This is a genomic window from Alcaligenes sp. MMA (assembly GCF_020907215.1).
In the GTDB taxonomy this organism is placed as follows: Bacteria; Pseudomonadota; Gammaproteobacteria; order Burkholderiales; family Burkholderiaceae_B; genus Alcaligenes; species Alcaligenes aquatilis.
Genome location: NZ_JAJJPP010000001.1, coordinates 459,174 through 516,844, shown reverse-complemented (window position 1 = coordinate 516,844; position 57,671 = coordinate 459,174). Strand labels below are relative to the sequence as shown.

Sequence of the window (57,671 nt, the reverse complement as noted above, 5' to 3'; positions counted from 1 at the left end):
CGCCGTCAGCAGGGCTTTCTTCAAAGTCCACCCGCAACAACTGCTGCTGACGACCCAGTACTCTCAACTTCAAGGAAGTGGGCATCAGAGGGTCTTGCACCCAGTGGGCCTGAACATGGTCGGCTCTCGCCAAGTCTTGCACTGTCTTGCCCGCTTCATCCTGCCCAATCACGCCAAGCAAGCTGGCTTGAGCACCTAAAGCAGCAATATTGCGCGCCACGTTGGCAGCACCACCCAAACGATCCTCCACCCGGCCCATCTTGACCACGGGGACAGGGGCCTCGGGGGAAATACGATCCACATCACCAAACCAGTAACGGTCCAGCATGACATCGCCTACTACCAGTACACGACTGGCGGCGACGGCTTCACCTGGAAACGTCATCATTTCAACTCCTCAAGGCGCCGAGGGGCATACGTCTCCCAGGAGTTGCAACCAGGACATTGCCAGTAAAAATGGCGAGCCTCAAAGCCGCAAGAACTGCAAGAATATCGATCCAGGCGCTGTGTATGCCTGTGAATCAAAGAACGCAGCAGACTTAAATCCGCGCCCGCAATAATTTGATCGACACCGACCGCTTCTGCGCCTTCGGCACCTTCTTTGCTCTGCCCTTGATCCTGGAGTTCGACTTCCAGCATCTTGTCCAGACCCAATAAAGAAGGATGGGCGCGCAAGGCATCGCGCGCAAAGGCCCAGGCCTGCAAATGGCCTTCCTGCTCACGCAGAACGCGGAACAGCACATTGAAAATATCCAGGCTGGGGTGCTGCTGATAATGACTGCGCAGCATGGCAACACCTTCTTCACCACGACCCAGCTTGCGATAACTGTCCAGCAACTCGGTAGCGTACAGACCCACATATTCGGGGGCACTGCTCAGGATGGACACCAGATAGGCACGCTCCTGCTCGTTCTGCCCTTGCATACGCGCAACACGAGCACGCAAACCAGCAACCCGAGCCTGGGAGGCATACATGCCCTGGCCAGTACCCAATTTGCGAATGGCATTATCAGCCTCGTCCAAGGCTTTGGCAGCACGTTCGAAATCAGGCTGCTTGCCCTGCAAGGCCCCCTCGGCCTGCTCACACTGGTAATGCACCAACTGCGGCACGGGCTCATCGACCAGGGCTCGCAGGCGGCGCACCGCTTCGATCGCACGTGGCCAATCATGCTCGGACTCATAAATACGAATCAAAGCGCGCATGGCCGGTATCGCAAACCGCGTTTCACGCACCGCCTCAAAAGCGGCTTCAGCCCGATCCAGCATGCCAGCTTTGAGGAAATCCTGGGCAATCTGAAACTGGGCATTTTCACGATCTGCAACAGGCAGATCGGCACGCGACAGCAAACTTTGATGCACACGGATAGCGCGCTCCATTTCGCCTCGACGGCGAAACAGGCTGCCCAGTGCAAAGTGCAGCTCGGTGGTTTCAGGGTCCAGTTTGGCCACTTCCACAAACGCATCAATGGCACGATCCGGCTCTTCATTGAGCAGGAAGTTCAACCCCTTGAAATAGGAGTCCGGCAACGTGCGGGTTTCGGACATCATTTGCCGAAAATCCACCCGTGCTGCGACCCAACCCAAGGCAAAAAGAATGGGTACAAAAACCAACCACCAGGTTTCAAAATCCACTGTTTACTCCAACGGCTTACAAAGGCGCCAAGGGGGCGACGGTCTCGGGCGCAACAGCAGCCGTATTCACAGGCGCTTGCTGCACTTGCTCGAGCCTGTCTTGCAAACGGTCCATTTCGCGGCGCAAGCGGTTGACCTCGCGACGGCGGCGCATGACTGCACCCACCATCAAAAGCAGCCCCAACACCAAGCCTAAAATAAACGCGGCCAGCATCACGACGATCAGCGGGACGTCTTGAATAATATGCTCGGCAAAGAAGCTGACCTGCACGGGTTCGGTGTTTTTCAGTGCGAACAGCAGCACAATCACAAAAACGAGCAGACGCAGTACCCAGACTAGATAGCGCATTTTTAGGGCTCCAACAGTGTTTTTATAATGTCTGATTGTACGTGCAAGCGGAATTTAGCGCACACGCAAAACAGGCCCTGTAAAGGGCCTGTGTAATCAGTGTGCAAGTAGGTCTTAACCGTGACGGACTCTCGCATTGAGCTGCTCGAAGGCTGAGGACTGGTCGTCCGCCTCGATTTGCTCTTGCTCAAGAAAGACAGAATCGACTCGCTCGCGCAACTCCTTACCCGCTTTGAAGTGAGGCACCTGTTTACCAGGCACCATCACTTTTTCACCGGATTTGGGATTGCGCCCTACCCGCGGCGAGCGGGTAGAGAGCGAAAAACTGCCAAACCCTCGGATTTCGATCCGCTGACCACTGGCCAGAGCCTGGGTCATCGAATCCAAAACCGTTTTCACGGCGAAATCCATATCGCGCAGAGCCAGCTGCGGATAGCGACTGGCCAACAACGCGATCAGCTCAGACTTTGTCACGCTGATTAACCGTCGTCACGTTGCTGCTGGTCCAGCTTGGCACGCAGCAGAGCACCCAGATTGGTCGTACCGGACGAAGCGCTGGCTTCGGTCAGGCGGGCCATGGATTGAGCGGTTTCGGCAGTATCACGAGCCTTGATGGACAACTGAATCGAACGGGTCTTGCGATCCACGCTCAAGATCATGGTTTCAATTTCCTGACCTTCTTTCAGAGCCGTCGTGGCATCTTCAACACGACCCGAGGAGATCTCGGAAGCGCGCAGGTAGCCTTCAACGTCCAGCGACAGAGTAACAACCGCACCCTTGGCTTCGACCGACTTGACGACGCCGCTAACCACAGCACCCTTGTCGTAAGTCGCTACGAAGTTGTTGAATGGATCGCCTTCCAGCTGTTTGATACCCAGGGAAATGCGCTCTTTGTCGGTATCGATACCCAGAACCACGGCGTCAACTTCGTCGCCCTTCTTGAAGTTGCGAACGGCTTCTTCGCCCGTCTCGGACCAGGACAGGTCGGACAGGTGAACCAGACCGTCGATGCCGCCTGGCAGACCAACAAACACGCCAAAGTCGGTGATGGACTTGATGCCACCGCGAACCTTGTCACCGCGCTTGAAGTTGATGGCGAAATCTTCCCATGGGTTGGCACGGCACTGCTTCATGCCCAAGGAGATACGACGACGATCTTCGTCGATTTCCAGAACCATGACTTCGACTTCTTCACCCAAGGTCACAACCTTGCGTGGGTCAACGTTCTTGTTGGTCCAATCCATTTCGGATACGTGAACCAGACCTTCGATACCGTCTTCCACTTCAACAAATGCACCGTAATCGGTCAGGTTGGTAACCTTGCCGAACAAACGGGTGTTTTGTGGGTAGCGACGTGCCAGACCGATCCATGGATCTTCGCCCAGCTGCTTGACGCCCAGGGAGACGCGGCTCTTTTCCTGATCGAACTTGAGAACCTTGGCTTCGATTTCCTGACCCACCTGCAGAACTTCGGATGGGTGACGAACACGGCGCCATGCCATGTCGGTGATGTGCAGCAGACCGTCGATGCCGCCCAGATCCACGAACGCACCGTAATCGGTGATGTTCTTGACGATACCTTTGACGATAGCGCCTTCGGACAGGGTTTCCAGCAATTTCTGACGCTCTTCGCCCATGGAGGCTTCCAGCACAGCGCGACGCGACAACACAACGTTGTTACGCTTGCGATCGAGCTTGATAACCTTGAATTCCAGGGTCTTGCCTTCGTATGGCGTGGTGTCCTTGACAGGACGCAGATCAACCAGCGAACCAGGCAAGAAGGCACGGATGCCGTTGGTCATGACAGTCAGACCGCCCTTGACCTTACCGGTGATGGTACCGTTGACCAGCTCGCCGGACTCAAGCGCTTGCTCGAGAGACAACCAGGCCGACAGACGCTTGGCGCGGTCGCGGGACAGGATGGTGTCGCCGTAGCCGTTTTCAAAGGCATCGATAGCCACGGAAACAAAGTCACCTGCTTGAACTTCCAGTTCGCCCTGATCGTTCAGGAACTCTTCCAGAGGGATCAGTGCCTCGGACTTCAGGCCAGCATTGACCAGAACGTAGTTGTGGTCAATACGCAGAACCTCGGCGGAGATAACTTCGCCGCTTTTCAGGTCTTGGTTTTTAATGCTTTCTGCAAACAAATCGGCAAAGCTTTCGCCGCCCGTTGCGTCTGTGTGAAGGTTAGTGGACATTAAATCAATCCGTTAGCCAAAATGGCCATAAAAAACACACCAGGCAGAACCCGGTGGAGTGAACAAAGCCCGATCAGCACGGGATTAGGCTGTCGGGACCGCAATACCCGACCAAAGGTCGAGCACCTTATTTACAACTTCCTGGATGCTGAGCTGGGAAGAATCCACAATGTGGGCACCCTGCGCAGGCACGAGCGGGGCATGGGTTCGAGAACGATCACGTTCATCGCGCGCACGCAAATCCGCCAAAAGACTCGTAAGATTAGCAGAAATACCCTTTTCGCTCAACTGTTTACAGCGTCTTTGGGCTCGCACTTCTGCATCTGCCAGCAAAAATATCTTTAAAGGCGCGTCCGGGAACACAACGGTGCCCATATCGCGACCATCGCCCACCAAACCGGGCGCAACGCGAAAATCCCGCTGCCGTTGCAAAAGCGCCTCACGCACCAGTGGCAGAGCTGCCACTTGCGAAGCCAGATTACCCACTTCTTCCTGACGGATAGCATCACTGACATCGTCGCCGTCCATGTAGATATGGGGGTAGTCAAAACGCACGTTCAGGTTCTGGGCGGCGTGCTGGACCTGAGCCTCGTCCTGCACATCCACACCACGACGCAGGCAGGACAAGGCTGTCAAGCGATACAAGGCACCGCTATCGAGCGTATGCCAGCCCAGCCGCTGCGCAACCAGAGAGGCAATCGTTCCTTTACCGGAAGCCGTAGGACCATCAATGGTAATGACGGGAATGCTCTGTTCTGTCATGCCTGCACCAATTGTTCAAAAACAGAAAAATACCCGGGGAACGTCTTGCTGACGCAGGCAGGATCCAGAATAGTGACCGGCACCGGGCCAAAGCTGGCCAGCGAAAAACACATGGCAATGCGGTGATCATCATAGGTTTCAATGCTGGCTGAACGCCATTGATCGGCCGCAATAGGATGCACAGTCAGCCAATCCGGCCCGGATTCCACTGTCGCGCCCAGTTTGCGCAATTCGGCCTGCATGGCATCAATACGATCCGTTTCCTTCACGCGCCAGCTGGCGATATTACGCAAGGTGCAAGGACCATCAGCAAACATGGCCATGGCCGCCGCCGTCATGGCCGCGTCGGGAATGTGGTTAAAGTCCAGATCAAAGGCCTTGAGCTTGTCGCCCTTGGCCACGGACAAGCCAGAGACAATCAGCTCGTTGGCATGGCGTTCGATACGGGCACCCATAGCCTGGGCCACATCCGCAAACTGAATATCACCTTGCAGACTTTCTGTACCCACACCCTGAATGCGCAGCGGACCACCCCCAATCGTTCCCAATGCAATGAAATACGAAGCGGACGAGGCATCGCCCTCCACGGCATACAAACCGGGGCTGACATAAGTAGCATCGGCAGGGACCGTAAAGCTGCTCCAACCGTCGCGCTCTACCTTCACACCGAAACGCGCCATCATGGCCAGGGTGATTTCAATATAGGGCTGGGAGATCAACTCCCCTTGCACTTCAATACGTAAAGGCTGGCCCGTACGAGTGGTCAACAAGGGTGCGGCCATCAACAAGGCTGTCAGAAACTGGCTGGATACCGAGCCTTTCACCGACACGTAACGCTGATCTGCTTGGGCCAACTCACCAATCGCCAGGGGAGGATAGCCTTCCGCACCCAGGTAGTGCACCTCGGCCCCCAGGCTACGCAGCGCGTCTACCAGATCACCAATGGGACGCTCATGCATGCGAGCAATACCGCTAAGATTGAAGCGCCCTCCCATCAAACCCAAGGCAGCGGTCAAGGAACGGAAAGCCGTGCCGGCATTCCCCAAAAACAGATCGGCATCGCGATGTGCAAAAGGAGCGCCACCGTCAATCACCACCACGCCCTGCCCAAGATCCTGCACCGCCACGCCCATTTGCTGCAAAGCAGCCATCATGACGCGGGTATCATCCGAGTGCAGCAAACCTTCCAGGCGGGTTTGCCCTTGGGCCAAAGCGGCCAGCAAAAGGGCTCGATTGGAAATGCTCTTGGACCCTGGCAATTGCAGTTGCCCGCTGGCACGACTGACCGGGTTCAAAACAAGACTGTCACTCTGACTCATTGCAAACCACTCCTACTTGCCCAAAAACGGCGCGCTAAAGCAGCGCGCTCTAAAAATTCGTATAAAGCCTGACCATCCTGATCCTGCAAGGCCTGTTCAGCCTGATCCAGGGCTTGGCGCACTTCCTGTAACTGCCCCAGGACAGCCTCGCGATTGCTCAGGAAAATATCGCGCCACACCTCCGGCGAACCGGCGGCAATACGGGTGAAATCCCGAAAGCCCGTCCCCGCCAAGGCGAAGCGTTGATCCGAGTTCGCACTGGAGGCTACCTGCCACATAAAGACCGAGGATAGAAAATGCGGCACATGGCTGACCGAGGCCAGCACTTCGTCGTGCGTAGCCGGGTCCATCAACATGACCCGCGCCCCGCAGGCCTCCCAAACCGCAATCAAACGTTCGCGTGCACTGACACTGTTTTCTTCCAGAGGGGTCAAAATGACATTACGGCCGTCGTAAAGATCAGCACGTGCGGCTTCCGGGCCTACGGTTTCCGCGCCCGCAATAGGGTGGCCGGGAACAAACTGGCCGATACGATCCCCCAGCGCCTCACGCGCCACACTGACCACATCGACCTTGGTGCTGCCTGCGTCGCTAATCAATGTATGGTCGCGCAAATGGGGACGCAGGCTTTTCAATGTCGAGGCCATGGCACCAATAGGCGTAGCCAGCACAATCAAGTCTGCTTGCTGCGCGGCTTGTTCCAGCGTGGCGACCTCGTCGATCAAGCCCAGCTCCTGAGCTCGTCGCAAGCTCTTCAGTTGCCTACCTACACCCAGCACTTTTCCAACAGCCCCGGAGCGCTTGAGCGCCAGAGTCAAAGAGCCGCCAATCAAACCGACTCCAACGACCGCCAGCACTGGAACCAAGGGCGGCGACGCCATAGTTTCTGATGACGCTATCATGATTAATTCCGTTCCCTCTCAGGCCGTCCATGCTGCGCGTATTGCGTGAAATAGCACCAGCAAAACCGGGATATTGATGCAGACTTTGCCTGACTGCTGCGTGAACGCCATCAAGGGGTTAAAACAATGCGCAAAGCCTCTATTCTGCCTAGCCACGTCTTAATGAAACAGAGCATCAAACGGCTGCTTAACACATGCCAAAACAAGCCGATTTTGCACAAACCACCTGTCGCAGCCCGTCCCAGCAGGCAATCAGGCCTTGAGAGGGAAAATTTCCCCACTCAGGCCTTTCTTGTTTCCGATGCTTAAAAGTCGTTTACGGGGTAAGAACCCAGAATCTTGAAAAAAGCGACTTGTTTCTTCAATTCAGCCAAGGCCGCTGCCATGGCAGGCTCGTCACGATGGCCGATCAGGTCTACGTAGAAATAATATTCCCACTGCCCTGTCCGTGCAGGACGCGACTCCAGACGAGTCATGGAAACGCCATGTACCGCCAACGGAGACAGCATGTCATAGACAGCGCCAGCCCGGTTGGGCACGGCCAGAATGATGCTGGTCTTGTCGTTGCCGCTAGGCAAGGACTCGATGTTACCGATCGCCAGGAAACGTGTGCGGTTATGCGGATCGTCCTGGATACCGGCTTCCACCACGCCCAGATTCCAGGCAGTGACAGCGGTATTACCGGCAATCGCCGCCACGGTGGGGTCGGAAGCCGCAATGCGAGCGGCCTCCGCATTGCTGGAAGCGGCTTCACGCAAAAGCTGGGGGTAGTGCTTTTGCAGCCAGTTCTGACACTGCGCCAAGGCCTGCGGATGAGCCATCACCCGAGTGACGCCTTCCATGGTGCCGGTCTGGGTCAGCAGATTGTGGTGTACACGAATCGAGCGCTCGCCCAGGACACGCAAGGGCGAGTTCAGCAAAAGATCCAAGGTGCGGTTAACCGCACCTTCGGTCGAGTTCTCGACGGGCACCATACCCACTTCTGCTTGCCCCACCTCGACGCTGCGAAAAACCTCATCGAAGGAGTCACACTGCAGGCCATCCAGAGCATGACCAAAATGTTCGTAAGCGGCTTGCTCGGAAAAAGAGCCTTGTGGACCCAGGTAAGCCACGCGCAATACGCTTTCCAGACCGCGGCAGGCAGAAATAATCTGCCCCCACACGGCTTCCACTGCGGCAGGAGTAAACGGACCATCATTTTCAGACTGCAAGCGACGCACAATACGTGCCTCGCGCTCGGGCTTGAGGATGACTTCCTCTGTATTGAAGTCCTGCTTGATCTTGCCCACTTCCAAAGCCGCACGAGCACGCTCGTTGAGCAACTCCAGGATCTGGCGATCCAGCTCATCAATACGATTGCGCCAAGGGAGCAGGCGCTCAGTTAAGGTATTAGCCATTCCGTCGTTCAAAATCAGTCATGAAATCGATAAGTGCCTGCACACCCTCCAGCGGCATGGCGTTATAAATAGAAGCGCGCATACCACCCACGCTCTTGTGCCCTTTCAGGGAGGTCAAACCCGCTGCCGTGGCCTGCTCCAGGAACAAGGCGTCCAACGACTGATCACGCAACAGGAACGGTACGTTCATGCGCGAACGGTAAGCCGGATGCACGGTATTGGTATAGAACTCGGAGGCATCCAGAAAGCCATACAAGGCCTCGGACTTGGCCGCATTGCGGGCCTGCATGGCCGCCACACCACCCTGGCGTTCCAGCCACTTGAACATCAGGCCAGCCATGTAGATCGAGTACGTAGGCGGCGTGTTGAACATGGACTGTTGCTTTTCGATGTTGGCGTAATTGAACGCCGACGGGCACAGATCCATGGCATGGCCCAACAAGTCCCTGCGTATCATCATCAAAGCAATACCGGACATGCCAGCATTTTTCTGGGCACCCGCGTAAGCAACCGACACGCGCGAGAAATCAATCGGGCAGGACAAGATATTGGACGACACGTCGGCAACGACGGGGACATCCAGCTTGGGAATATCGTTGAACTCTACGCCACCAATGGTTTCATTGGTGCAGACGTGCAAGTAAGCTGCGTCCGGGCGCACATCCCATTGGGAAGGCTCGGGGAACCAGGTCCAGGGCGCCCACTCCTTGCCCTGGTCCTGCCAAGTCTGTCCGCTGGTGCCGGCAACACGAATGTCACCGTAGCGCTGAGCCTCTTCGCAGGACTTGACCGACCAGCTGCCCGAAAGCACGTAGTCGGCCTTGCCACTGCCATTGCGCTGGATCAGGTTCAAAGGCAGCAGGCCATTCTGGCCCTGTGCCCCACCCTGCACAAACAACACGGCGAAATCATCCGGCACGGACAGCAAAGAGCGCAAATCGGCTTCTGCCTCGTCACGCACCCCCATATAGTCCTTGCTACGGTGGCTCATTTCCATGATGGACATGCCTGTGCCGTGCCAATCGGTCATTTCAGCGGCAGCTTGTTCCAGCACCTCCAACGGCAGCATCGACGGGCCTGCCGAAAAATTCCATACACGCATTACTCGTTTTCCTCGCCAGAAGGGTCCGCCTGATCTTGGGCGGAATCAGTTTGATTGTCCTGCTCAAGACCTTCTGGCGCCTGACCGTCTTCGCCCAGCTCGGCGTCGACCTCGTCATCGGTCTCTACCACGCGGTACACACCAGACAGTTCGCTGTCGTCATCGACGCTGATCAAGGTCACACCTTGCGTTGCACGACCCATTTCACGGATCTCGGCCACACGCGTCCGAACCAGCACACCCGCGTTGGTAATCAACATGATTTCGTCGGTTTCACGAACCAGGACGGCACCTACGACCTTGCCGTTACGGGCCGAAGTCTGGATGGCAATCATGCCCTTGGTGCCGCGACCGTGACGCGTGTATTCGCCAATCGGAGTGCGTTTGCCAAAACCGTTCTCGGTCGCGGTCAGCACGGATTGCGTTTCGTCCTCTGCCACCAGCAAGGCGATCACGGACTGCCCCTCTTCCAGAGTCATGCCGCGTACGCCACGGGCGGCACGGCCCATTGGACGTACATCGCCTTCATCAAAGCGCACCGCCTTGCCGGCGTCAGAGAACAACATGACGTCGTGAACACCGTCGGTTAGCTGAGCCCCGATCAGGTAGTCGCCCTCGTCCAGACCCACAGCGATAATGCCGGCCTTGCGAGGGTTGGAGAAGTCGGACAGCGGGGTCTTTTTGACCGTGCCGCGCGAGGTTGCCATGAACACGAACTGATCTTCGCTGAATTCCTTGACGGACAACACCACGTTGATCTTCTCGCCCTCTTCCAGAGGGAACATATTGACGATAGGCCGGCCACGCGAGTTGCGTGAACCTTGTGGCACTTCCCAGACCTTGAGCCAGTACACACGGCCACGGTTGGAGAAGCACAACAGGTAATCGTGCGTGTTGGCGATGAACAGCTTGTCGATCCAGTCGTCCTCTTTCATGGTGGTGGCCTGTTTGCCACGGCCACCACGACGCTGAGCTCGGTATTCAGACAGCGGCTGGCTCTTGATGTAGCCGGTATGCGAGAGAGTCACCACCATATCCATCGGGGTGATCAAGTCTTCGGTATCCAGTTCGGTCGCGTTGTGCTCGATTTGTGAGCGACGAACATCCTTGCCGGTCGCCGAGAACTCGTCGCGCACGGCGATCAGCTCGTCGCCAATAATGGCGGACACACGGGCGGGACTGGCCAGGATGTCCAGCAAGTCGGCAATCTTGTCCATAACCTCGCGGTACTCGTTAACAATCTTGTCCTGCTCCAGGCCGGTCAAGCGCTGCAAGCGCATGTTCAGAATTTCCTGGGCCTGAACGTCGCTCAGACGGTACAGACCTTCCGAGCCCATGCCGAATTCGGCACCCAGATTATCCGGACGATAAGCCTGACGGCCACCCACAATGGCGCTGGTATCAGCACGGGCCAACATCTCGCGCACCAGACCGGAATCCCAGGAACGAGCCATCAGCTCGACGCGGGCAACCGGCGGCGTAGGAGCGGCCTTGATGATTTCGATGAACTCATCAATATTAGCCAGGGCGACAGCCAGACCTTCCAGCACATGACCGCGCTCACGCGCCTTGCGCAGTTGAAACACAGTGCGACGGGTGACCACTTCACGTCGGTGACTAAGGAAGTAATCGACCAACTGTTTCAGGTTAAGCAAACGGGGCTGGCCATCGACCAGTGCCACCATGTTCATCCCGAAGGTCTCTTGCAACTGCGTGTTCTTGTAGAGGTTATTCAGCACCACTTCCGGCACTTCGCCACGCTTGAGCTCAATGACCAAACGCATACCGTCCTTGTCGGACTCGTCGCGAATATCGGAAATACCCTCGATGCGCTTTTCGTTGACCAGCTCGGCAATGCGTTCTTGCAGCGACTTCTTGTTGACCTGGTAGGGGATGGCGTCGACCACAATGGCCTGACGGTTGCCCTTTTCCATGTCTTCAAAGTGCGTACTGGCGCGCATGATGACGCGGCCACGACCGGTGCGATAGCCTTCACGCACACCGGACATGCCATAAATAATGGCGCCAGTCGGAAAGTCGGGAGCCGCAATGTATTCGATCAGTTCATCGACCGTGCACTCGGGGTGGCTCAGGCAATACAGACAGCCATTGACCACTTCAGCCAGGTTATGCGGTGGAATATTGGTAGCCATACCCACGGCAATACCCGAGCTGCCATTCACCAGCAGGTTGGGCAGACGCGAGGGCAACAGGGCCGGTTCTTTTTCGCTGCCATCATAGTTGGGCACGAAATCCACGGTTTCCTGGTCAATATCGGCCAGCAGTTCGTGGGCGATCTTGGCCAGACGGATTTCGGTGTAACGCATGGCTGCGGCGTTATCCCCGTCGATGGAACCAAAGTTACCTTGCCCGTCGACCAGGGTGTAGCGCATGGAAAAGTCCTGCGCCAGACGCACGATCGTGTCATAGACGGCAGAGTCACCATGAGGGTGGTACTTACCGATAACATCACCGACGATACGAGCCGACTTCTTATAGGCACGATTCCAGTCGTTATTGAGTTCATGCATGGCGAACAGAACACGGCGATGCACGGGCTTCAAACCATCTCGCACGTCGGGAAGAGCACGGCCCACAATCACGCTCATGGCGTAATCGAGGTAGCTGCGGCGCATCTCCTCTTCAAGCGAAACGGGAAGCGTCTCCTTGGCAAAGGAATCCATAGGTCAATTCTTTATAGATATGGGTTAAGCAGTAAGCCAGCCGTAAACGGACAAGGAGAAATTCTAGCACTTTCACATAGAGGGACGCAGCGTCGCGCGGCGACAAGGCAGGTGATAGGTGATTGAAAGGGTCGATCCATCAAAAATCCGCCATCCACTAAACGTATCGATCAGGAATTGGGGAAGCGACGCCACCCACCTCCTGTTGCCTAAAACCAACAATAACAGGAAAGAACAAGGCTAATTCCACGCATCTTCGCGAATCGTTCCTTGTCCCCCTCACGCATAAGGCCGAAATGTCTTAAGATTCGACCTAACACGCATGAAACCCAGCGCAAGCAAGTCTTTGTTCCGTTCAAAGGATTGCTATACTGGTTCCGTTAATCAGCGGCAGGGGTTCGCTGCGGTCACTTAACAGCATCAGCTCAACGAGGAGAAATATGAACAAACCCTCCAAAATCGCACTTGTACTCGCCATTGCCGCCGCATCGGCTACTAGTGCAGTTTCCGCACAAGAGTCCGGCGAAGTTAACAACTGGCGCAATCCGTTCGGCGACGTTTGGAAAAACGGCACCAACGAACTGTGCTGGCGCAACAACTTCTGGACACCTGCTACAGGTATTCCAGGTTGTGACGGTGTGCCCGTTGCCCAAGCCCCCGAAGCTCCTGTCGTCGCTCCTACCGTCACTAAAGTGACCCTGAACGCTGACACTTTCTTCGACTTCGACAAATCCACCATCAAGCCAGAAGGCCGCCAGGTTCTGGATCAAGTGGCTGACACTGTTCAAGCCATCGATCTGGAAACTCTGATCGCTACCGGTCACACTGACTCGATCGGCGCTGAAGCTTACAACCAGAAGCTGTCCGAGCGTCGCGCCAATGCTGTTAAAGCATACTTGGTCAACAAAGGCGTACCTGCTGACCGTATCTACACCGAAGGCAAAGGCGAAGCCAACCCCGTGGCGTCCAACAAGACCCGCGAAGGCCGTGCTCAAAACCGTCGCGTAGAAATTGAAATCGTGGGCAACCGCAAGTAATTCTTGCTGCATCACGTATTTCTGTAGCTAAGGCTACAATTAAGGCTCCGCTTTTGCGGGGCCTTAATTTTTTTGGATAAGCCATGACCGCTTCCACTGCCACTAACCTCAATGTCGATCCCGCAGAGATCGATAAATTCAGTGCACTGGCATCCCGCTGGTGGGACCCAGACAGCGAGTTCAAACCGCTGCACGCCATCAACCCTTTGCGTCTGGACTGGATTCTGTCCTACACCGGCTCCCTGGCGGGCAAGCAGGTATTGGACGTCGGTTGTGGGGGCGGGATTCTGTCAGAAAGCCTGGCTCAGTCCGGTGCCGACGTCACCGGCATTGACCTGGCCGAGCGCTCCTTGAAGATTGCGCGCTTGCACAGCCTGGAATCGGGTGTGCCGGTCAAATACGAAATGATCAGCGCCGAAGACATGGCCGATCAGCACCCGGAGCGTTTTGACGTCGTCACCTGCATGGAAATGCTGGAGCACGTCCCTGATCCGGGCTCTATCATCGCGGCCTGCGCCAAGCTGGTCAAACCTGGTGGCTGGGTCTTTTTCTCAACACTGAACCGCAACCCCAAGTCCTTTTTGTTTGCCATTGTGGGCGCCGAGTATCTGCTGCGCCTGATCCCCAAGGGCACGCATAGCTATGAAGGTTTCATCAAACCCAGTGAGCTGATTTCCTCGGCCCGTCGCAGCGGTCTGGATGCCCTGGCCCTCAAAGGTCTGGAATACAACCCGATTACCGAGCACTACCGCCTGTCCGGTGACACCTCCGTCAACTACCTGCTGGCCAGCCGCCGCCAACGTTAAGCACTAATGAATAAACTGGTTCTATTCGATTTTGACGGCACCTTGGCCGATTCCGCGCCGGATCTGGCAGCTACAGCCAATCGTATGCGCAAAGAGCATGGCCTGCCTGAGCTGCCTTACGACGCGTTGCGTCCGTATGCCTCACACGGAGCCCGCGGTCTGCTCAAGGTAGCACTGGATATCAACACTGATCATCCAAACTATGCTCAGTTGCGAGCACAGTTTTTGCAGGACTATCACGATCACATGACAGAGTTGACCCATCTGTTTGAAGGCGTGGCCCCCATGCTCACACAGCTGGAGCAAGCAGGTTACACCTGGGGCATTGTCACCAACAAGCTGGAATACCTGGCCTTGCCGCTGATTCGTCACCTTGGCCTGAATCAGTCGTGTGCCGTTACGGTAGGCGGGGATACCACCCAACATACCAAGCCGCATCCCGAGCCCCTGCTGTACGCTGCAAAACAAGCCGGCTTTGCGCCGGCAGACTGCCTGTATGTGGGCGATGACCTGCGTGACATTCAAGCAGGTCAGGCGGCTGGCATGGCAACCATGGTTGCCGCCTACGGCTATTGTGCTGGCGACGACAGTATCAGCACCTGGCAGGCTGATCTGACCGTGCACCACGCCAGCGATATCTGGGAAGGCGTAGAACGCTGGGCGAACGGCCAATTGCCGACCCCCACCCCGCTGGCCTGCTAATCAGACTTAAGGCAGCAGCTCCGACAGGCGCTGCTGCATCCACACAGCCACCGGCGCCAACGATTGCCCCTGTCGCCACAACATCTGCACTGACAAAGGCGGCAAGGCTAGCTCCTTGCAATGTAGCTGCGCCAATTTATTGCGCAAGCTCTCGTACTCCGCAATATTCAAGGGCAAAATCGCCCAGCCCAAGCCGTCAGCCACCATATCGGCAATCACATAAGAACTGTCCGAGCGCCATACGCTGGGGCTGACCACCGTTTGTTCCACCCCTTCGATATGAATCAGCAACTGTCTATGCGCTGTCAGTTCCTTACGGCTGACCTGCTGTTGGCTGGCTAGCTGGTGCGTACGCGCAACACAAATCGCCTGAGGCACCGCACCGATATAGCTCTGCGCAAAAGAGCTGACATCGGCCCCACGATCAAACTGAATGGCTACATCGGAGCGCCCTTCACCGAGATAATCCATAACCTCGGCCGCCGTCCCGTTCCAGATCGTCAACTCCAGAGCAGGCCAACGCACCGCCAGCTCTTTCAGCAATAAACGCAGTGGTCCTTGCGGCAAAGCCTCATCCAGACCGATTTCCAATCGGGCCGACTGCCCCTGAGACAAGTCCAGGGCACGGCGATTCAACCCGTCTGCCTGGCGCAACAAAGCCTTGGCTTCGAGCAACATGATTTCACCTGGTACCGTCAGGCTCAGGGTTCGGCGCGAGCGATCGAACAGCTCCAGGTTCAAGTCGGCCTCTAGCAGGGAAATTGAGGTGCTGACGGCAGACTGCACCTTGCCCAGCTCTTTGGCCGCGTGCGTCATGGAGCCAGTTTCAGCCACGGCCACAAAGTGTCGGATACGTTCTAAAGTCCAATCCATTCATCTATTTTATAGATGCTAATTAACTTTGTCTGTTGATAATATTGATAGATCATAGTGGCTTTCCTACCCTTCTGGCGTTCTATGCTGCACAGCTCGATTACCCATCAAGCCCAAACTGCCCCCCTGTCTCCAAGCCGTCGCTGGTTGATCCTGGCGATTGTGTCGGCAGCCCTTTTATTGATTGTGGTGGACATGACGGTGCTCTACACCGCCCTGCCACGCTTGACACATGATCTGCATGCCTCGGCCTCGGACAAGCTCTGGATTGTCAACAGCTACGCCTTGGTCGTGTCCGGCCTGCTCCTGGGCATGGGCACCCTGGGCGACCGTCTGGGTCACAAACGCCTGTTTCTGTGTGGCCTGGCCACTTTTGGACTGGCCTCGATCGCGGCAGCCTATTCCCCCAACCCGACCGCCCTGATTGCCGCACGCGCGTTTCTGGGGGTGGCGGCAGCCATGATGATGCCGGCCACCTTGTCGCTGATCCGCATCACTTTTCACGATGAGCGCGAACGTGCCGTGGCCTTTGGTGTCTGGTCGTCAATTGCGTCGGGCGGGGCCGCTTTTGGCCCAGTCCTGGGCGGCTTCTTGCTGGAACACTTCTGGTGGGGATCGGTCTTTCTGATCAATGTCCCGATTGTGCTGATCGCCTTGCCTATGGGCTGGCTGCTGGTCCCCAGATCCGCGCCCAATACATCCCGCCCCTGGGACATCAAAGGCTCGTTGCTGATCATGGTGGGCCTGGTTGCCAGTACCTTGGCAATCAAAGAAATGGGCAAGTTGCACATCAACTGGGGGCTAGTCGCTCTCGCCCTGCTTATTGGCATTGCCTTTCTAAGCTGGTTTGTCCGTCAACAAAACCGCAGCCCTTTTCCTTTGCTGGATTTTTCCCTGTTCAAGGACGCCACGCTAAGCACCGCCGTGCTCTCTGCCTTGACGGCCTCGGCCGCCCTGATTGGCATGGAACTGGTTTTTAGCCAACGTTTGCAATTGGTACTGGGTTTCTCGCCCTTAGAGGCAGGTCTGGCGATTCTGCCCTTGCCCCTGGCCGCTTTTGTATCAGGGCCCCTGGCTGGCCGCCTGTTGGTTGTCATTGGCAGCAAACATCTGTTGATCGGCTCTCTGAGCCTGGCGGGAACGGGCATGGCCGCCTATTTGCTGTGGCATAACAGCGCGCAGTATCTACAAGTGACCAGCCTTGTGATGCTTGGTCTGGGCGTTGGTGCGGCCATGACCGCCGCTTCCAGCACCATCATGCAAAGCGTGCCGCCTTCGCGCGCCGGGATGGTAGCTTCAGTTGAAGAAATGTCTTACGAGCTGGGTGGGGCACTGGGCGTGACCATTATGGGCAGTTTGCTGTCCTTCGTATACAGCACCAGCCTGATCTTGCCGCAGGAGTTAAGTGATCGCCCATTGGCCTACGACAGTCTGGACCAAGCCTTGCTGGTGGCAGAAACCATGCCGCAGAATCTGGCCCTCACCTTAAGTGAGTTGGCTCGCGATTCTTTTGATAAAGGCTATGTTGCCGTGCTGGCCAGTTGCACGGCCTTACTGGTGATGGCGGCCTTGGCTGTCTGGTACTTCCAGCGCAACAAAAGCAGCCACGCGAGTTCTGCCTATTAGTCTTTTTGCAGCAGCGCCAACTTGTCGGTCTGAGTGGCCCAGTACTCATGGTCCGGCAAGGGCGCTTTTTGTTGACTGATGCGTGTCCAGGCCGGGTTCTCGCTCAAAGTTCGATTCAGCTCGACATAGACCTGCTGTTCGGACGTCACGTCCTGATCACTGACAATCGCCCCCACGGGGCATTCGGCCACACAAATGGAGCAGTCAATACATTCATCAGGATGAATGACCAGGAAATTCGGGCCTTCAAAAAAACAATCCATGGGACACACCGTCACGCAATCGGTGTACTTGCACTGGATACAGGCTTCCGTCACTACATAGGTCATGACACGGCTACTTCAACAAATAAAGACGGGGCATAGCATAACAGCTGAACATGAATATCATGTGTTCGCTGTCGGCCATGCCCCGCCTATTCGGCCTGAATTCAGACCGTCCTGAAACGGCCCTAACCGCTCATGGCCTTAAACAGCAGGCCCCTTCGCTGGCAAGAACTGAAAGGGTTTGGCTGGCTTGAAGTGCTCCAGCGCTTCACCCATATAGACCGTGCTTTGCTCAGGTCCCAGATCCAGCTTCATGACCTTGCCCGTCTCGGCCGAAAAGTCGACCTTTTTCATATCCACCCAGAACGCACCGGGCGACAGCACCGAATCAAAGTAATACAGGCTGCGCTGGTGGTCGAACACCGTGCGCCAGCGTGTCGACGAGTTATTAGGCTGATCGGGCACGGTCATGCCGTAGGGGGTGGACGCATTGCGCATCACGCTCAGCACGCTGGCCACGGCCTTGTCATCGCTCAGATTGCGTGGCACGGCATCAATGTAGAAAGAAGCGCGAGCAAAGCGGTCGGCGGCACGGCTGGTGCCCGGCAACATATTCATGCCTCCTACCGACTGCCAGTAATCACGAATAGCCAATTGCTGGTCAAAAGTCGGCGAGTTCGTCATCACCTGATACTTGCGGCTGTGATGGATATGCTGCTTGCCATCGATGTACTCAATAATGGCACTGTCACCAGAGGAGTCCGACATGGACAAATGCAAGGTCGCCAAACGCTCTTCATTGGGAACCTTGTCGCTGATCACCACGAAGGGGGTCTTTTCCAAGGCAGCCACCGCTTCAGCCACCGTTGCGAAGTTATCCAGAACATATTGCCCCCACAAGGACATGCTCAAGGTTTTGTCACCTTTTTGAGGGGTGGGGTACTCCGACTCCACCAACCACAGTAAATTGACGTTCAGTCCCTTTTCATTTGCTCCGTCTGTCGAGGCCAGGTCGTAACCCGAAGCAATCACGCTGCCATATTTGGATGTCCATTCAATCGACGATGGACCTGCTTCACCGCTGCGCTTGGCGCCACGAGGAAAAATCCAGAGGTTGGTTCCAACGTCCAGCTTCCAGTCCATGGAACGACCGGTAATCACCTGACCGTTATCACCCAGAAAAACAGCTCGAGTACACGCCTGAGAGGCCGCAGGCACCAAAGCCAGCCCAACTGCGCAAGCCAGCAAAGTACGACGACATTTTTTTAGCAACATCTTTCTCTCCAGAGACGGCTAGCCGCCCAATCAATCAAACAAAAAACCGACTGTTTAAACAGCCGATACATTGGACACGGGTGTAACAAAAACAGGATTAGGACAGCGCGTCAAGCCAAGTGACAAGTTGTGGCAGAAGACCTACAGATACATGAAAAAGAGCTCTCTTGATTTGAGAAATACAGCGTTTAGATAATAATAACTGTTCTCATTATTGTTCCTTATTCTGATTTTTATGTCTCTCTTGTTTCCTCTTTCTCCGGCTGCCCGTGCCGTAGCCATTCTTGCTGGCTCCATCGCCCCCTTCTCCTGTGCCTTGGCTCAACAAAGCGTCAACCAGCTCGACAATATCGTGGTTACTGCTTCCGGCTTTGAGCAAGCGGTTCAAGATGCCCCCGCCTCCATCAGCGTCGTACCACGTGCCGAACTGGAAAAGAGAGCCTACCGTGACGTCACCGACGCCTTGCGAGATGTACCTGGCGTGGTGATCACAGGTGGTGCAAGTGGTAGCGATATCAGCATTCGTGGTATGGCTTCGGCCTATACCCTGATCCTGGTTGACGGCAAGCGACAAAACTCGCGTGAGACACGTCCCAACAGCGATGGTGCCGGTATTGAGCAGGGCTGGTTGCCCCCCATGCAGGCAATCGAACGTATTGAAGTGATTCGTGGTCCCATGTCCTCCTTGTATGGCTCAGAAGCCATGGGGGGAGTGATCAACATTATTACCCGCAAAGTTCACCAGGAATGGACCGGCTCGCTGCGCACCGAAGGCACCATCCAAGAGGACTCCAAGTCCGGCAATATTTATCAAGGCAATTTCTATCTGGCAGGCCCCATCAAGAAAGACATGCTGGGGCTGCAGATTTATGGTCAGGAATCCCGTCGCAATGAAGACGAAATTCTTGACGGTTTCAACAAGCAAAATACGTCCTCGGGCACCGTCAAGCTGACCTTGACACCTTCGGCCAATCACGACTTTACCGCCGAGTTCTCCCGGACTTTGCAAGAGCGAACCTCTACACCCGGCAAAAGCATGCCCGCCGAAACCTGCGGCAGAAACGGCAAATGCTCCCCCAACAGCATCTCCTCCAGCAAGTACTCTCGCAATGTGTTCTCCGTGGGCCACAACGGTCGCTGGGGTAAAGCCGTTTCCAACACCTACGTGCAGCGCGAAGAAATTGACAACCCCGGCCGTAGCATGTTCCTGAAAAACACCGAGTTCAATACGCAATGGAGCCTGCCTTTAGGCGACCACATGCTGACCTCGGGCTTTCAGTATCTGCATGAGCAACTGCGCGACAACGGCAACCAGTACAAGCCCGATGTCAATCGCCTAAGCCGTGAACAATGGTCGGTATTCGCGGAGGACGAATGGAGCATGACCGACAACTTTGCCCTGACCGGCGGCTTGCGCATGACTCACGACGAGAACTATGGCAATCACTGGACTCCACGCCTTTATGGTGTCTGGCATGCCACCGAGCAACTGACCTTGAAGGGCGGCGTCTCCTCTGGTTTCAAGGCCCCTTCCCTGCGTTCGGCCGTGGCTGACTGGGGGCAGATCACCGGTGGCGGCGGCGTTCCTGCTGTGATCGTTGGCAACCCGAATCTGAAGCCGGAAAAGAGCCTGAGCCAGGAACTGGGCATTGTTTGGGACAACCAGAACGGTATGGTCAACAGCCTGACCTTCTTCAATACCAATTTCAAAGACAAGATCTCTGAAACTCGCCGTTGTACAGATCCTGATGGCCTGCCTAACTGCCACGTTTTCCCAGGCGATCAAGGCTACAAATTCGTAAGTGACCGCGTCAACGTAGACAAGGCCATCATGCGTGGTGTGGAGGCCTCCACAACCTGGTCGATTACCGATGACCTGCGTCTGGCCGCCAATTACACCTACACCTACTCCAAGCAAAAGAGCGGTGAGTTCTCCGGCCAGCCTTTGAACAAGATGCCCAAGCATATGTTTAACGCCACCCTGGATTGGGATGCCAATGAACAACTGGGCTTGTGGACACGTGTCAACTACCGTGGCAAGACTTCAGACTACCTGAGCCGCACCAGCATGGCGCAAGGCACCCCATCCTTCACCTTCCTGGATGCCGGCCTGAACTACAAGGTCAACAAGACCACCACGCTTGGCTTTGGTATCTACAACATCTTTGACAAGCGCGTCACGGATGAAACCTTTGATGCTGTGTATGATGGGCGCCGTTACTGGGCTCAACTCACTGTCGGTTTCTAAAAACACCGCTTCATACAGAATCAAAAACGGCCCTTCACGGGCCGTTTTTACAGCTCAGTTCAAACCAGCCATTCAAAACTCCAGGCAGTCAAAAAACCCTGGCAATCTTGCATAGCTGTCCATGAGCTGATCAATCAGATACGCGCTGTCTCGGGTTTCCAGAGCCAACAGATTTTCCCGGTAGTCCTCATCAGCCAAACCAACCGCACTGCGGCCCGGATCAACTCGGGCACCGGCCAGAAGCTCGGACAGCTTGGGGTCTTGTAAACCCTCCAGAGCAGCGCGCAAGGCCAACTCTTGATCAGTAAAACCGACTTGCCCGCCTTGGCCAGCGTGTAACGCCGCTTGCACTAGGGGCAACAACTTATCAATATCTTGCTTGCTAAGGTAAAACACATGCATGACACGTTCTCCACGGATTGGTGATCGGCTGGTCCAGCATACCGAAAGAAACAAGGCCGGCGCTAGTACGCCATCATTTACAGAATTAAAAAAGGGGGCCCATAACAGTAATGCGTAAACTCACTCACTCCCGCTGGCTACTGTTGGGGCTTTTGCCACTGACCACCCTGGCACAAGCCCAAACGACGGATCTCAATTCGGTAGCACTGCCCGAAACCAACACCTGGGGCTCCACACCTTACGCATTACAGATTACTCCCTACGCCTGGATTACGGGCTTGTCCGGTGAATCTTCTCCATTCAAGCGCGCACCCTCGCTGGATATCGAAAAGTCCTTTTCCGATGTGCTGCACAATCTGCGTGCCGCCGCCTTTCTAAACACCTGGGCGCGGCGCGACCGCTATGTACTCAATAGCGACCTGCTCTACGTGAACACGCGTGAAAGCGAGGTAGTGGGAGGCTTGCCCTTGGTCGGCGCCGCCCAGGGAACGGTAGACACGCGCCTGTTCATGGCGACCTTGCAAGGCGGGTATCGTGTCTATGATTCCGAACAGGCCAGCCTGGATGCACTGGCCGGCTTTTCGTATTGGGATATTCGCACTCGTGCCCATCTGAGCACAGCGGGCCGGACCAAACACCACGAAGAAAGCTTTAGCTGGGTGGACCCCATGATCGGGCTGCGTGCGTTCTACCGCTTCACACCCGAGCTGTCCACTCATGCTCAGATCCATTTAGGCGGCTTTGACGTGGGCTCGCGTCTGAGCTATCAGGCCACGCTGACGCTGAACTACGACCTGTCAGAGCACTTCTCGCTTGCCGCCGGATACAAAGTGCTGGATGTGAATTACCGTCGCGCCGGTCATGTCTTTGATACTCGTATGTCCGGCCCCGTACTGGGGCTTAGCTGGCGGTACTGATTGAACGAGAAGGGGCGGCCTGGACCGCCCCTTTTCCCATCAGATCAAGCCATACCATCTACTTGATGACGACGTTCCCAGAAACGCGAGGCCACCTTGCCAAGCAGATCGTCCCCGGTTTTGATAACAAACACCCCTTTGTCTACGGACACGCCCGCCCGATCCAACAGAGGCTGGGCCGCACCGTTGTGGCCAATGGCCTTCAAGTGCCCATAGGCGTCTGCCACAAAATCAACTGCGGCCTTGTTATTACACAGCTTTGAAGCCTGCTCCTGTGTCAACAACAAGGCGACCGCATCAAACAGCACCGACGGGGCACCAGCGATCTTTTCATCAGCGGCCAACTGGGTGCCGTCCGACAAGGTTACGCCCCCAACTTGCGGAGCAATCAGCTTGACGGCCACACCGGCCTCTTGAGCGCCCGTCAGCAACATCTCCAGCAAGCCTTTATCCGCCCCATCCGTCACCAATATGCCCAGCATCCGGCCTGCAACAGGTGCTTTCTGAGCCAATATGGACAAGGCTTTAGAGGGTGGCATATCTACTGGTTTGCGTGCAGGTTTGGCAGGCGGCGGCAAATCCAGGCCCAAGCCCTGGGCCGCTCGCTTGGCCAGATCCTCATCAATCACACGCAGATGAGAGAGCACCCGCACACGAACATGATTGAGTTGAACCTTGGATAGCTCAAAGACCAAACCGGCAATTAGATGCTCTTGCTCGACTTCCGTCTGCGAACGGTAAAACAAACGGGCCTGACTGTAATGGTCAGCAAAAGACTCCGCCCTTACCCGCAGTTTCGCCCCGTCGTCTACCGTGCTGGGCAAGCTGCGAAAACCATGGGCCTGGGCACGGGGGCCAGCAGACTCGCCCGCCTCATCCAGGCTGTTAGGCTCATAGGTCGCGCGGCCTTTGGGAACCTGAGTTTGCATCATGCCGTCGCGCTGCATATTACTGAACGGACAACGTGGCGCATTAATGGGAATCTGATGAAAATTGACTGTTCCCAGACGAGACTTCTGTGTATCCAGGTAGGAGAACAAACGGCCTTGCAGCAAAGGATCGTCCGTAAAGTCGATGCCCGGAATAAGGTTGGACGGCAAGAAGGCGACTTGTTCTGTCTCTGCAAAAAAATTATCGGGATAACGATCCAGCACCATGCGACCCACAATTTTGACCGGCACGCTTTCTTCGGGAATGAGCTTGGTCGCATCCAGCACGTCGTAGTCCTGCTTGTCGGCCCACTCCTGGTCGAAAACCTGCACGCCAAGCTCCCACTCCGGGAAGGCTTCGCTTTGAATGGCCTCGTACAAATCGCGGCGCAGGTAATCCGAATCCGCGCCGGAAATCTTGACCGCTTCGTCCCACAAGGTCGACTGCAAACCCTGTTTGGGCTTCCAGTGAAACTTCACAAAATGCGACTTGCCCTTGGCATTCACAAAACGGAAGGTATGCACACCAAAGCCCTGCATCATGCGAAACGAGCGCGGCAAGGCTCGGTCCGACATCAACCACATGACGGTATGCAAAGACTCAGGCATCAGGGAGACAAAATCCCAGAAAGTGTCATGAGCTGACGCTGCCTGTGGAAAGCCCCGGTCTGCCTCCGGCTTGACGGCATGGATCAGGTCCGGAAACTTGATGGCGTCCTGGATAAAAAAAACGGGCATATTATTGCCCACCAGATCCCAGTTCCCTTGCTCGGTATAGAACTTGACGGCAAAGCCACGCACGTCACGCGGCGTGTCTTTGGAGCCTTTGGAACCGGCCACTGTTGAAAAACGGCAGAACACCGGCACCCGGTGTCCTTCCTTTTGAAACACACAGGCCTGAGTCAACTCCGGAATGGCCTGCGTACATTCAAAATAGCCATGTGCGCCCGTGCCGCGAGCATGAACAATCCGCTCCGGGATGCGCTCGTGGTCGAAATGGAATATTTTCTCGCGCAGGACAAAATCTTCCAACAAAGTCGGGCCGCGCGCGCCAAATCGCAAGGAGTTCTGATTGTCCGATAGGGGCACGCCATGATTGGTCGTCAAGCCAGTTTGGCCAAACTGATGCAACTCCCCGCCTTGACCCACGGCATCCTGATTGGTCCTGGTTGAGGATTTTTTCGTCACTATATGTCCTCCAGTCGAGTCACCTAACAAACCCCGCTCTGCAGGTTTGAATTCAGTAGTGATACGCAACGATGTGGTGTTCAGGCGAAAAAAACCAAACCAGACTGCCAGGGTGTGCCGGCACTCGGCACCAGAACCTCGCAAGCAGGGTTTGTCTGAACGATGAGCGTGAGCCTGCCATCACCGCGCGCTCCCAATAAACTACACACGTCAAACCCAGACGTGTCCTGTTTCAAGCTCACCCATTCCTTCGGGATGCACCCTATTGATCCTGCAAATCGTGCAACTTGAAACAAGGGGCAGGCACCCCGTCCTGCTGGGGTGCCCTTGGAAAAAGCCTAGGAGTTTTAATGACTTGATGTGCGAACCAATCTCTCGAAACGTAAACAAGCATGTCCACATTTTTTTCGTGACAAGCCGGTAACTGTCAGGCCCGCTCTGGCATCATGCGCATTTTCTCGCTCTATACTGAGCACGCTTTAGCGCATGCCCAAGCATGTGCTCCGTTTCTTTTTGGAATGATTTTGTGTTTCAAGCCACTGCCCTCGTCTTCGCTCTATATGTCGCTTGGCGACTGATCAAACCTTTACCGATCAAACCCTGGATCAAGTGGCTGTTAAGTGCCTTGGCCATTGCCGCCACCCTGCACCATTACACCGTCGCCCTATTTTGGGGCACCCGCGCTTCTCCAGAAATTCCCGCCCCAGTCATCATGGTCTTGGGATGGGCTTTTGGAGCTGTCTTGCTGGCCACCTGCTTGACCTTGATCACCGATCTGGCAGGTTTGCTAATGCGCGTCCTGTACAAACCTGCCGGACAAGTGCTGCTGCGCTCCCCCACCTTGCGCGGTGTGCTAGGTATCGCCGCTGTCAGTCTTTCCGCATTGGGCGTGTGGCAGGCGGTGCAAGTCCCGGAAGTAAAATTCATCGACGTAAAGGTCAATGGCTTACCCCCTAGCCTGGATGGTTTCAAGCTGATGCAACTGACCGACCTGCACGCCAGCCGTCTGCTGCAAGGGCCGTGGGTACAGGCCATCGTGGACAAAACACAGGCCTTAAAACCGGACTTGATTGCAATTACGGGCGACTTAGTCGATGGCACGGTGAAAGCTCGTCGCGAAGATGTCGCCCCCTTGCAAGCCCTGTCTGCCCCCAAAGGGGTTTGGGTCATTGCAGGCAACCACGAGTACTACACCCAGTATCAGCCCTGGATAGAACACTTCAACAGCCTGGGGCTACGTTTGCTCCTAAATGAGCACAGCATTATTGAGCAAGGCGATGCCGCTTTTGCCTTGGCCGGCATCACGGACAAGTCAGCGGCCGTGCATGGGCAGCCCACGCCCGACGTGGCTGCGGCGGTCGCCGGCATCCCGGTCGGCATGCCCATCATCATGCTGGCCCATCGCCCCGATACCGCCAAAGAAAGCGCAGCGGCCGGCGTGGCTTTGCAACTGTCCGGCCATACACACGGCGGCCATATCTTAGGCATGCACAAGATCGTGCAAATGGCCAATGACGGCTATGTAGGCGGACTGTATCAAGTCGATGATATGCAGCTCTATGTCAGCTACGGCGCCGGGCTGTGGCCAGGTTTCCCCCTGCGTCTGGGGCGCGCCTCGGAAATCACCTTGATTACCTTGCGCGCCTCCTGAACCTGAAACGCAAACCGGAGCATCAAGATACGCTGCGCAGTGCCCGTCGACACAGGCGCTGCACAGCCGCATTATCCGGTGATTGCACCTGCCATTGAGCACATAAATCGCGCACCCACTGTGGCTGATCCTTGGCTGCATCATTCAAGAAGTTGGCCACCGAGTCTTGCACATACACACTGTCATCCCGATACAAGGTTTCCAGAATCGGCAACATGCGCTCCGGTTCCTTTTTCAGAATAGCGATATGCGCGCACCACACTCCCCGAGGGCGCAGGGCTTCACACGCAAAGCGGCGCAGATACTCCGAGTCTGAACGTGCCCACTGCTGCAAGGTCTGAATCGATACCTCCAGCTCGGCCACCAGTTGAGGCCGTACCGCCATCCAGGCCCATTCGCGCACACCAAAATGCGGATCATCCGCCAAGGGACGCAGTGCGTCCAGACGCTGGGAGACACTTAGCGGCTCGCGCGCTCCCACCATAAAGCAAGCCCAGCCACGCACCACATCGGCCGGATGATTCAGGCAACGCATCCAGGCCATCTCACCATAGGTTTGCAGCAAATATTCCCCTATGGCTTTCATGCGCTTGAGAATGCCCAATTCGGCCAGGGCGTCGATGTGCTGCGCGCCCTGCTCATCCAGTTCCGGAAAAACAGTGGCCACCAGCACACGCTGATCAATCGCCAGCGACTCCGTCAGGGTAGCGCCCTGGATTTCCCCCTTGGACAGGGCCAACAAAATATCAGCGGGTATGTCCGCGACCCTGGCATAACCCTTGCGGTTTTCTGTACTCATGATGCTTGTTCTCCTGCGGCCGCTTTGTTCAACAAGGCGCTTAACTGCGCGCATTCCGCCTCGGACAAATGCCCGAACAGATTGCCTATCCACTGGGCATGGGTCCCTACCAGGGTCTTGGCCAGCTCCTCCCCCTGAGGACTGAGTTTCACCATGACGGAACGCCGATCCGCCTCGGCCGCAAAGCGTTGCACCCAACCCGCTTTAAGCAGTCCATCCACCAAGGTGGTGACCGTTGCACGCGTAACACCTGCCCGCTCAGCCAGGATATGCGAGGGCATGCCCTCGGGTGCCTCTTTGAGCAAAAACAAAAGCACAAAACGGGCTTCGCTCAAGCCATAGGGTGCCAACAAGGCGGCGCAGTCTCGATCAATACGAGCGGACAAGGACAAGAGCTGAAAACAAAGAGACATTCCCTGTACGTTAACGTCCTGGTGCTGCTGTGCATGCGAGAGCAAGGCCTGATATTTCGCTTCCAGTTTCATAGTTTGAGATCAAATTATTTGATATCAAATCTTAATAGTGGATTCCATCAAAAACAAGAAAAATAAAAGAGACGTACTCATCCGAAATGAAGGTACACGGATTTCATATCATGCCAATCCAAACCACAAAGCGAAATATGCCCAATGGTAAGGAATCTATCCATAAATACAGCCGATCTTCTGACAAAAAGAGTGTCGCCAAAACTCGACAATGCCACATTTTAAGCTTGATGCTTACCAAGCGAGCCCCTCGCATGCGGTAAGGTAGAAGGCTGGTCAGGCATCAGCCCTGCCAACTATCCTCTGCAGCACACATGGAATCCGAGTACCAGCATCATGAATAGCATCAAGAAATCGAACAAATTGGCGAATGTTTTGTACGATATTCGCGGCCCCATCATGGACCGGGCCAAGCAAATGGAAGACGAGGGTCAGCAACTGATCAAGCTGAACATCGGCAATTTGGCGGTATTCGGTTTTGATGCCCCGGAAGAGATCCAGCTTGATATGATCCGCAACCTGCCCAATTCCTCAGGCTACTCGGACAGCAAAGGTATTTTTGCCGCGCGCAAAGCCGTCATGCACTACACCCAGGAACAAGGCATCAAGGGCGTGACGCTGGAAGACATTTACCTGGGCAATGGTGCTTCTGAACTGATTGCCATGGCGACCAATGCCCTGTTGGATGACGGCGACGAGTTACTCTTGCCCATGCCCGACTACCCGCTGTGGACGGCTGTTACCAGCCTGTCCGGCGGTACGCCCGTCCATTACCTCTGTGATGAAGCCAATGGCTGGATCCCTGATCTGGACGATATCCGCTCCAAGATCACCCCACGCACCAAAGGTCTGGTGGTCATCAACCCGAACAACCCCACCGGCGTGCTCTACCCCGACTCGGTGCTGCAAGCCCTGATCGATATTGCCCGCGAATTCAATTTGGTGCTGCTGGCCGACGAGGTCTACGACAAGGTCTTGTTTGACGACATGAAGCACACCGCGATGGCCAGCTTGTCCACCGACGTGCTGACCTTAACCTTCAACTCCTTGTCCAAAAGCTACCGCGCCTGTGGTTACCGCGCAGGCTGGCTAGTGATTTCGGGCGACAAGCAGGCCGGCGCTGACTATATCGAAGGGCTGAGCATGTTGGCCAATATGAAGCTATGCGCGAACGTGCCCGGCCAATGGGCTATTCAAACGGCCTTGGGTGGTTATCAGAGCATTAACGACCTGGTTTGCGAAGGCGGACGCCTGCGTCGTCAACGCGATCTGGCATACGAACTGATCACCGCCATTCCCGGGGTCAGTTGCGTCATGCCCCACGCTGCTCTGTACATGTTCCCGCGTCTGGATCCCGAAATTTACCCCATCAAGGACGACCGTCAGTTCTTCCTGCAACTGCTGGAAGCCACACGCGTGATGCTGGTGCAAGGTACGGGCTTTAACTGGCCTCATCCGGACCACTTCCGCATGGTGTTCCTGCCCCACGAGCCCGACCTGCGCGAGGCCATCGGCCGCATGGCCAAGTTCCTGAAAGACTACCGTATCAAGCACGGTACGGAACGGCCTGAGTTTGCGCAAGCAGCACTTCCCGCTGAGAGTAGTGTGCAAACCGCCTAAGCAGAAAACGCTGCCAAGCAGGGACTGAGAAGTCAATAGACCTTGATGTAGTGACCAACGCCCGATACAGCACATCGGGCGTTTTTTATTCTGAAAATCGACTTATTGAGGACAAGATCCCCCACCAGGCAATGCGGCCAGAACAGCCGCCTGCATACTTTGCGTCAACGCGGTATCACCCATGGCCCGGCTGATCATCCCTGTCCCCAACATGGCGGCAAACAAGAGCATGACTTGCTCTTCGGACTGCTCGGCACAGGCTTGCAAGGCAAGGCGGCGAAACTGCTCAAACAAGTGCTCTACCCCTTCACTGTAAATTGCCGTGGTCTGCGCATCGGCAGGCAGGCCGCTAGCCAGGGAAGAAAAGGCCAAAATCGGGCAGCTTTGAGTTTGAGGACGATGCTTGAAGTAACGTCGCATCAAGGCTTGAAAACCTTGTACGGCATCTTCTTCATAGCGTTGGTTGATACGCTGCCAGGATGCCGAAGACTGCGTAAAGGCAAAACGGGAAGCCTCCTCAATCAAGGCCTCTTTGGAGGCAAACTGTTTGTAGAAGGCGCCAGCCGTCAGACCCGCATCGTTCATGATGTCCCCGATCGAGACCCCTTCCACCCCATGTTTGCGAAACAGCCGGCATGCCGTTTCCAGCACCCGTTCGCGGTTGCGTTCGGCCTGCTCACGCGAGACACGTCCCATTCAAACCTCCGGACGACGAAAAGCAATCAGCTTGGCAATCAAGCGCTGACACACTTCATTATTTTGATTCATGGTGTGAGACTCCACCGTCACCATCCCCCTGTCCGCTTTAGAGCGAGAGGGCTGAATGTCGATGATTTTACTGAGCACATGCAAGACATCACCAGCACGCGTGGGCCGCGGCCAGTCTATCTGCCCGCCGGCACCAATAATTCCCTGACTGAATTCCAAGCTGTCCACCAACAGCTTCATGGTGATGGCAGCAGTGTGCCAACCGCTTGCAGCCAAACCTTGAAAGAACGTGTCCTTGGCCGCTTCCGCATCCAGATGGAAAGGCTGCGGATCAAACTGGCGGGCAAAGCTGATAATTTGCGCCTCATCCAGAGCATGCTCTGCGCTGCGAAACTCCATCCCCAGGGCCAGATCGTCAAGATAAACAACTGCGGTAAGACTCATCCGACTATTCTCCAGAAGGTGTGCGAGTGCGTATTGCTGCCTACATAAATAGATTATGAATAGCAGCTATCCTTGCACAAGCTTTTCTGAAAATCAACAATAGATTACAGTCATACTCAGTCATACTCTATTTTGAAAATGGTGTTTACTCTGCTTTGTTACCTGAAAGCCATTCAGTAGAGCGTTTGAGAAAATGCGCCTTGAATAGGGCATATCGCCCCACAGACCAGCAAGACATAAAAGAAAGCCGCCCTTTGCTAGCAGACTCCTCAAGGGGCTGCCTTCATCTGCTGGGCTTTAGCCTGCTAAATCCAGTACCAAGGTCTGCGACATCAAAGACGAGCCTTCACGCAAAGGCTCAGGTTCACCGCTAGGCGAAAAACCATACTTCTTATACAACTGGACGGCTGCCGCATTCGTCAGAGTCACGCCCAAACGTATACAAGCCGCCTGCTTACTGTTTGCCCATTTCACTGACGCATCCAGCAGGCCATAGCCTGCCTGTAAGCCACGCGCGGAGGGTGCCACCCACATCTGATAGATATCAGCCACGGCAGGTTCCGAGGCGGACAGCTTGCACCAGACCAGACCACACGCTTGCCCCTCCTTGTCAGCTAACAAGACATGGTCTGCCTCGGATGCACAAGCGGTTTGGATCCGCTCCTGCCAGAAATGCTCAGAATGTGCGGACTCCACGGCATAGGTACTCCCAAAAGCATCGGGAGAATCACGCAAGGCACTGAGGCGCAATGCTTGATACGTGCGCCATTCATGCGCCTGAACCGGACGAATAGAGATCACAACACATCCTTTATAAAGAGAGTCAGGTGCCGATCAAGGACCACAACGCTTAATGCAAGGGCCGCAACAGCAATACAGCGCACAAAGCCAGCATGAAAACAGCGATGCTGGCGTCCAGCACACGCCAGGCCAAAGGCTGACGAAACACGGGTTGCAACAATCGCGCCCCATAGCCCAAGGCCAGAAACCAGCTAGCACTGGCTGCACAGGCCCCCAAGGCAAAGGCCCACTGCAAGTGGCCAGGATACGGCGTAGACAGGCTACCTAGCAGCACCATCGTATCCAGATACACGTGAGGATTCAAAAAAGTAAATGCCAGACAAGTGAGCAAGATACGACGACGGTTGCGCTCGCTACCCTGCCCAGCCATCAAGCTGCCCTTGCCCGTCCAAGCCCGTTGTGCGGCCAACAGCCCATACCAAGCAAGAAAAGCCGCGCCGCCAAAGCGCAGAACTTGCAGCAAGCCTGGCCATTCCTCTACCAAGGTACCAATGCCAGCCACGCCCCCTAGAATCAAGACGATATCGGCCAAGGCACAGATAGCGACCACCAAGCCCACATGCCTACGCTCCAGCCCTTGCCGCAAGACAAAAGCATTTTGTGTGCCTATGGCCATGATCAGGCCAGCACCCGTCAAAAAACCAGTCGCAAGCACAGAGAAGAACATGCCATCCACCCACGAAATTCAACAATTGCGATAGGATGCTGTCATTTACGATTTAAGAAAAGCTAATTATTCTTTACTTAATTAAGAATTTCTAAATATATAGGCGAATCATGGATCTGTTGCACCCGCAATTAAGAGCGTTTACGGCAGTTCTGGAGGAAGGCAGCTTTGAAGCGGCCGGACGCAAGCTATACATCACCACGTCGGCTGTCTCGCAACGTATCAAAGCGCTGGAGGACAGACTGGGACAGGTTCTGGTCCTGCGCCAACCACCTTGCCGTCCTACACCAGCAGGCGAGTTGCTGCTGCGTCGTGTACGTCCCATGCAAACCCTGGAAGCAGAGGCTGTCGCCGATTTTCTGCCAGAGCGAACTGGCCCACGTAGACCCATCGCCATTGCGGTCAACAGTGACTCGCTGGACACCTGGTTTCTGCAAGCCCTCTCCCAACTAAGCCAGGAACATGGCTACCTGTTTGATGTGCGCGTGGATGACCAGGACCACACGCTGGAACTGATACGCAATGGCTCCGTACTAGGTGCCGTCACCGCCGAACCGACACCCCTGCAAGGTTGCAAAGTTCAAGCACTGGGCATCATGCGCTACCAAGCCATTGCCTCTCCAGAATTTGTAGCCCAGTACTTCAGTTCAGAAGTAGACGCAGGCTCGTTGGCCCAAGCCCCCATGATTGTCTTTAACCGCAAGGACGAATTGCAGTGGCGTTTTATACGTCAGATCACCACTGAATCTGTCACCCCTCCCATCCACTATCTGCCCACCTCTACCGGCTTTGTGAAAGCGGCGGCTTTGGGCCTGGGCTGGTGTCTGGCACCGGACTCCATGGTCAGCAATGCCTTAGCCTGCCAGGAACTGTCCTTGATCGCCCCCGGCCTTTGGCTGGATGTACCTTTGTACTGGCAACATGCCGCTATCCGCTCCGACACCTTGCACAATATGGGCAGGGCCCTTGAGCAGGCAGCCAGCACCTCATTACTGCCAGTTCCAGCGTAATGAGCTCTTTGGCGTCCTTCGCAGGAAAGCAATGGCCAGGGTTTGCCAATCGCAGTAGATGGTAAAAAAGCGGGCTCACGCCAGCTTTTGCAACAGACTTATCAAGAGAATCGAACTCAAGGCGTTCTTTTGGTCTTGGAAGGTCGAGCCTGCTCAGAAATAATGCGCGCCAGTTTCTGCGCCGCTTCCTTCATTTGCTCTGGACTGAACGCACTCAGGCCCAAAAGCAGCCCTGGGGGCCCCTCACCGGCGTGATACATGGCAGAGACAGGACGCACGGCCACGCCCTCTTTCATGGCCCGCTGCGCCACCGCCACATCGTCAATCTGTGCGGTCAACCACAAGACCGAGTGCATCCCTTGATCGCTGGGTTGCAGACGCGTCAAATCACCAGGCAAGACATCACGCACAATTTCAAAAAGATGGTTGCGGCATTGCGTGTAGACCCCACGCATACGCCGAATATGCCGCTCCAGATGCCCCTCTGCAATAAAGCTGGCCAGGACATGCTGGTCTGCACTGGGCGGATGCCGATCCAGCAGGACTCGCGCTCCGCAAAAAGCCTGTACCAACGGTGGCGGCACAATCGCATAGCCCAGACGTAGCGAGGGAAACAGCACCTTGCTGAAGGTTCCCAGATAGATCACCCGCTCCGGGTCCAGGCCCTGCATGGCAGGAAAAGGATGGCCGGAATAGCGGAACTCGCTGTCGTAATCATCCTCGACAATCCAGGCGGATTTATCGCGTGCCCAGGCCAGCAAGGCATTGCGTCGCGCCATGCTCATGGGCATGCCCAAAGGGTATTGATGCGAAGGAGTCACAAAGGCGACCCGCGCATCGGCTTGCAACCGTATACCCGCAGCCACATCCAGCCCCTCTTCATCCACAGGCACACGAACCATACGTTCCGGCGAACCTACCGTATTCAAAATCGCGGTAATACCGGGATAAGCCGGGTTCTCTACCCAGGCAAAATCCTGCCTGCTCATCAAGACCAGACAAGCCAGAAACAAACCTTGCTGAGTGCCCGTTGTCACAATTACCTGCTCGGCCTCACAGCGTACCGAGCGGGAACGGCGCACGTATTCCGCGATGGCTTCCCGTAAAGGCAAGGCACCCTGAGGATCACCATAGCCACCTGGCGCGCCCTGACCATGTGCCCGCAAACGATTTCCCAAGCATCGCCAGATAGGTCCGGGTGCAGCAGCACCCAAGGGAATCGACACAGCAAACGGGGCTGACGGCAAAGGCTGGAATTGAGCCGCAACCGTATTGAATGGCTGGGCAGCGGGTGGCGCAGGCTGGGCAGGCAGCGATGCCGCCCTGCGCTTCTTGGCGGCATCCTTGAGATGGCTCAGCGACGGGGCGATATAAGTGCCTACGCCCGGCAAGGACTCCAAAAAACCTTCGGCAATCAATTGCTCGAAAGCTTCCACGACCGTGCCACGGGCCACACCCAAGGATGCCGCCAAGGCTCGCGTGGACGGTAAGGATTCACCCGGTTTGAGCGCGCCATTTTTTACTGCTTCGCGCAGCTTCTGCGCTAGCTGACGCCCCAGGGTGCCTGCGTTTCGATCCAGCTCACCAAGGGAAGGAATCTTCGGATTATGGGCGGTACGAGACATTGCTTGTGGTCCATGAAAATAGCACCAAACTGGCACAGTTCAATGAGCCAGAATAGACCAATAATAGACACATTGATCCTCAATCCCAAGCCCAGACAGACGACGATGTATATCCCCGCACACTTCAATGAATCCCGACCTGAACCACTGCACGAGCTGATCGCCCAGCATCCGTTGGGCATTCTGGTCGCCAATGGCAAAAGTGGTTTAAGTGCGAATCACCTGCCCTTCATGCTGCATCCTAAAGAAGGCGCACAAGGGGTATTGCACTGTCACGTCGCCAGAAACAACCCCGTATGGCAAGACCTGGAGAACGGCGACGAAGTGATGGTGATATTCCGAGCAGGGGACGCCTATATCTCTCCGCAGTGGTTTCCCAGCAAGCTGGAAACACATAAGCAAGTCCCGTCCTGGAACTACATCGTGGCCCATGCCTATGGGCAGGTGACAATACGCGATGAGGAACGCTATGTTCGCGGTGCCGTGGCGCGTTTGACCCGCATCCACGAAGCCAGCCAGCCCGTGCCCTGGAAGATGACGGATGGCCCCAAGGACTATATCGACGCCATGCTCAAAGCCATCGTCGGGATCGAAATTGAGATCACTAGCCTGATCGGCAAAACCAAGCTGAGTCAGAATAAAGAGGCTCGGGATGTGGAGGCGGCATCAGCAGCCTTAATCCGCCAAGGGGACGATTTCATTGGCAGCGCGATGCAGGCGGTGGCAGCAGAAAAACAGGTGCAGGAGAACAAGGCCTAGAAAAACCGCTCCCCTGCAACGAATAAGCTTAGGTTTATTGTTTGAGCCCTGAGTGAGCCTGTGAGACTCCCCAAGGTAGCAACGTGCTCAGGCAGCGGCCTCGGCCACGGCCTTACGCACAGCCTCGCGCGCGCCCACCCGCTCCAGATAGGCACTTAGTCTAGGGAATTGGCTCATATCAACGGCATCCCCCTCCAGCCAGCCACCCACGGTGTACAGATACGCATCGGCCACACTGAATTGCTCGCCCAACGCCCAGGGACCAACAATCAAGGATTCCAGATAAGCCGCACACGCCGTCATGTTTTGCGGCACCTTGGCGCGCATGGCTTCTTCCACAGCAGGATCATCGACCCAACGAGAGCCACGACGCTTGTGCGCGTGGGCCACGTGCACCGTAGATGCCAGGTAGCTGTGCAGCTCCTGCATACGAGCGAATGCAAAAGGATCATTCAACGGTGCCAGCTTGGCAGCCGGAAAGCTCTGTGCCACAAAAGCCAGCAAAGCCGGGGTTTCTGTCAATGTTCCCTGCTCTGTCACCAGTGCCGGAACACGCCCCTTGGGATTGACACGCAGAAACTCCGGGCTTTGCTGTTGATTGGCACCAAAATCCAGCTTGACCACATCAAAGTCTGCCCCTGCTTCATGCAGTGCAATATGGGTTGCGAGCGCGCAGGTCCCTGGCGCGCAATAGAACACCCAACGAGACATATTGATCCCCTCTTGTGTTGTAAATGAAGGGATTATTATGACCCTAAAGCGTTGTTGAGCAAGCAGAAAACAAAAAACCCAACAGCCGTTACGCTGTTGGGTTTCTTGGGATTTCTTGGTGGAGTCGGGGGGAATTGAACCCCCGTCCGCAAGCCGTCCACAGACAGTTCTACATGTGTAGTCAATTAATTTTAAGTTTTAACCTTGGACTATGCCAATTGACAGGCCTTTCCTTGGCGATCCACTAAGTTTTAGAACCGGACTACGTGGCACAGGCCGATTCGATTCTTTGTAAATAACACTGCTGTAGGTTGCCCTACCTAACCCAAAGACAAATTAGTGCAGTGGCCCAGCCTTAAGCGGCTAGAGCGAAACGCTCGTCGTTGGCGTTTGTAGTTTTCCAGTGGATTTACGAGCGTACTGGTGCTCGACACGCCCTGTGCTGCTTCTTGACCCACGTCGAAGCCATGTCGACCCCATGTGGATTAGTAACCATACCACATCGGCTACAAAATGTATAGCGCCTGGTGCTAGAATAACCGTCTTCCGCGCTCTGGCTGAGTCCTCGCCAGGGCGTTTTTCACGTACGTCACACCTACCCTTTTGTCTGGAGTCGCTTTCCATGACCCATCCCGCCAGTCAAGCCAGAGGCCCGTTAGGCTTTATCCTGCACGGCAGTCTTGTTACTCAAATTGTGATCGGTTTGATCGCCGGTATTTTGTTGGGGCACTTTGCACCGGCAACTGCGCAGTCGATCGCCTTGCTGGGCCAATTGTTTGTCTCTGCCTTGAAGTCGGTAGCACCGATTCTGGTGTTTGTGCTGGTGATGTCCTCTATCGCCAATCAAAAAGCCCAGTCCTCCAGCCGCATGGGCCCTATTTTGCTCTTGTACGTGATGGGCACCTTTCTGGCCGCACTGGTTGCCGTGATCGCCAGTTTCGCCTTCCCCGTCAAACTCAAACTGGATCTGGCCGACACCACACTGAATCCGCCCAGCGATATCACCGAGGTGCTGCTGGATCTGTTGACCAATATTGTGGTGAACCCGATTGATGCCTTGCTTACCGCCAATTACATGGGCATTTTAGCGTGGGCCATTGCCTTGGGCCTGGCCTTGAAACATGGTTCACAAAGCTCTCGTGACCTGCTCACTGATATGGCCAACTCGGTCTCTTCCCTGGTACGACTGGTGATTCGCTTTGCGCCGTTGGGGATCTTTGGTTTAGTGGCTGTAACCGTTGCAGAGTCTGGCTTTGATGCCCTGCGCCAATACGGCCTGCTGCTGATCGTGCTGGTAGGCTGCATGTTGGCGGTGGCCCTGATCGTCAACCCCCTGATCGTATTTGCCAAGTTGCGTCGCAACCCCTACCCGCTGGTCTTTACCTGCCTGCGTGAAAGCGGCATCACGGCTTTCTTCACCCGCAGTTCTGCCGCCAACATCCCCGTGAACATGGCATTGTGCGAACGTCTGGGACTGAATAAAGACACGTACTCCGTTTCAATTCCATTGGGTGCCACCATCAATATGGCTGGCGCTGCTGTCACAATTACGGTGCTGACACTGGCCGCTGTACACACACTGAACATTCAGGCTGACTTGCCCACTGCCCTACTGCTCAGTCTGGTGGCCACAGTTGCCGCTTGCGGTGCTTCTGGCGTGGCCGGTGGCTCGTTGCTGCTAATTCCATTAGCATGCAATATGTTCGGCATTACCGACGATATCGCCATGCAAGTTGTGGGCGTCGGTTTTGTGATTGGGGTAGTGCAAGACTCAGTCGAAACGGCGTTGAACTCCTCGACGGATGTGCTGTTTACTGCCGCAGCCACACTTGAACCTGGCCGTGCCTGATTTGACACCTTGACGCACAAGGGGCCAGCCAGTCAGGCTGGCCTTTTTTGTATGTAATCCGAACCCGATTGCCTCAGCCCAGACACCAGTCACCGTACTTTGGGGTGTGGGCATCTGCCAGATGCTTGCGCAGTCAGGCGCTTATCAAGGAGTCTTCGTGGATGTAGCCAGTCTTTCTCTGTATATCGTTGCCGTCGCTGCTGTCACCGTCATTCCGGGACCAACGATGCTGCTGGCCCTGAATAATGGCGCTCATGGGGGAAAACGAATCGCAGCCTGCGGTATTGCGGGTGCAGCGCTCTCGGACCTGATTCTGATCGCCGCCGTAGGCGGTGGACTGGGAGCACTGCTGCTTGCCTCTGAACAGCTCTTCTCGGTCGTAAAATGGATCGGTGCGGCCTACCTGCTGTACCTGGCCTATGGACTGTGGCACGCCCCTGTCCGAACCATCCAGACAGGAGCTCCCTTGAGCAATATCCAGTCAGGTCGCACCGCCTTCCTACGCTCCTTGCTGGTTGCTTTATCCAACCCTAAAGGATTACTGTTCTTCTCGGCTTTTCTGCCACAATTCATCCGCCCAGAAGAGGCCATTGCAGCCCAGTACATCACACTGGCACTGGTCACGGCCCTCATTGATATTGCCCTGATGACGGTATACGCCGTAGGCGGTCATCACGCCATGCGGCTGCTTTCTGGCCAGGCCATGCGTTGGTTAAACCGGGGCTGCGCAGGCATGCTGGCAGGTCTGGGGATTGCTTTGAGCTTGTATCGACGCAGCAACTCCAACTAAGGCTCACAACGCTTTGCAAGGCAACAAGGGACCTGAACTGGTCCCTTTTTCTTGTGTGGCAACCCGGCCTTGCCAGCTACGAAGCGGCCCATCACCATCCGTGACGCCGCAGCAACAGGCAAAACGACAAAGCACAAAACCGGACCAGATACCTGCACCCAGCACCATGTTCAGGCCGATGGGATCGTATATCATCATTCAGGTGGCCACCCCGAATGCCCTGCTACGGTTCAATATCGCCATATCCTCACGAACTCCGGTATACCAAGGCTTAGCGCCTGGACCGGCATAGTTTTCCACTTAGCCCGATGCAACAAGGAGTCAAGATGAAGCGTATCTATTTAGCGGGTCCTGACGTGTTTTTCAGCGATGCCGCCGAGCGTGCCACACTGCACAAGCAATTGGTACGAGACTTTGGCTTCCAACCCTTGCATCCCGTTGATCAGGAAGAAATCGAAGCCTCCTCCATCTATCATCACAATATCCGCCTGCTGGATCAGGCCGATGCAGTACTGGCCAATATCACGCCCTTTCGAGGTGCGGAAATTGATACTGGCACCGCCTTTGAAATTGGCTATGCCGTGGCTCAGGGTTTGCCTGTTTTCACCTACCGTTCTACCGCCAATACGGTTCTGGATACCGTGCGCGAACACTACAGCCCGGTCGTACTGGACCCGGCCACCCAGATATGGCGCGATCGTAATGGCGCACTTATTGAGGATTTTGGCCTGCCCTCGAACTTGATGGTGGCAATCAGCACGGAGTTTGTACATGGCACGTTTACCGATGCCTTGATCGCTGCGCAGGACTATTTCAAAGCCATCGGCTGATTCACACACAGAGAAAGTTCTGCTTAGCAATCAAGGACAAACTCTCAAACAGGCTTGAAATTAAACGAACCCCAGCGAAATTAAACGCCGCAGATTCTCTGGTAGGATGGGGCCTTGAGATCTTCAAACAATACCCACGAGCTGCATAATAAGCTCCCCGCATCACCCGCTTTTCTTGAATCAAAAAAACAGGGCTACGCCCAGTACCATGCCAGACACCAGCAACATCTCTTTTCTTGAGCGCGTACGCGCCATCCTTAGTGACCTCCCCGCTTCCGAGCGACGTCTGGCCCAATTCACACTGGATTTTTCGGGGGATCTGTCCAGCTACAACGCCTCGGAGCTGGCCAGCCTGGCCCAAGTGTCCAATGCCACGGTCACACGCCTGATCCGCCGCCTGGAATACGCCAACTACGAAGCGGCACGCAAACAGATTCGCTCGGAAAGAACAGATGATTCTTTCACCCCCGTCAACTCGCCTCTGTCTCCGGGTGAGACAACCTTGCACTCGCACCTGCAGGAAAGCTATAGCAAGCTGGGCAACACCTACCGGCATCTGTCCCAGTCGGCACTACTGGAAGCCAGCCAGGCTATCAGTCGTGCGCGGCAGGTTTGGCTGATAGGTTTGCAGGCAAACTACTTTCTGGCCGGGCATTTCCACTGGCATTTGTCCAAATTCATGCCGGGGGTCAGACTCATCCCCGGAGCAGGTCAGACAGTCTCCGAATACCTGACTGACATCCAGCACCAGGATGTGCTCATTATTTTTGATTTGCATCCACGCGCCAGCCCAATGCCGGAGCTGATCCAGCACCTGGAAGCACGCTGTGCGGACATCGTGCTGATCACCGACCAGGATTACAAACAGCGGCCCAAGACCCGCTGGTCCCTGCCCTGCCAGCCCGGACGTGAACAGTTGCCTGATAATTCGGTGGCCGTTGCCAGCCTGTCCCATCTTCTCCTGTCCGAAGTACTGAAAGCGCGTGGTGCCGACCGCCGCGATGAATCGGCACAAGAGCTTGCCGCCGCTGAAGCGCTGTTTTAAGCAAACAAAGCGCGTTCTTTTGAATCTCTGCGGCCGACTCAGAGCAGAATAGACAAATCTTGTACCTGCAAGGATCCTGCGTCATTTACTTCCCCTCGCCGATTGAAATATCGCATTCTTTTCGTCACACGATATAAGACCACCCTCCTCCAAAAAAAACCAGCATCGCTTGTCGATTACGGCGTAATGCCGTGCCGTCCTCTAGCCAAATCAAGGCTCCGAAACCAGAGCCTTCGCCCACCATCTACGACCAAAGTCGCCTATTGGGAAACGTTGATTCGTTCTATACATGCTGTACACAGAGCGCCCGCAAGCGCCAACTCCCTGTACACGCCGTGTTTAGAGAGCCTCGATGCCAAGAATCATCAAACCCCATAAGGAGACATAAGAATGAGTTCAGCCAATACTGTCGTGACGGCAGTCACCCAGCACCCTGCCTATCAAGAGCTGCTTAGAAAACGCAACCGCATGAGTCTGATCTTTTTCGGCTTGACCGTGATTGTGTACGCCGGTTTTATCCTGACCCTGGCCTTTGATCCCGAACTGTTCAGCCGCTCCGTTGGCTCCATGACCATGACCATCGGCGTACTGAGCGCTGTCATTGTGCTGCTGAGCGCCGTCGTGCTGGTGTCCGCCTTCGTCTACATTTCCAACAAGGTGTATGACCCCTTGCTGGCTCAAATCATGAAGGATGTGACATGAAGACATTCCTTCTGAGCCTGGGCCTGTTCAGTCTGGCCAGCGGCAATGCCATGGCGGCCTCGCCCGGCCAGGCCAATACCTCTGCCATTGTCATGTTCCTGATCTTTATTGCCGGGACTATGGGCATTACCTGGTGGGCGGCCCGCCGCACACGCACCACGTCAGACTTTTATACCGCCGGTGGCGGTTTGACCGGCTTTCAAAACGGCCTGGCCATTGCCGGGGACTATCTGTCCGCCGCCTCCTTCCTGGGGATTGCAGGCATGGTGTACGTCAGCGGTTTTGACGGCATGATTTACGCCATCGGTTTCATGTTCGGCTGGCCGGTTGTGATGTTTCTGATTGCCGAGCGCCTGCGCAATCTGGGCCGCTACAACTTTGCTGACGTGACCTCGTTTCGCCTGTCCCAGAACCCCATGCGGATTCTGGCGGCTAGCGCCTCGCTACTGATCATTGCCCTGTACCTGATCGCGCAAATGGTAGGCGCCGGCAAACTGATCGTGCTGTTGTTTGGTCTGGACTACAACGTGGCCGTTGTGATCGTAGGCTCGCTGATGATGATTTACGTCACCTTTGGCGGCATGACGGCCACCACCTGGGTACAAATCATCAAAGCTGTCCTGATGCTGTTCGGTGCGACGCTGATGACGATTCTGGTTCTGGCCGCTTTCTACTGGGATGTCGATGCCATGCTGGCCGCAGCCGTGGAAACGCACCCCACCGGGCACGCCATTCTTGAGCCCGGCGCTGCCGTCAGCAGCAACCCGCTGAACGTGCTGTCCCTGGGGATTGCGCTGGCCTTCGGTACCGCTGGCCTACCCCATATCCTGATGCGTTTCTTCACCGTGGCCGATGCCAAGGAAGCTCGCAAATCCGTGATCTACGCCAGCAGCTTTATTGGCTACTTCTACCTGCTGACCTTCATCATCGGTTTCGGTGCCATCGCCTTGCTGGTCAAGCACCCCGAGTACTTCCAGACTGGCCCGGATGGCTCTTTCAACATGCTGACCAATCTGATTGGTGGCACCAATATGGTGGCGGTTCATCTGGCCAATGCCGTAGGCGGCAACCTGTTGCTGGGCTTTCTGGCAGCGGTAACCTTCGCAACCATTGTGGCTGTGGTCGCAGGCTTGGCTCTGGCTGGTGCCGCAGCTATTTCGCATGACTTGTACGCCAACGTCATCGCCAAAGGACGCGCAACCGAAAAAGACCAGATGCGCATTTCGCGTATCTCCACGGTGGTGCTGGGTGTACTGGCGATTTTGCTGGGCATTATTTTTGAGAACCAGAACGTCGCCTTCATGGTGGGGCTGGCCTTTGCCATTGCCGCCAGTGCCAACTTCCCGGTTCTGGTGCTGTCGATTGCCTGGCGTGGCTGCACCACACGGGGCGCCACGATTGGCGGCTTCCTGGGCCTGGTCACCGCCACAGTGTGGGTGGTCTTGAGCAGCACGGTGTGGGTGGATGTATTCGGTTTTGCCGAGCCCATCACGCCTTTCCCTAACCCTGGCATCCTGTCCATCCCGCTGGCTTTCTTCTCGATCTGGCTGTTCTCGACCCTGGATAACAGCGCCCGCGCTACCCAGGAACGAGAAGCCTTCGAGGCTCTGACCGTACGCAGTCAAACCGGCATTGGTGCTGCCAGCGCCAGCGCTCACTAAGGCTTTTACGCTGATTTGATCAGCATGCAGGAACAGAAAACAGGGCATTTCGGTGCCCTGTTTTTACGGATGTGCAGCTCATCCTGACAAGCACTATGACAGAAACGTGAACATGGCATAATCCTCACATGAATGAACTGCTCATTGCTGACGATCACCCGCTGTTTCGTGAAGCATTACGAGGCGTCGTAGCCAGCCTGTTTCCCGGCACCACCATTTACGAAGCGGATCGCATCTCCAATTTATACCCCCTGGTCGACGACCATCCGGACGCCGATCTGCTCTTGCTGGATCTGGATATTCCAGGGGCAATTGGCTTTAGCGCCCTGGTTCATTTACGAGCGACCTATCCCTGCCTGCCCATCATTCTGGTTACCGCCCATGAACAGGCCCGCTTCATGCGCCGCGCCATGGATCACGGCGCCATGGGTTTCATCCCCAAATCTATTGACTCTCACACCCTGGGCGTGGCCTTGCAGGTAGTTCTGGACGGCGGCACCTGGCTGCCAGAAATCGGCTCTTGTGCCCCTGGCATCAGCCTGGACGAACGCGAAGTGGCCGCGAAATTGCGCGAACTGACCCCACAACAATTCCGCGTGCTGCAAATGCTCAGCACAGGCCAACTGAACAAGCAGATTGCCTACGAGCTTAACGTCTCGGAGGCCACCATCAAGGCTCACATGACGGCTATTTTGCGCAAATTGGGTGCCTCCAATCGTACCCAGGCCGTCTTGATGGCCAGTCACCTTGGCCTGAACCAGGATGAGCCCCAGGACGCTAATACGTTTTAATTTGGGCAGCCAAAAAAGCGCGCAACGAAGCGGGCTTGACCGGTTTGGTCAGCACCAGGTAACCATATTGCCGAGCTGCCGCTTTCAACTCATCGCTACCATCGGCCGTCAACAAAGCACCTTGCGCATGGGGCAAATGCAAGCGCAATAATTGCAGTGCCTGCAAGCCGTCCAATCGATCATGCAAGTGGTAATCCACCAGCAAGACCTCGGGATGCAAGTCGATTTTTTCCAAAGCACTATCAACCGTATTGGCGATAATAATTTGCGCTCCCCACCGACCCAACAGCACTTCCATACCCGCCATAATATCCAGATCATTATCCAGGCAAAGTACCCGCAAGCCCGTCAAGGGCAGGCCGTCTGCAGGCTTGCTGGACTCGTTATTTGGATAGCTGCCTGGCTCGGTAGCCTGGCTCAAGGGAACACGGATGGAAAACATGCTGCCGCGCCCCACTTGGGATCGCACATCCAGCGTGTGTCCCAACAGGACGGCAATACGTTGGCAGATAGACAAGCCCAACCCAAGGCCACGACCATCCCAATCGAAGGCTTGCTCATAGCGATGAAACTCTGCATAAATCTGCTGAATATGATGAGACGGAATGCCCTGTCCTGAATCCCAAACCTGAAACTCCAGTTCCTTACCCCGAACCCGCACACCAAACACCACCCTCCCCTCCTGCGTATATCGCAAGGCATTGGCCAGGAAATTTTGCAGCACCCGACGCAGCAAGCGATGGTCGCTATACACCTGCAAAGGTCGTGCATGAACCCGCAGTTGGATCCCACGCCGTGCCGCCATGGCCGCATATTGATCCGCCAAATGCTGCAGCAAGTGCTGAACATCGATCACGCCCAAATCCGGCTTCAAGGCCCCAGCATCCAGACGGGAAATATCCAGCAGACCCTCCAGCAATTCTTCTGCCGTACGCAAAGAAGTGTCGACCCGCTCGGCCAGATTAGGCATCTCTGCAAGGTCGTGAGTATCGCGCAATGCCGAGGCAAACAGACGCGCCGCATTAATCGGTTGCAGCACATCATGGCTGACCGCCGTCAGGAAACGGGTACGGGACTCCTGGGCTTTTTCCGCCTCTTGTGTACGCACCGCAACGCGCTGCTCCAGGCTATCATTCATTTCGCGCAATTCGCGCTCCACGCGCTTGTACTGCGTGATATCGCTATAGCTGGTGACGTAACCGCCCCCCGGCAAAGGTCGCCCCCGCAGCTCGATCACCTGCTTGTCATTCAACATGCGTTGAGTCACATAGGAAGAGCCTTCGCGCATGAACTGAATACGACGTTCTATGGCTTGTTCCACCCCTATGCTTTCCACGCCATCGACCTTGCCCCGCTCGGCATTAAAGCGAATCAGGTCCGCCACAGAGCGGCCCACATACAGCATGCTGGGTGGATAATCGAACAACTGCTGGTAGCGCTGATTCCAGGCAACCAGACGCATGTCCGCATCCACCACACTGACGCCCTGATCAATATTTTCCAGCGTAGCCAGCAAAATATCCCGATTGAAGCGCAGCTCCTGCCCCGCCTCGTCCAGCACGGCCATGATGGCGGCCACTTCCATGCCCGAACCACGCAAGGCACTGGTCAGCACCAAACGCGCAGACGCCGCTCCCACCGCTGCCGCCAATAGCAATTCGGTGAAATGCACCCAGGCACTATCAGCCCGCAGACCAGGTTCCAGCACTTGCTTGACCTGCCTGGCCTGCGTCTCAAAAGCACGACGCGCCATTTTTTTGCCGACAATCCGTTCCGCTAATGCCAGTAAATCGTGTACCGACAGATCCCCATAAGAATGCCGGGCCGCCAGCGTCTGTCGCTCTGCATAAGGATCCAGAAAAGGCTCGGCACGCAAACGTTCTCCCAAGCCCGGACGTCTGCGCCACGAAACCCACAAAAATGCGCTGATATTGCACAGCAAGGACCAGAAAGTGCCATGCGTCAGCGGGTCCCAACCCTCCAGCCCGAAGAGCTGATAAGGGCGCAACCAGGACAGCCCCAAGGGCCCCTGATGCAACCAGTCATCCGCCAGCAAACCAACCTCGGTCAGCGTTGGCAGGAGCAAGGTATAAACCCAGATGGCAAAGCCCAATAAAAGACCGGCCTCCACCCCTTGCCGACTGGCACCGCGCCAATACAAGCCACCGATCAAGCCCGGCCCAAACTGCGCGACCGCCACAAAAGCCATCAAGCCGTAGGCAGCCAAGGTCGTATCGCTGCCGCTGAGCATGTAATAGCCGTAAGCCACACCGGCCAGTGCCATGATGGCAACACGACGTATCCATAACACCGTGGAAGCGACTGTGCTTTGCTGGTATTGCGCCCAACCTCGGCGCAGCAACAAGGGCATCACCAAGTCATTACTGACCATGGTCGAGAGCGCTACGCTGGTCACAATCACCATGCCGGTTGCTGCCGAAAAACCGCCTATATAAACCATCAAGGCCAGGCCCACCTGGTTTTGCGACAAGGGCAAGGCCAGCACAAAGCTATCGGGTGCCACCCCCTCGCCCCCGACACCAAACAAGCTGACACCTGCCGCAGCAATGGGCACAACCATCACGCTGACCAGCACCAGATACGCGCCGAACAACCAGCGCGCCCGCCGTATATCCACCACATCCCCACATTCAACAATGGCCACATGGAATTGACGGGGCAAGCAAATAATGGCGGCAAAAGCCAGCAAGGTCTGCCCGACAAAACCCACGGGGGGACTGTTCTCGAACAAGGTGGTGACCGCTCCCACCATATTGAGTTCAGCCTCCCCAAACCAGCGAAACGCGAACACACCAACGGCAACCAACGCCACCAGTTTCACCACCGACTCAAACGCCACTGCCAGCATCAAGCCCGGTCGATGCTCAGTGGCATCCACTTGCCGTGTTCCAAACAGGATGGCAAACAAGGCCATCAAAACGGCAACATATAAGGCCGGATCACCTAATAGGCCCACATGAAATTCCGTCCCTGCCAGCACACTCAAACTCAAGGCGACCGCCTTGTATTGCAGGGCCAGATACGGAACGGCAGCCACCACAGCAATCCCCGCCACCATCGCCGCCAAACGCTGCGAACGCCCATAACGACTGGCCATGAAGTCCGCAATGGACACCGTATTCTGGGATTGAGCCACCAGCGCCAGGCGTTCAATAATCCGCCAGCCAAACAGCAGCATCAGCATGGGGCCTAAATAAATAGGCAAAAAACCAATGCCATAGCGCACGGCCGAGCCGACCGCACCATAAAAGGTCCAGGAAGAACAGTACACAGCCAAGGCCAGGCTGTAGACCGTGGGTCGCAGCCAAGGGCGCTGGGTATACAAAGGATTCCTGTCTCCGAACCAGGCAATGGCAAACAAGATGGCGGCGTAAATCAAGGAAGCCAACACGACCCAAGCTGGCGTCATCTGCACTGTCTCCTACTTTGGTATAACGCGATGATTTTTCTCGTGATTGTAAGTAATACTAGGACAGTTCCTGCGGGATCTGGCCATGAAAATCTAGGGCTTATCACCTATACCCAATTTGAATTTCAAGGCAGATCTTCTGGGGCAAGCAACCGCCGCAGCATCATGGGCCACGGTGAAGATCACCTCATCTGCTAAGCAGCCCGACACGGTGCCTGTATCCCTGTCGTCATGCCGTATCAAACGACCGCAGCAAAACGATGCGCAAGCGGTACTCAAGCCAGCGCTGCATCACCTGTTCGGACAAGGATTTTTCGTCCGACATCACAAGAAGAAATAGAGCGTTTGAAAGCAAAGAGCATCTGCTCCGGCCCAGAGCACATCTATCACCCAACACCAGAAAAACGCCCCGACAAACAACTATCTTTCATCATCACGCGGGGCACATTAAAGGAGGCAATATGAAGCACTCAACATTGAACTTTGACCGCTACCCCCAGCAGCCGCATGGTGGGACGCTGGTCAACCAGGTCGTCCCGGAAGATCGCGTCAAGGACGAGATCGAACGTGCGCGCTCCCTGCCCAGCATCCGCGTGGATCTGGAGGCGGTCATCACCATCGAGATGATTGCGACCGGGGTGCTCTCTCCCAACAAGGGCTTCATGAACGAGGCCGACTACAACTCCGTGCTCAAAGAGGGTCGTTTGAGTAATGGTGTGGTGTGGCCTGTGCCCTTGAGCTTTGCTCCCATTGGCGATCGCAACCGCGACATTATCAAAGACCTTTCGGTTGGCTCTGAAGTGGCGCTGACCAATAGCGACAACGAACCAGTTGCCATCCTTAGCATCGAGGACATCTTCTCCTACGACAAGGAGCAGCGCGCCCAGCAATTGTTTGGCACGACAGACAGAAACCACCCCGGTGTGGATTCCATTTACCGACGCATGGGCGATGTGTCCCTGGGCGGCACCTTGCACCTGCTGCAGCGTGTGGACTGGGGCCCATTCGAGAAACTGCGGCGCGAACCCAAGGACACCTGGCATCTGTTCTACGAAGAAAAGAAATTCAATTCCGTGGCGGGCTTTATCACCGGCGCAAACCCACTGCACCGGGGCCACGAGTACATTCACCGCAATGCGCTGGAGGGGATTGATGGCCTGTTCCTGCAGCCACTGGTAGAGATGGCCAAGCGTGAATACGTGCGCCATGAGTTCCGCATGATGGCCTACCGGAACGTGCTCGATACCTACTACCCCAAGGACCGCGCCATCCTCTCACCGCTGCGTGTCACCTATATTTTTGCGGGTCCGCGCGAAACCATTTTGCATGCCCTGATCATGAAGAACTACGGGTGTACTCACGCCCTGATTGGGCGGGATCACGCCGGGATTGGCAGCTACTACGACAAGTACGCCAGCCACAGCATTTTTGATCAGTTCAGCCCCAAGGAAATGGGCATTGATGTGCGCCTGTTCCACGAGGTGTTTTACTGCACGCGCTGCGCCTGCCACGCTACTTCCGAGACTTGCCCGCACGATGATCGCTTCAGGCTGACCATCTCCGGCACCGGCATTCGCGAGATGCTGCGTCACGGCATCATGCCGCCCAAGGAGATTTGCCGCCCCGAATCCATCCTGCCCGCCATGCAAGGCGTACAACCCAAAGGTCTTTGCGAGGAAGGCGAGGCGATTCAGCCCGTCAGCAAGGTGATCCAGAGCATGTTCCCCTACTACACCCAGTACACCCGCCTGGGCGGGGCCAAGCGCAGCGAACCGCTGGATCCATCTCAACTGACGGTGCGTGATCTAGAAATCGCCAGTCACGACGTCCGACACCATGCGGGGGATATTTATAACGGTGTCTACACCGAGTACAGCGCCGTGGTGGACCACAACCGCAGCATGCAAGCCGCCTGGATTGAAGATGCCCGTGCTGCCTTGCGCTTTCAGCAAGAGCGTCTGATCAGCGATCTGGAAGAAAAACAGCAGCAAGCACCGGAAGAGGCCTCGGACGAGTTCATGTATCAGGACAAGCAAGAGGTCGTGCGGGAACTGCATTCAGCCCGCAGCCTACTGGACGATATTCCGGCGGTGATCTCTGCCAAGCAATTGACCACACGTACCTGGAACGTCCTGCCCTACCAGCGCTATCGTGGGGCGGATAAGGAATAAGGCGGTATCTTGCTACACCGTCCTGCTTGGATTCAGATCGGGCAGGACGGCCCGTGGCAGATGCCTATCTCGATGATGGAAAACCATGTGAGCGAGCAACTCCAGTGACCACTAATGCCGCGACAAGCAGCACCAGCACACTCCACGGAAAGGCAGACACGCTGAAGGTTTCGAGCAAAATGCCGCCGACAATTCCGCCACCAGCAATAGCGATGTTCCAGACCGTCACCATCATGGACTGCGCTACGTCGGTGGCTTCCCCTGCCGTCTTGGCCAAAGCCGTTTGAAAGAGCGTCGCCGAACCACCAAAGGCTAGCCCCCAGACGGCGACAGACGCGTAGACAGCAGCCGGTACGTTGCCGACAAGGCCAAGTGCCAATGCGGCAAGCGCGAACAAGGTCGTGCTGATCAGTACCAGTTCACGCAAGCGGCGGTCGATCAACACACCCACAATCCAGATGCCCAGTAACGCAGCGACGCCAAAAACCAGCAGGACGAGATCGATCCGATCCGCGATGCCAACCGGGACGAGAAAGGGGGCTATGTAGGTGTAGAGGATGTTATGGGCCAGCACATAAACTAGCGTGACAAACAGAATCGGCCGAATGCCCGGTAAAGTAAAAACCGTCCTGAGTGCAAACCCCTTTCCGCGTGCTTGTCCTGGAAAGTCCGGCACCTTGGCAGTCACCCAGACCACGAGAATCACCGTCAGAATGCTCATAAGACCAAAAGTCACGCGCCAACCCCAAGCCGCACCCAGAAAAGTGCCGGCCGGAATGCCCAGGGAAAGTGCAATCGGCGTACCTGCCATGGCGATCGCGATGGCGCGGCCCTTCAGGTGCTCGGGCACCATGCGGGCCGCATAGCCGGCCACCAAGGCCCACAACAGTCCTGCAAATACACCAGCAAAGAAACGGGCGACAAGTGTGATGGTATAGCTGTCAGAAACAGCCGTCACCGCATTGACAACAGCGAAGCCGCTGATGGCGATCAGCAACAATGGCCGACGCCGCCAACTCTGCGTAACCGCCGTCAATGGAATCGCGGCAAGCAGTGAGCCAATCGCGTAAATAGTGACGAGTTGGCCAACCAAGGCCTCGGATACCGTCAGGCTTTGCGCCATCAGAGGCAACAAGCCGGCAGGCAGAGCTTCGGTCAGGATCGTGATGAAGGCTGCCATCGCCAAAGCCAGCAAGGCAGGCAGCGGCAGACGGTCCTGATTACTCACAGGGACCTGATTGCACTCCTGCAAGCAGGCCGAGCGGTTCATAGAGGTAGAACTCATCGTCCAGCCTCCAAGGCACCATAGACCGCATCACGCAAATCGGTGACGAAGCGGCCGGACATCCCCTCGTACAAGGTATTGGTGAAGGCAACCACAGCGAGCCTTTGCGCCCGATCGACGAACCATGAGTGACCGTAGGCTCCGCCCCATCGCCAGGTTCCATTGGACTCGGGCGACGCTGCCTGCGTCCGGTCGCGCAGGACCGAAAAGCCCAGTCCAAAGCCAAACCCCGGCATATCCGGCAGTTCATAGCCATTCGTCTGGTCCCGCCCCATTTCCGCGACCATGTCGCTGGGCAGCAGGCCGCCGCCTCCTTGGTGCAAGGCTTCCAGCAAACGCAAAAAGTCGCCTGCCGTACCCGCCATGCCCGCTCCACCGGAAGCAAATGCCTGCGGATCGAAGATGCGCGCAGGACTATAAGGGATACCCACCGCCCCCTCAAAAGGCGAGACCGTTTCGCCTTCTCGCAGTGGATGCGCTTGAGGCGTGCCATTCACATAGGGGGTCGCCACGCGTTGCACATCCCGCACGATAAAAGCGGTATCCACCATTCGCAGCGGTCCCGTCACAAGCTGGCTCACCGCCACATCCAAAGGCGCGCCATATACCTGCTCGATCAAGGCACCCAGCACGTCGATTGCCAAGGAGTAGCCCCAAGCTGTTCCTGGCTCGTACAGGAGCGGCACAGTGGCGATGCGACGCAGGTTCTCCTCCAGACTGATACCAGTGGCATCCATGCCGTCCGACACACCCGCCCGTGCATAAGGCCCCTGCGCATCGGCCTCAAGAAAGCGATAGCCCAATCCGGCCGTATGGCTGAGCAGTTGCCGAACCGTGATCTGCGTAGGACGACCGCCAGCTAACCTCGGCCGGAATTCAGGCAGCCACGGGTGAATACTGTCATCAAGCCCCATGCGTCCTTGCGCCACCAATACCAGTGCGGCGGTGGAGACAATGGGCTTGCTCACGGAGGCCAAGCGAAAGACCGTATCCACCGTCATCGCACGACGACTTTCATGGTCGGCCCAGCCGTAAGCCTGGTGATGGATCAGCTTGCCATCGCGGGCCACCAGCACGACCGCACCGACCAGGCGGCCTTGGTCCAGTGCCTGTTGAGCTATGGTCTGTACACGGGGGGAAAGATGCGCAGGCGGGGCGTCGGCGCATCGCGTAATTACGGAAGTCATTACAGGTAATTCCTTTCATCAGTGGACCCAAACGTCATGATAGAAAGCCTGAAATTAAAGAAAAAGTCAGGTAGAGTTCCGTTTTAAGCGGAACTTTATGTCCGTAATTGAGGGGTGGTGATGGACAGTCTCAACAGCTTCGTGGTGTTCGTCCAAGTGGCTGAAGTGCGCAGCTTCGTTGCAGCTGGTCGGCTGCTGGGCGTGTCGGCCTCTGCGGTTGGTAAGAGTGTGGCGCGGCTGGAGGAAAAGCTGGGTGTGCGCCTGTTCCACCGGAGCACTCGCAGTGTCTCGCTGACAGCCGAGGGCTCGCTGTTCCTGGAGCGCAGCCGCCGCATCCTTGCCGAAATCGAGGCGGCAGAACAGGAACTGTCGCAGGCGACGACTATGCCGCATGGCCGGTTGCGAGTCAGCCTGCCTTTAGTCAGCTCGCTGTTACTGCCCGTGCTCGGCGAGTTCATGCGCGAGTACCCGGAGATCGAGCTGGACCTGGATTTCAGCGACCGGCTCGTTGATGTGATCGAGGAAGGTTTCGACGCCGTAGTCAGAACGGGCAACCCAACTGACTCGCGCCTTTCCGCTCGTCGGCTTGGCTCTTTTCGTTCGATGTTGGTCGCCTCGCCCGACTATCTGGCGCGGCAAGGAATACCCAAAGTACCTGCTGATCTGCTGAATCACACCTGCCTGCACTACCGCTTTCCCAACAGCGGCAAGCTGGAGCCGTGGGCCTTGCACCGCGCGACCGATGAGTCCGAACTGACGCTACCAACTTCGATGATTTGCAACAACATCGAGACACGCGTGTGCTTTGCCGTGCAGGGTTTGGGCATCGCCTATCTGCCAGAATTCTCGATCAGCGAGCCTCTGGCAGATGGGCGGCTACAAACCGTTCTGGACGACTATGCAGAACGCACTGGCGTTTTCTACATCCTCTGGCCTGCCAGCAAACATCCTTCGCCCAAGGTCAGAGCCTTCGTCGATTTCCTGTGCGCCCGTGTGTTTCCGGCTGTTCTGGACACGTCTCAAACCCAAGCCCGCCGCGTGAGCGGCCAATAAATGCCCACCCTCAATCCGCTCCACTTCCCACGCCTGCACTGCTGCACACCGTTGCGATGCCCCACCCCTGCCCAGGGCGGACTTTTGACGCGCGCCTGAGCGTATATTGACCTTGTCTCAGCCATTGCTAAACCTGCTCTATAAAGCTTCGACTCAGTGCGACACATGGCGCACTGACAGCATCGCGGACAAAAAAAAACCCCTGATCTACTTGAGATCAGGGGCTCCATTTCTAGCAAAGTCAGCGGATCGCCAAGCTTTGGCCGTTTATCGCGGGCGGCCTAACAGACCTCTTCCAAATTGGCCTCGTTCACCGGCATCAGGCGGCGGTAGAAAGTAGGCAGAGCAAACAAGGCGCCATGAAGATCAGCGTTGTAGAACTGCAGAGAATCCTGATTCTCGCTGCTCATGCGCTGTTCCAGACGTTCCTGGATTTGCTCGGCGCAGAACGCACGCGGGTTCAACTCGTCGGAAGCAATCGCCAGCCCCCAGTAAGAACCGTACAGCGGAATATGCAGACCGTAACCATGCACCTGCGCAAACACGCTGGCCAGGGATGCGCTCAGGTTCTTGACCTGCTGGCTTTCGTGGAAAGGCGAACCCAGGTGCAAGACCAAAGCACCACCGCTTGCCAGCGCGCGTTTGCAGGACTCAAAGAACGCGGCGGTGTACAAAGGACCAGCCGGCGTTTCGGGGTCGGTCAGATCCAGGTAAATCAGATCAAACCGCTCCTGTGTATTGGCCAGAAATTTCGCGCCGTCTTCAATCTGAATCTGCACACGCGGGTTATCAAAGGCCCCCTTATGAATAGACTGCAAGTGCTCGCGAGCCACCTCGATCACTTCGCCATCCAGCTCAACCAAGGAGACTCGTTCCAGGCTGGGGTACTTCAACAGTTCTTCCAGGGCACCACCATCACCACCGCCCACAATCAAGGCGCGACGTGGATTGGGGTGTGCCATGGCGGCCGGGTGAATCAGACCCTCGTGGTAGAAGAACTCTTCGGCCTCGGAGGTCATCATGCAGCCGTCCAAGCGCAGGGTCGTACCCAGAGTTTCAGACCGCAACAACTCCAGACGCTGGAAAGCAGTCTGACGCTCCAGCAAACGCTCGGTAAAGCGAAAGCCGTACAAGGCATCCTGGTTCAGGTTTTCCGTCAGCAGTTCGCCTGCATGAGCCGGGCCATCGGCCTCGCCACGCCACAAGCGATTACGCTGGGCCTGGCCGGGCTTGAAAGCCTGTTCAATACCGTTAATCAGGCGGGTCGCCTTGCCAGAGTTGTCTTGCATGAAGTTGCAAACATACACGTCCAGCGTCACGCCGTCGCGCTCTGGCCAGGTATGAATGGCTAAATGAGACTCCGCCAGCAGCAGGACACCGGTGACACCACCGGGCTGCCCTTCAAACTCGGGAAATGCCTGCCACTCTTCACCAACAATCGTCAGCCCAGCATCGATCGTCTGCTGGCGGCAAAAATCAGCCAGTTTCTGGGCATCGATCAGCAGCTCCGGGCTGCATGCACATTGGTAAAGGTCTGCGGTCAAGTGCAAGCCTTGCATAATCGTGTGCTCCTTTAACGGATTTTGCGCTCCCTACCAACGAGATGACCGCAACATAAAAACTTCAAAGCGAGGTGCACCTGAAAAGGCGATCACCTCGCTTCATCGAAAAGAGGGCAAATTGTACCTTATATCAAACTTAAATATATGAAAATAACCCTATTTTAGGGAAGATTAAGGTATATACGACGCGGAAGGCAGCAAAACCAATTCCATGACCAAATGTGCGCCTGCCCCTGGGTGATCCTTGAAGTACACCCTGCCCCCGTGATGCTGGACAATCGAGCGCAAAATGGACAAACCCAGACCACTGCCTTGCACCTGTTGGCCGGGCAGGCGATAGAACTTGTCAAACACCTTATCTTTATAAAGAGGATCAATACCCGGGCCTTGATCCAGGACGTCGATACAGGCCCAACCCGTTTGGCCAGGCCGCAAACGCAAGGTCACCACCGTATCCGCAGCAGAGTACTTCAAGGCATTTTCCAAAGCATTGCGCAGCGCCACTAGCAAAGGAACCACATCCACTCTGGCCCACATGTTGTGCGAAGGTAAATCCAGACAAATGCGGTGGCGCTGTTCATTGAAAGAGCGCAGGCTCAGGCGCAACACCGCACGCAAATCTGACGTGCGCCACTCCCGGCTGCCAACCCCTTCATACTCGATGCGATTTAAACGCGTCAAATCGTCGAGCAGCACATCCACCCCTCGAACTTTTTCTCGTAACTTCATGTAAATTTTGCCAGCCCAGGCTGACGGGGTGGACTCTAACTGCAGCAATTCAATGTAGCCGCTGATGGCAGCCAGCGGAGAGCGTATTTCATGAGCGGCCACTGCAAAACAGTCTGCCCGGTCCCGTTCTTTTTGCATTTGTGCGCTGACATCACGAATCATCAATAAAGTGGCCGTAGCGGGAGCTGGCGCAGCATAGGAGTGAAACTCCAGCGCACGCCGGCGCTCACCTTCGCCATCCCGGTGCATACAATAAAAGGGATGATGGGCGCGGTAAATAGCCTGGCTAATTCCAGGCAGCAAATACGCTAAATCGGCCTGCAGTCCATTTTCGAGACGTTGAAAAAAATCCAGAAAATCATTTGTGTGATTGACTAACTCCGGAATACCCAACAAGTTGCGCATGGCCCGATTACAGCCCTGCAGCATCCCGCTGGAATCAAACATAGCAATCGCATCCGGCAAGGCATCGAGCATTTGCTCCGAACAATGCGATCTTTCATAAGTTAGCCTGGGCCATTTAGGAACACTCGCTTGATTAAACAAGCGTTGCCCCATTAAAAAACTGGTAAATAATGTGAGCAACAAGCCAATCCCCTATTTCTGCCCCAAAACAAGCACTGTGCCTGCCTCAGTGCGTTCTCAATCGCCATGCCGCCAAAGATCAGGCCCCGAAACTACGCCTGCTTTTTTTTGGGATGGGATTATCGACACGCCGATATCCTGCATCGGCCTGGGTGAAACAAACGATCAATTGCCTAATAACTTTATTTCATTACCAATAAGAAAAATGGCGGGAAAGGTATCATTAATTTTAAAAAGCCTGGCTCCAAAATGACGCGCCATAATGCTTAAAATCACAAACAGCCGTATCATAAGACGCACAACGCTGATTGTAGAAAACGAGGAGACTTGCATAAAATAGATTCCTATTTATTTCATAAAGGCAGGCTGGGATCAAGGTCAATACCAACAAAAAACACTAGGGTGCAAACACCCTGATTTCCTGGTTTGGCAGCCCCGTCACGATCCCGGACACCTATTTGTTGCGCTAGAGGACAAGTGTGTTCAAGGGCCTACACTGGAAGGTCCGGTAACACGACAGCACAAGGGATACGCGTAAAATCAGCAGGGCGAGTCCAGGTTCACAGGCCCGCCAGATTAAAGTGATTCCCTGAAGAAACATGAACATCTGAAAATCGGAGATATTAGAAGCATGTGTGTCAAATACTCTGCCTATCACTGGGCATGAACAGGCCACTTCCCATTGCCAGTATTAGTATTTCAGTACTTACTAATATCGTCTCTACACTCTGCACTGCTACATCGGGGCCCTTTCTTTCACTACCCCGGTCTGGCCTGCTTTCATTTTTTTGACTCCATGAACGACGCCGTTTACTCCACTCGGCAGGCTGCTGATTTACTAGGTGTGTCCGTACGCACCGTACAACTTTGGGTAGAAGCCGGGACCTTGAAGGCCTGGAAAACCCAAGGCGGCCACCGACGCATTGACCGCGACTCCGTGCAAACCATTTTGCAAGAGCGCCAAGGGCGAGGTAGTGCGCAACTACCCGATGCCCCCACCCCCTCAAGCCTGCCCGTTGGCAACGATGAACCTTGTCTGCGCGTGCTGGTCGTTGAAGACGATCTGGATCTGCTGGCTATTTACCGTATGGCCATGGAACATCTGCCCTTCCCGATTGAACTGCGTTGTGAGCAGGATGGGCTCAAAGGTCTGATTGCTGCAGGCAATTTCTACCCCGATGTCCTGATTGTGGACCTGAACTTGCCCAAGCTCGATGGCTTTGCCATGCTCAAAGCCCTGGCGGACGCCCCCGAAACCGGACATACCCAGATCTACGTCATTTCCGCTCTGAGTGCCACCGACATTCACGCACGCGGTGGCCTGCCCGGCAACGCCACAGCCCTGGCCAAGCCCATTCCTATCGCCTTGCTTTTGCAACTGCTCAGCGAAGCCTTCCACGCCCAGTACCTGCCCTCCTGAGCGCCTCTTTCCCCCTGTATCAGCACGGATCAATTTTTTCAGTTTCAACCCATTTGTGACAATGATTTTCATTTGATTATCAATTTTTTATTTTTAGACATAAAAAACGGATCAAATGATACTATTCACGAAAATTCACAACAAGAAATTGATCCGTTTATCGCGCGTCTTTTGCTGATACAAAAATATAAAGGGGAAGGTTATGCGCAAGAACCTACCAATTACCGGCATCGAAACCGAGCTGCTGGACGAACAATATCTCATCTCCAAAACTGACCTGGCCGGGCGCATCATCTATGCAAACCCGGCCTTTGTCGAGGTAAGCGGCTTTAGTAGGGCGGAGTTGATTGGCGAGCCACACAATATCGTGCGCCACCCCGATATGCCCTCCGAGGTTTTTGCAGATTTGTGGCATACCCTAAAGCAGGGGCGTTCGTGGGTTGGAGTCGTTAAAAACCGCCGTAAAGACGGCGGTTTTTATTGGGTTCTAGCCCATGCCAGCCCAATTATTGAACAAGGTGAACTAACCGGCTTTGCCTCGGTACGGGTACGGGCAAAACCTCAAGCTATTCAAGCCGCTGAACAGTTCTATCAGGAACTGCGCGAGGGCCGAAATCGTTCACGGGCCATACGCGCTGGCCATATTACGGTCCGCAGCTGGCAGCGTCCTTTTGCAGGACTACGCTT

At 55.7% G+C, this 57,671-nt stretch carries 52 protein-coding genes and 1 other RNA gene (2 of these 53 cut by a window edge); 21 read left to right on the top strand and 32 right to left on the bottom strand.

Annotation, left to right across the window (positions count from 1 at the left end):
* The 11 genes from rfaE1 to gyrA form a co-directional block, all read right to left on the bottom strand.
* On the bottom strand, positions 1-388 hold the beginning of the coding sequence (gene rfaE1 / locus LNA76_RS02300; protein ID WP_094197120.1) for a D-glycero-beta-D-manno-heptose-7-phosphate kinase. The gene continues 542 nt to the left of window position 1, outside the view; only the first 388 of its 930 coding nucleotides appear in the window; it begins with the start codon at positions 386-388; the stop codon falls past the left edge of the window.
* Entirely contained in the window at positions 385-1,632 is a 1,248-nt protein-coding gene (lapB, locus tag LNA76_RS02295) for a lipopolysaccharide assembly protein LapB (protein ID WP_108727675.1), read from the bottom strand. Before lapB ends, rfaE1 begins: the two co-directional genes overlap by 4 nt.
* Before the next feature lie 16 nt (positions 1,633-1,648).
* On the bottom strand, positions 1,649-1,981 hold the full coding sequence (locus tag LNA76_RS02290) for a lipopolysaccharide assembly protein LapA domain-containing protein (protein WP_094197122.1): 333 nt from the start codon (positions 1,979-1,981) through the stop codon (positions 1,649-1,651).
* A 114-nt stretch (positions 1,982-2,095) separates the two neighbouring features.
* Positions 2,096-2,455: an integration host factor subunit beta gene (locus LNA76_RS02285; protein ID WP_026482971.1), complete on the bottom strand. Its 360-nt coding sequence runs from the start codon at positions 2,453-2,455 to the stop codon at positions 2,096-2,098.
* A 5-nt stretch (positions 2,456-2,460) separates the two neighbouring features.
* Positions 2,461-4,179 (bottom strand): 30S ribosomal protein S1, encoded by a 1,719-nt coding sequence (gene rpsA, locus LNA76_RS02280; RefSeq protein WP_022983279.1) that lies wholly within the window; start codon positions 4,177-4,179, stop codon positions 2,461-2,463.
* A gap of 84 nt (positions 4,180-4,263) precedes the next feature.
* Positions 4,264-4,941, bottom strand: coding sequence for a (d)CMP kinase (cmk, locus tag LNA76_RS02275; protein ID WP_094197123.1), 678 nt, complete (start codon positions 4,939-4,941; stop codon positions 4,264-4,266).
* Positions 4,938-6,260: a 3-phosphoshikimate 1-carboxyvinyltransferase gene (aroA, locus tag LNA76_RS02270; protein WP_230017805.1), complete on the bottom strand. Its 1,323-nt coding sequence runs from the start codon at positions 6,258-6,260 to the stop codon at positions 4,938-4,940. Before aroA ends, cmk begins: the two co-directional genes overlap by 4 nt.
* A complete protein-coding gene (locus tag LNA76_RS02265; RefSeq protein ID WP_094197125.1) occupies positions 6,257-7,141 on the bottom strand; it encodes a prephenate dehydrogenase in 885 nt (294 codons plus the stop codon). Before LNA76_RS02265 ends, aroA begins: the two co-directional genes overlap by 4 nt.
* A 326-nt stretch (positions 7,142-7,467) precedes the next feature.
* The gene (gene pheA / locus LNA76_RS02260) at positions 7,468-8,559 is read right to left on the bottom strand and encodes a prephenate dehydratase (protein WP_094197126.1); all 1,092 of its coding nucleotides are present in this window, start codon (positions 8,557-8,559) and stop codon (positions 7,468-7,470) included.
* A complete protein-coding gene (gene serC, locus LNA76_RS02255) occupies positions 8,552-9,661 on the bottom strand; it encodes a 3-phosphoserine/phosphohydroxythreonine transaminase (RefSeq protein ID WP_230017804.1) in 1,110 nt (369 codons plus the stop codon). The genes pheA and serC overlap by 8 nt, the downstream gene beginning before the upstream one ends.
* Positions 9,661-12,345, bottom strand: coding sequence for a DNA gyrase subunit A (gene gyrA, locus LNA76_RS02250; protein WP_094197128.1), 2,685 nt, complete (start codon positions 12,343-12,345; stop codon positions 9,661-9,663). The genes serC and gyrA overlap by 1 nt, the downstream gene beginning before the upstream one ends.
* Before the next feature lie 440 nt (positions 12,346-12,785).
* On the opposite strand from gyrA, the gene ompA reads away from it, so the two are divergent.
* From ompA to gph, 3 genes are all read left to right on the top strand, one after another.
* On the top strand, positions 12,786-13,382 hold the full coding sequence (gene ompA, locus LNA76_RS02245) for an outer membrane protein OmpA (RefSeq protein ID WP_094197129.1): 597 nt from the start codon (positions 12,786-12,788) through the stop codon (positions 13,380-13,382).
* An 83-nt stretch (positions 13,383-13,465) separates the two neighbouring features.
* On the top strand, positions 13,466-14,188 hold the full coding sequence (gene ubiG / locus LNA76_RS02240; protein ID WP_094197130.1) for a bifunctional 2-polyprenyl-6-hydroxyphenol methylase/3-demethylubiquinol 3-O-methyltransferase UbiG: 723 nt from the start codon (positions 13,466-13,468) through the stop codon (positions 14,186-14,188).
* 6 nt (positions 14,189-14,194) lie between these two features.
* Complete coding sequence (gph, locus tag LNA76_RS02235; RefSeq protein WP_230017803.1) at positions 14,195-14,890, top strand: phosphoglycolate phosphatase; 696 nt, start codon at positions 14,195-14,197, stop codon at positions 14,888-14,890.
* Positions 14,891-14,896: 6 nt separating this feature from the next.
* Here the strand turns inward: gph and LNA76_RS02230 are convergent, their stop codons facing one another.
* Positions 14,897-15,763 (bottom strand): LysR family transcriptional regulator, encoded by an 867-nt coding sequence (locus tag LNA76_RS02230; protein WP_230017802.1) that lies wholly within the window; start codon positions 15,761-15,763, stop codon positions 14,897-14,899.
* Between the two features lie 84 nt (positions 15,764-15,847).
* On the opposite strand from LNA76_RS02230, the gene LNA76_RS02225 reads away from it, so the two are divergent.
* Positions 15,848-17,389, top strand: coding sequence for an MFS transporter (locus LNA76_RS02225; protein WP_230017801.1), 1,542 nt, complete (start codon positions 15,848-15,850; stop codon positions 17,387-17,389).
* Here the strand turns inward: LNA76_RS02225 and fdxA are convergent.
* A complete protein-coding gene (fdxA, locus tag LNA76_RS02220; RefSeq protein ID WP_094197133.1) occupies positions 17,386-17,718 on the bottom strand; it encodes a ferredoxin FdxA in 333 nt (110 codons plus the stop codon). The two genes, LNA76_RS02225 and fdxA, sit on opposite strands and share 4 nt — an antisense overlap.
* A gap of 138 nt (positions 17,719-17,856) precedes the next feature.
* Complete coding sequence (locus LNA76_RS02215; protein WP_108727681.1) at positions 17,857-18,930, bottom strand: linear amide C-N hydrolase; 1,074 nt, start codon at positions 18,928-18,930, stop codon at positions 17,857-17,859.
* 235 nt (positions 18,931-19,165) lie between these two features.
* On the opposite strand from LNA76_RS02215, the gene LNA76_RS02210 reads away from it, so the two are divergent.
* On the top strand, positions 19,166-21,178 hold the full coding sequence (locus LNA76_RS02210) for a ligand-gated channel protein (RefSeq protein WP_230017799.1): 2,013 nt from the start codon (positions 19,166-19,168) through the stop codon (positions 21,176-21,178).
* Between the two features lie 72 nt (positions 21,179-21,250).
* Here LNA76_RS02210 and LNA76_RS02205 read toward each other — a convergent pair whose 3' ends face one another.
* Complete coding sequence (locus LNA76_RS02205; protein WP_094197136.1) at positions 21,251-21,580, bottom strand: hypothetical protein; 330 nt, start codon at positions 21,578-21,580, stop codon at positions 21,251-21,253.
* A 110-nt stretch (positions 21,581-21,690) separates the two neighbouring features.
* On the opposite strand from LNA76_RS02205, the gene LNA76_RS02200 reads away from it, so the two are divergent.
* A complete protein-coding gene (locus LNA76_RS02200; protein WP_230017796.1) occupies positions 21,691-22,497 on the top strand; it encodes a hypothetical protein in 807 nt (268 codons plus the stop codon).
* Positions 22,498-22,541: 44 nt separating this feature from the next.
* On the opposite strand, the gene LNA76_RS02195 is transcribed toward LNA76_RS02200, so the two are convergent.
* Positions 22,542-24,617: a catalase gene (locus tag LNA76_RS02195; protein ID WP_230018769.1), complete on the bottom strand. Its 2,076-nt coding sequence runs from the start codon at positions 24,615-24,617 to the stop codon at positions 22,542-22,544.
* A 523-nt stretch (positions 24,618-25,140) separates the two neighbouring features.
* Between LNA76_RS02195 and LNA76_RS02190 the strand changes: the two genes are divergently transcribed.
* On the top strand, positions 25,141-26,265 hold the full coding sequence (locus LNA76_RS02190; RefSeq protein ID WP_230017795.1) for a metallophosphoesterase: 1,125 nt from the start codon (positions 25,141-25,143) through the stop codon (positions 26,263-26,265).
* A gap of 22 nt (positions 26,266-26,287) precedes the next feature.
* On the opposite strand, the gene LNA76_RS02185 is transcribed toward LNA76_RS02190, so the two are convergent.
* Together LNA76_RS02185 and LNA76_RS02180 are read right to left on the bottom strand one after the other, a co-directional pair.
* Complete coding sequence (locus LNA76_RS02185) at positions 26,288-27,064, bottom strand: HEAT repeat domain-containing protein (protein WP_094197140.1); 777 nt, start codon at positions 27,062-27,064, stop codon at positions 26,288-26,290.
* Positions 27,061-27,549 (bottom strand): MarR family winged helix-turn-helix transcriptional regulator, encoded by a 489-nt coding sequence (locus LNA76_RS02180; RefSeq protein ID WP_230017793.1) that lies wholly within the window; start codon positions 27,547-27,549, stop codon positions 27,061-27,063. The genes LNA76_RS02185 and LNA76_RS02180 overlap by 4 nt, the downstream gene beginning before the upstream one ends.
* A gap of 336 nt (positions 27,550-27,885) precedes the next feature.
* Here LNA76_RS02180 and LNA76_RS02175 point away from each other — a divergent pair, with 336 nt between their 5' ends.
* Positions 27,886-29,169 carry a pyridoxal phosphate-dependent aminotransferase gene (locus LNA76_RS02175; RefSeq protein ID WP_230017791.1) on the top strand — a complete coding sequence of 428 codons (1,284 nt, stop codon included), beginning with the start codon at positions 27,886-27,888 and terminating at the stop codon, positions 29,167-29,169.
* Positions 29,170-29,271: 102 nt separating this feature from the next.
* On the opposite strand, the gene LNA76_RS02170 is transcribed toward LNA76_RS02175, so the two are convergent.
* From LNA76_RS02170 to LNA76_RS02155, 4 genes are all read right to left on the bottom strand, one after another.
* Positions 29,272-29,865 carry a TetR/AcrR family transcriptional regulator gene (locus LNA76_RS02170; protein WP_094197143.1) on the bottom strand — a complete coding sequence of 198 codons (594 nt, stop codon included), beginning with the start codon at positions 29,863-29,865 and terminating at the stop codon, positions 29,272-29,274.
* Positions 29,866-30,321, bottom strand: coding sequence for a MaoC family dehydratase (locus LNA76_RS02165; RefSeq protein WP_108727686.1), 456 nt, complete (start codon positions 30,319-30,321; stop codon positions 29,866-29,868).
* A gap of 297 nt (positions 30,322-30,618) precedes the next feature.
* Positions 30,619-31,122, bottom strand: coding sequence for a GNAT family N-acetyltransferase (locus LNA76_RS02160; RefSeq protein ID WP_230017789.1), 504 nt, complete (start codon positions 31,120-31,122; stop codon positions 30,619-30,621).
* Positions 31,123-31,171: 49 nt separating this feature from the next.
* Complete coding sequence (locus tag LNA76_RS02155; RefSeq protein ID WP_094197146.1) at positions 31,172-31,789, bottom strand: LysE/ArgO family amino acid transporter; 618 nt, start codon at positions 31,787-31,789, stop codon at positions 31,172-31,174.
* 110 nt (positions 31,790-31,899) lie between these two features.
* Between LNA76_RS02155 and LNA76_RS02150 the strand changes: the two genes are divergently transcribed.
* The gene (locus LNA76_RS02150; RefSeq protein WP_094197147.1) at positions 31,900-32,799 is read left to right on the top strand and encodes a LysR family transcriptional regulator ArgP; all 900 of its coding nucleotides are present in this window, start codon (positions 31,900-31,902) and stop codon (positions 32,797-32,799) included.
* Positions 32,800-32,915: 116 nt separating this feature from the next.
* Here the strand turns inward: LNA76_RS02150 and pdxR are convergent, their stop codons facing one another.
* Complete coding sequence (pdxR, locus tag LNA76_RS02145; RefSeq protein ID WP_230017787.1) at positions 32,916-34,424, bottom strand: MocR-like pyridoxine biosynthesis transcription factor PdxR; 1,509 nt, start codon at positions 34,422-34,424, stop codon at positions 32,916-32,918.
* 105 nt (positions 34,425-34,529) lie between these two features.
* Here pdxR and LNA76_RS02140 point away from each other — a divergent pair, with 105 nt between their 5' ends.
* On the top strand, positions 34,530-35,183 hold the full coding sequence (locus tag LNA76_RS02140) for an FMN-binding negative transcriptional regulator (RefSeq protein ID WP_230017785.1): 654 nt from the start codon (positions 34,530-34,532) through the stop codon (positions 35,181-35,183).
* 87 nt (positions 35,184-35,270) lie between these two features.
* Here the strand turns inward: LNA76_RS02140 and LNA76_RS02135 are convergent, their stop codons facing one another.
* Positions 35,271-35,894 carry a glutathione S-transferase family protein gene (locus LNA76_RS02135; RefSeq protein WP_230017783.1) on the bottom strand — a complete coding sequence of 208 codons (624 nt, stop codon included), beginning with the start codon at positions 35,892-35,894 and terminating at the stop codon, positions 35,271-35,273.
* A gap of 116 nt (positions 35,895-36,010) precedes the next feature.
* Positions 36,011-36,372: a transfer-messenger RNA gene (gene ssrA, locus LNA76_RS02130) on the bottom strand.
* A gap of 144 nt (positions 36,373-36,516) precedes the next feature.
* Here ssrA and sstT point away from each other — a divergent pair.
* Positions 36,517-37,743 carry a serine/threonine transporter SstT gene (gene sstT / locus LNA76_RS02125; protein ID WP_230017781.1) on the top strand — a complete coding sequence of 409 codons (1,227 nt, stop codon included), beginning with the start codon at positions 36,517-36,519 and terminating at the stop codon, positions 37,741-37,743.
* 157 nt (positions 37,744-37,900) lie between these two features.
* Positions 37,901-38,533: a LysE family translocator gene (locus LNA76_RS02120; protein ID WP_125276598.1), complete on the top strand. Its 633-nt coding sequence runs from the start codon at positions 37,901-37,903 to the stop codon at positions 38,531-38,533.
* 3 nt (positions 38,534-38,536) lie between these two features.
* Here the strand turns inward: LNA76_RS02120 and LNA76_RS02115 are convergent, their stop codons facing one another.
* Positions 38,537-38,731 carry a hypothetical protein gene (locus LNA76_RS02115; protein ID WP_094197191.1) on the bottom strand — a complete coding sequence of 65 codons (195 nt, stop codon included), beginning with the start codon at positions 38,729-38,731 and terminating at the stop codon, positions 38,537-38,539.
* A 128-nt stretch (positions 38,732-38,859) separates the two neighbouring features.
* Between LNA76_RS02115 and LNA76_RS02110 the strand changes: the two genes are divergently transcribed.
* The 5 genes from LNA76_RS02110 (at position 38,860) to LNA76_RS02090 (ending at position 43,562) form a co-directional block, all read left to right on the top strand.
* Positions 38,860-39,363 carry a nucleoside 2-deoxyribosyltransferase gene (locus tag LNA76_RS02110; RefSeq protein ID WP_230017779.1) on the top strand — a complete coding sequence of 168 codons (504 nt, stop codon included), beginning with the start codon at positions 38,860-38,862 and terminating at the stop codon, positions 39,361-39,363.
* Positions 39,364-39,571: 208 nt separating this feature from the next.
* The gene (locus LNA76_RS02105; RefSeq protein WP_230017777.1) at positions 39,572-40,408 is read left to right on the top strand and encodes a MurR/RpiR family transcriptional regulator; all 837 of its coding nucleotides are present in this window, start codon (positions 39,572-39,574) and stop codon (positions 40,406-40,408) included.
* Between the two features lie 390 nt (positions 40,409-40,798).
* The gene (locus LNA76_RS02100; protein ID WP_094197194.1) at positions 40,799-41,110 is read left to right on the top strand and encodes a DUF485 domain-containing protein; all 312 of its coding nucleotides are present in this window, start codon (positions 40,799-40,801) and stop codon (positions 41,108-41,110) included.
* Positions 41,107-42,771: a cation/acetate symporter ActP gene (gene actP, locus LNA76_RS02095; protein ID WP_108727694.1), complete on the top strand. Its 1,665-nt coding sequence runs from the start codon at positions 41,107-41,109 to the stop codon at positions 42,769-42,771. Before LNA76_RS02100 ends, actP begins: the two co-directional genes overlap by 4 nt.
* Before the next feature lie 128 nt (positions 42,772-42,899).
* Positions 42,900-43,562, top strand: coding sequence for a response regulator transcription factor (locus tag LNA76_RS02090; protein ID WP_230017775.1), 663 nt, complete (start codon positions 42,900-42,902; stop codon positions 43,560-43,562).
* Here the strand turns inward: LNA76_RS02090 and LNA76_RS02085 are convergent.
* Positions 43,549-46,992 (bottom strand): hybrid sensor histidine kinase/response regulator, encoded by a 3,444-nt coding sequence (locus tag LNA76_RS02085; RefSeq protein WP_230017773.1) that lies wholly within the window; start codon positions 46,990-46,992, stop codon positions 43,549-43,551. The genes LNA76_RS02090 and LNA76_RS02085 overlap by 14 nt on opposite strands.
* Positions 46,993-47,453: 461 nt before the next feature.
* Here LNA76_RS02085 and LNA76_RS02080 point away from each other — a divergent pair, with 461 nt between their 5' ends.
* Complete coding sequence (locus tag LNA76_RS02080) at positions 47,454-49,163, top strand: sulfate adenylyltransferase (RefSeq protein ID WP_094197198.1); 1,710 nt, start codon at positions 47,454-47,456, stop codon at positions 49,161-49,163.
* 64 nt (positions 49,164-49,227) lie between these two features.
* Here the strand turns inward: LNA76_RS02080 and LNA76_RS02075 are convergent, their stop codons facing one another.
* Both LNA76_RS02075 and LNA76_RS02070 read right to left on the bottom strand, forming a co-directional pair.
* Positions 49,228-50,448: an MFS transporter gene (locus LNA76_RS02075; RefSeq protein WP_442778971.1), complete on the bottom strand. Its 1,221-nt coding sequence runs from the start codon at positions 50,446-50,448 to the stop codon at positions 49,228-49,230.
* Positions 50,445-51,635: a serine hydrolase domain-containing protein gene (locus LNA76_RS02070; protein ID WP_230017771.1), complete on the bottom strand. Its 1,191-nt coding sequence runs from the start codon at positions 51,633-51,635 to the stop codon at positions 50,445-50,447. Before LNA76_RS02070 ends, LNA76_RS02075 begins: the two co-directional genes overlap by 4 nt.
* 120 nt (positions 51,636-51,755) lie before the next feature.
* Between LNA76_RS02070 and LNA76_RS02065 the strand changes: the two genes are divergently transcribed.
* Positions 51,756-52,688 (top strand): LysR substrate-binding domain-containing protein, encoded by a 933-nt coding sequence (locus LNA76_RS02065; protein ID WP_230017769.1) that lies wholly within the window; start codon positions 51,756-51,758, stop codon positions 52,686-52,688.
* A 281-nt stretch (positions 52,689-52,969) separates the two neighbouring features.
* Here LNA76_RS02065 and speE read toward each other — a convergent pair whose 3' ends face one another.
* The 3 genes from speE to LNA76_RS02050 all read right to left on the bottom strand — a co-directional run bounded on the left by speE (position 52,970) and on the right by LNA76_RS02050 (position 55,897).
* On the bottom strand, positions 52,970-54,247 hold the full coding sequence (gene speE, locus LNA76_RS02060) for a polyamine aminopropyltransferase (protein WP_108727698.1): 1,278 nt from the start codon (positions 54,245-54,247) through the stop codon (positions 52,970-52,972).
* Positions 54,248-54,421: 174 nt separating this feature from the next.
* Positions 54,422-55,456, bottom strand: coding sequence for a sensor histidine kinase (locus tag LNA76_RS02055; RefSeq protein WP_230017767.1), 1,035 nt, complete (start codon positions 55,454-55,456; stop codon positions 54,422-54,424).
* Between the two features lie 273 nt (positions 55,457-55,729).
* Positions 55,730-55,897 (bottom strand): hypothetical protein, encoded by a 168-nt coding sequence (locus tag LNA76_RS02050; protein ID WP_230017765.1) that lies wholly within the window; start codon positions 55,895-55,897, stop codon positions 55,730-55,732.
* Positions 55,898-56,360: 463 nt separating this feature from the next.
* Here LNA76_RS02050 and LNA76_RS02045 point away from each other — a divergent pair, with 463 nt between their 5' ends.
* Positions 56,361-56,984 carry a helix-turn-helix domain-containing protein gene (locus LNA76_RS02045; protein WP_094197202.1) on the top strand — a complete coding sequence of 208 codons (624 nt, stop codon included), beginning with the start codon at positions 56,361-56,363 and terminating at the stop codon, positions 56,982-56,984.
* Positions 56,985-57,186: 202 nt separating this feature from the next.
* A protein-coding gene (locus LNA76_RS02040; protein WP_230017764.1) for a methyl-accepting chemotaxis protein crosses the window boundary here: on the top strand, positions 57,187-57,671 show its 5' portion. Its footprint extends 1,210 nt past the window's final position; the window shows 485 of its 1,695 coding nt (coding positions 1-485); it begins with the start codon at positions 57,187-57,189; its stop codon lies beyond the right edge, outside the window.

What these genes read in the sequence shown, in the direction of transcription:
- LNA76_RS02290 (WP_094197122.1), bottom strand. Translation starts at nt 1,981, where the DNA reads ATGCGCTATCTAGTCTGGGTACTGCGTCTGCTCGTTTTTGTGATTGTG.
- rpsA (WP_022983279.1), bottom strand. Translation starts at nt 4,179, where the DNA reads ATGTCCACTAACCTTCACACAGACGCAACGGGCGGCGAAAGCTTTGCC.
- cmk (WP_094197123.1), bottom strand. Translation starts at nt 4,941, where the DNA reads ATGACAGAACAGAGCATTCCCGTCATTACCATTGATGGTCCTACGGCT.
- aroA (WP_230017805.1), bottom strand. Translation starts at nt 6,260, where the DNA reads ATGAGTCAGAGTGACAGTCTTGTTTTGAACCCGGTCAGTCGTGCCAGC.
- LNA76_RS02265 (WP_094197125.1), bottom strand. Translation starts at nt 7,141, where the DNA reads ATGGCGTCGCCGCCCTTGGTTCCAGTGCTGGCGGTCGTTGGAGTCGGT.
- pheA (WP_094197126.1), bottom strand. Translation starts at nt 8,559, where the DNA reads ATGGCTAATACCTTAACTGAGCGCCTGCTCCCTTGGCGCAATCGTATT.
- serC (WP_230017804.1), bottom strand. Translation starts at nt 9,661, where the DNA reads ATGCGTGTATGGAATTTTTCGGCAGGCCCGTCGATGCTGCCGTTGGAG.
- gyrA (WP_094197128.1), bottom strand. Translation starts at nt 12,345, where the DNA reads ATGGATTCCTTTGCCAAGGAGACGCTTCCCGTTTCGCTTGAAGAGGAG.
- ompA (WP_094197129.1), top strand. Translation starts at nt 12,786, where the DNA reads ATGAACAAACCCTCCAAAATCGCACTTGTACTCGCCATTGCCGCCGCA.
- ubiG (WP_094197130.1), top strand. Translation starts at nt 13,466, where the DNA reads ATGACCGCTTCCACTGCCACTAACCTCAATGTCGATCCCGCAGAGATC.
- gph (WP_230017803.1), top strand. Translation starts at nt 14,195, where the DNA reads ATGAATAAACTGGTTCTATTCGATTTTGACGGCACCTTGGCCGATTCC.
- LNA76_RS02230 (WP_230017802.1), bottom strand. Translation starts at nt 15,763, where the DNA reads ATGGATTGGACTTTAGAACGTATCCGACACTTTGTGGCCGTGGCTGAA.
- LNA76_RS02225 (WP_230017801.1), top strand. Translation starts at nt 15,848, where the DNA reads ATGCTGCACAGCTCGATTACCCATCAAGCCCAAACTGCCCCCCTGTCT.
- fdxA (WP_094197133.1), bottom strand. Translation starts at nt 17,718, where the DNA reads ATGACCTATGTAGTGACGGAAGCCTGTATCCAGTGCAAGTACACCGAT.
- LNA76_RS02215 (WP_108727681.1), bottom strand. Translation starts at nt 18,930, where the DNA reads ATGTTGCTAAAAAAATGTCGTCGTACTTTGCTGGCTTGCGCAGTTGGG.
- LNA76_RS02210 (WP_230017799.1), top strand. Translation starts at nt 19,166, where the DNA reads ATGTCTCTCTTGTTTCCTCTTTCTCCGGCTGCCCGTGCCGTAGCCATT.
- LNA76_RS02205 (WP_094197136.1), bottom strand. Translation starts at nt 21,580, where the DNA reads ATGCATGTGTTTTACCTTAGCAAGCAAGATATTGATAAGTTGTTGCCC.
- LNA76_RS02200 (WP_230017796.1), top strand. Translation starts at nt 21,691, where the DNA reads ATGCGTAAACTCACTCACTCCCGCTGGCTACTGTTGGGGCTTTTGCCA.
- LNA76_RS02185 (WP_094197140.1), bottom strand. Translation starts at nt 27,064, where the DNA reads ATGAGTACAGAAAACCGCAAGGGTTATGCCAGGGTCGCGGACATACCC.
- LNA76_RS02180 (WP_230017793.1), bottom strand. Translation starts at nt 27,549, where the DNA reads ATGAAACTGGAAGCGAAATATCAGGCCTTGCTCTCGCATGCACAGCAG.
- LNA76_RS02175 (WP_230017791.1), top strand. Translation starts at nt 27,886, where the DNA reads ATGAATAGCATCAAGAAATCGAACAAATTGGCGAATGTTTTGTACGAT.
- LNA76_RS02170 (WP_094197143.1), bottom strand. Translation starts at nt 29,865, where the DNA reads ATGGGACGTGTCTCGCGTGAGCAGGCCGAACGCAACCGCGAACGGGTG.
- LNA76_RS02165 (WP_108727686.1), bottom strand. Translation starts at nt 30,321, where the DNA reads ATGAGTCTTACCGCAGTTGTTTATCTTGACGATCTGGCCCTGGGGATG.
- LNA76_RS02155 (WP_094197146.1), bottom strand. Translation starts at nt 31,789, where the DNA reads ATGTTCTTCTCTGTGCTTGCGACTGGTTTTTTGACGGGTGCTGGCCTG.
- LNA76_RS02150 (WP_094197147.1), top strand. Translation starts at nt 31,900, where the DNA reads ATGGATCTGTTGCACCCGCAATTAAGAGCGTTTACGGCAGTTCTGGAG.
- pdxR (WP_230017787.1), bottom strand. Translation starts at nt 34,424, where the DNA reads ATGTCTCGTACCGCCCATAATCCGAAGATTCCTTCCCTTGGTGAGCTG.
- LNA76_RS02140 (WP_230017785.1), top strand. Translation starts at nt 34,530, where the DNA reads ATGTATATCCCCGCACACTTCAATGAATCCCGACCTGAACCACTGCAC.
- LNA76_RS02135 (WP_230017783.1), bottom strand. Translation starts at nt 35,894, where the DNA reads ATGTCTCGTTGGGTGTTCTATTGCGCGCCAGGGACCTGCGCGCTCGCA.
- sstT (WP_230017781.1), top strand. Translation starts at nt 36,517, where the DNA reads ATGACCCATCCCGCCAGTCAAGCCAGAGGCCCGTTAGGCTTTATCCTG.
- LNA76_RS02115 (WP_094197191.1), bottom strand. Translation starts at nt 38,731, where the DNA reads ATGATGATATACGATCCCATCGGCCTGAACATGGTGCTGGGTGCAGGT.
- LNA76_RS02110 (WP_230017779.1), top strand. Translation starts at nt 38,860, where the DNA reads ATGAAGCGTATCTATTTAGCGGGTCCTGACGTGTTTTTCAGCGATGCC.
- LNA76_RS02105 (WP_230017777.1), top strand. Translation starts at nt 39,572, where the DNA reads ATGCCAGACACCAGCAACATCTCTTTTCTTGAGCGCGTACGCGCCATC.
- LNA76_RS02100 (WP_094197194.1), top strand. Translation starts at nt 40,799, where the DNA reads ATGAGTTCAGCCAATACTGTCGTGACGGCAGTCACCCAGCACCCTGCC.
- actP (WP_108727694.1), top strand. Translation starts at nt 41,107, where the DNA reads ATGAAGACATTCCTTCTGAGCCTGGGCCTGTTCAGTCTGGCCAGCGGC.
- LNA76_RS02090 (WP_230017775.1), top strand. Translation starts at nt 42,900, where the DNA reads ATGAATGAACTGCTCATTGCTGACGATCACCCGCTGTTTCGTGAAGCA.
- LNA76_RS02085 (WP_230017773.1), bottom strand. Translation starts at nt 46,992, where the DNA reads ATGACGCCAGCTTGGGTCGTGTTGGCTTCCTTGATTTACGCCGCCATC.
- LNA76_RS02080 (WP_094197198.1), top strand. Translation starts at nt 47,454, where the DNA reads ATGAAGCACTCAACATTGAACTTTGACCGCTACCCCCAGCAGCCGCAT.
- LNA76_RS02075 (WP_442778971.1), bottom strand. Translation starts at nt 50,448, where the DNA reads ATGAGTTCTACCTCTATGAACCGCTCGGCCTGCTTGCAGGAGTGCAAT.
- LNA76_RS02070 (WP_230017771.1), bottom strand. Translation starts at nt 51,635, where the DNA reads ATGACTTCCGTAATTACGCGATGCGCCGACGCCCCGCCTGCGCATCTT.
- LNA76_RS02065 (WP_230017769.1), top strand. Translation starts at nt 51,756, where the DNA reads ATGGACAGTCTCAACAGCTTCGTGGTGTTCGTCCAAGTGGCTGAAGTG.
- speE (WP_108727698.1), bottom strand. Translation starts at nt 54,247, where the DNA reads ATGCAAGGCTTGCACTTGACCGCAGACCTTTACCAATGTGCATGCAGC.
- LNA76_RS02055 (WP_230017767.1), bottom strand. Translation starts at nt 55,456, where the DNA reads ATGCTCGATGCCTTGCCGGATGCGATTGCTATGTTTGATTCCAGCGGG.
- LNA76_RS02050 (WP_230017765.1), bottom strand. Translation starts at nt 55,897, where the DNA reads ATGCAAGTCTCCTCGTTTTCTACAATCAGCGTTGTGCGTCTTATGATA.
- LNA76_RS02045 (WP_094197202.1), top strand. Translation starts at nt 56,361, where the DNA reads ATGAACGACGCCGTTTACTCCACTCGGCAGGCTGCTGATTTACTAGGT.